The 40855-nt window shown below is 44.2% G+C and carries 40 protein-coding genes, 1 tRNA gene, 1 pseudogene and 1 riboswitch; of the genes and pseudogenes, 35 read left to right on the top strand and 7 right to left on the bottom strand.

Annotation, left to right across the window (positions count from 1 at the left end):
* Nucleotides 1-5: 5 nt before the first annotated feature.
* From ADA01nite_RS15280 to glmS, 8 genes are all read left to right on the top strand, one after another.
* Nucleotides 6-76 (top strand) — tRNA-Gly (locus tag ADA01nite_RS15280).
* A gap of 331 nt (nt 77-407) precedes the next feature.
* Complete coding sequence (rocF, locus tag ADA01nite_RS15275; protein ID WP_146811143.1) at nt 408-1307, top strand: arginase; 900 nt, start codon at nt 408-410, stop codon at nt 1305-1307.
* 131 nt (nt 1308-1438) lie between these two features.
* On the top strand, nt 1439-2002 hold the full coding sequence (sigW, locus tag ADA01nite_RS15270; protein WP_146811142.1) for an RNA polymerase sigma factor SigW: 564 nt from the start codon (nt 1439-1441) through the stop codon (nt 2000-2002).
* Between the two features lie 23 nt (nt 2003-2025).
* Nucleotides 2026-2643, top strand: coding sequence for an anti-sigma factor family protein (locus ADA01nite_RS15265; protein ID WP_146811139.1), 618 nt, complete (start codon nt 2026-2028; stop codon nt 2641-2643).
* A gap of 149 nt (nt 2644-2792) precedes the next feature.
* Nucleotides 2793-3611: a diadenylate cyclase CdaA gene (gene cdaA, locus ADA01nite_RS15260; protein ID WP_146811138.1), complete on the top strand. Its 819-nt coding sequence runs from the start codon at nt 2793-2795 to the stop codon at nt 3609-3611.
* Nucleotides 3604-4929, top strand: a complete 1326-nt coding sequence (locus ADA01nite_RS15255; RefSeq protein ID WP_146811137.1) for a CdaR family protein — start codon at nt 3604-3606, stop codon at nt 4927-4929. Before cdaA ends, ADA01nite_RS15255 begins: the two co-directional genes overlap by 8 nt.
* A gap of 14 nt (nt 4930-4943) precedes the next feature.
* Complete coding sequence (gene glmM, locus ADA01nite_RS15250; RefSeq protein WP_146811136.1) at nt 4944-6293, top strand: phosphoglucosamine mutase; 1350 nt, start codon at nt 4944-4946, stop codon at nt 6291-6293.
* Nucleotides 6294-7038: 745 nt separating this feature from the next.
* Nucleotides 7039-8841, top strand: a complete 1803-nt coding sequence (gene glmS, locus ADA01nite_RS15245; protein WP_146811135.1) for a glutamine--fructose-6-phosphate transaminase (isomerizing) — start codon at nt 7039-7041, stop codon at nt 8839-8841.
* Nucleotides 8842-9161: 320 nt separating this feature from the next.
* Here the strand turns inward: glmS and ADA01nite_RS15240 are convergent, their stop codons facing one another.
* A complete protein-coding gene (locus tag ADA01nite_RS15240) occupies nt 9162-9917 on the bottom strand; it encodes an alpha/beta hydrolase (protein ID WP_146811134.1) in 756 nt (251 codons plus the stop codon).
* 87 nt (nt 9918-10004) lie between these two features.
* On the opposite strand from ADA01nite_RS15240, the gene ADA01nite_RS15235 reads away from it, so the two are divergent.
* The 6 genes and pseudogenes from ADA01nite_RS15235 to ADA01nite_RS15210 all read left to right on the top strand — a co-directional run.
* Nucleotides 10005-10841, top strand: coding sequence for a helix-turn-helix domain-containing protein (locus ADA01nite_RS15235; protein WP_146811133.1), 837 nt, complete (start codon nt 10005-10007; stop codon nt 10839-10841).
* Between the two features lie 181 nt (nt 10842-11022).
* Nucleotides 11023-12015: an ABC transporter substrate-binding protein gene (locus ADA01nite_RS15230; RefSeq protein WP_146811132.1), complete on the top strand. Its 993-nt coding sequence runs from the start codon at nt 11023-11025 to the stop codon at nt 12013-12015.
* Between the two features lie 120 nt (nt 12016-12135).
* Nucleotides 12136-13143, top strand: a complete 1008-nt coding sequence (locus tag ADA01nite_RS15225) for a FecCD family ABC transporter permease (protein WP_146811141.1) — start codon at nt 12136-12138, stop codon at nt 13141-13143.
* A complete protein-coding gene (locus ADA01nite_RS15220) occupies nt 13136-14164 on the top strand; it encodes a FecCD family ABC transporter permease (RefSeq protein ID WP_146811131.1) in 1029 nt (342 codons plus the stop codon). The genes ADA01nite_RS15225 and ADA01nite_RS15220 overlap by 8 nt, the downstream gene beginning before the upstream one ends.
* Nucleotides 14165-14174: 10 nt before the next feature.
* Nucleotides 14175-14963, top strand: a complete 789-nt coding sequence (locus ADA01nite_RS15215; protein WP_146811130.1) for an ABC transporter ATP-binding protein — start codon at nt 14175-14177, stop codon at nt 14961-14963.
* Nucleotides 14964-15033: 70 nt separating this feature from the next.
* Nucleotides 15034-15582, top strand: a pseudogene (locus tag ADA01nite_RS15210) (SDR family oxidoreductase); the annotation flags it as partial.
* 82 nt (nt 15583-15664) lie between these two features.
* On the opposite strand, the gene ADA01nite_RS15205 reads toward ADA01nite_RS15210, so the two are convergent.
* The gene (locus ADA01nite_RS15205; protein WP_146811129.1) at nt 15665-16405 is read right to left on the bottom strand and encodes an SDR family NAD(P)-dependent oxidoreductase; all 741 of its coding nucleotides are present in this window, start codon (nt 16403-16405) and stop codon (nt 15665-15667) included.
* Between the two features lie 127 nt (nt 16406-16532).
* Between ADA01nite_RS15205 and ADA01nite_RS15200 the strand changes: the two genes are divergently transcribed.
* Complete coding sequence (locus ADA01nite_RS15200) at nt 16533-17414, top strand: LysR family transcriptional regulator (protein WP_146811128.1); 882 nt, start codon at nt 16533-16535, stop codon at nt 17412-17414.
* 219 nt (nt 17415-17633) lie between these two features.
* On the opposite strand, the gene ADA01nite_RS15195 is transcribed toward ADA01nite_RS15200, so the two are convergent.
* Nucleotides 17634-17927: an Hsp70 family protein gene (locus ADA01nite_RS15195; protein WP_146811127.1), complete on the bottom strand. Its 294-nt coding sequence runs from the start codon at nt 17925-17927 to the stop codon at nt 17634-17636.
* 99 nt (nt 17928-18026) lie between these two features.
* A riboswitch (cyclic di-GMP riboswitch) is annotated at nt 18027-18121 on the top strand.
* Nucleotides 18122-18376: 255 nt separating this feature from the next.
* Between ADA01nite_RS15195 and ADA01nite_RS15190 the strand changes: the two genes are divergently transcribed.
* Nucleotides 18377-20119 carry a methyl-accepting chemotaxis protein gene (locus ADA01nite_RS15190; RefSeq protein WP_146811126.1) on the top strand — a complete coding sequence of 581 codons (1743 nt, stop codon included), beginning with the start codon at nt 18377-18379 and terminating at the stop codon, nt 20117-20119.
* Nucleotides 20120-20246: 127 nt separating this feature from the next.
* Here ADA01nite_RS15190 and ADA01nite_RS15185 read toward each other — a convergent pair whose 3' ends face one another.
* Nucleotides 20247-20855 carry a DUF8426 domain-containing protein gene (locus tag ADA01nite_RS15185; protein ID WP_146811125.1) on the bottom strand — a complete coding sequence of 203 codons (609 nt, stop codon included), beginning with the start codon at nt 20853-20855 and terminating at the stop codon, nt 20247-20249.
* A gap of 470 nt (nt 20856-21325) precedes the next feature.
* Between ADA01nite_RS15185 and ADA01nite_RS15180 the strand changes: the two genes are divergently transcribed.
* Nucleotides 21326-21772 carry an aminoacyl-tRNA deacylase gene (locus ADA01nite_RS15180; RefSeq protein WP_146811124.1) on the top strand — a complete coding sequence of 149 codons (447 nt, stop codon included), beginning with the start codon at nt 21326-21328 and terminating at the stop codon, nt 21770-21772.
* Between the two features lie 146 nt (nt 21773-21918).
* Nucleotides 21919-22524: an NAD(P)H-dependent oxidoreductase gene (locus ADA01nite_RS15175; protein ID WP_146811123.1), complete on the top strand. Its 606-nt coding sequence runs from the start codon at nt 21919-21921 to the stop codon at nt 22522-22524.
* Between the two features lie 28 nt (nt 22525-22552).
* Here ADA01nite_RS15175 and ADA01nite_RS15170 read toward each other — a convergent pair whose 3' ends face one another.
* Nucleotides 22553-23572, bottom strand: a complete 1020-nt coding sequence (locus tag ADA01nite_RS15170) for an anti sigma factor C-terminal domain-containing protein (protein WP_146811122.1) — start codon at nt 23570-23572, stop codon at nt 22553-22555.
* Entirely contained in the window at nt 23553-24065 is a 513-nt protein-coding gene (locus ADA01nite_RS15165; RefSeq protein WP_146811121.1) for an RNA polymerase sigma factor, read from the bottom strand. The genes ADA01nite_RS15170 and ADA01nite_RS15165 overlap by 20 nt, the downstream gene beginning before the upstream one ends.
* Before the next feature lie 242 nt (nt 24066-24307).
* On the opposite strand from ADA01nite_RS15165, the gene ADA01nite_RS15160 reads away from it, so the two are divergent.
* The 10 genes from ADA01nite_RS15160 (at nt 24308) to dpaL (ending at nt 34230) form a co-directional block, all read left to right on the top strand.
* Nucleotides 24308-24613 carry a nucleotidyltransferase family protein gene (locus tag ADA01nite_RS15160; RefSeq protein ID WP_146811120.1) on the top strand — a complete coding sequence of 102 codons (306 nt, stop codon included), beginning with the start codon at nt 24308-24310 and terminating at the stop codon, nt 24611-24613.
* Nucleotides 24601-24999, top strand: coding sequence for an HI0074 family nucleotidyltransferase substrate-binding subunit (locus tag ADA01nite_RS15155; RefSeq protein ID WP_146811119.1), 399 nt, complete (start codon nt 24601-24603; stop codon nt 24997-24999). The genes ADA01nite_RS15160 and ADA01nite_RS15155 overlap by 13 nt, the downstream gene beginning before the upstream one ends.
* 66 nt (nt 25000-25065) lie before the next feature.
* Nucleotides 25066-25677 (top strand): YdcF family protein, encoded by a 612-nt coding sequence (locus tag ADA01nite_RS15150; protein ID WP_146811118.1) that lies wholly within the window; start codon nt 25066-25068, stop codon nt 25675-25677.
* Nucleotides 25678-25887: 210 nt separating this feature from the next.
* Nucleotides 25888-26868, top strand: coding sequence for a DMT family transporter (locus ADA01nite_RS15145; protein ID WP_146811117.1), 981 nt, complete (start codon nt 25888-25890; stop codon nt 26866-26868).
* A gap of 402 nt (nt 26869-27270) precedes the next feature.
* On the top strand, nt 27271-28851 hold the full coding sequence (locus ADA01nite_RS15140) for a spore germination protein (RefSeq protein ID WP_146811116.1): 1581 nt from the start codon (nt 27271-27273) through the stop codon (nt 28849-28851).
* Nucleotides 28852-28866: 15 nt separating this feature from the next.
* Nucleotides 28867-30054 carry a Ger(x)C family spore germination protein gene (locus tag ADA01nite_RS15135; RefSeq protein WP_146811115.1) on the top strand — a complete coding sequence of 396 codons (1188 nt, stop codon included), beginning with the start codon at nt 28867-28869 and terminating at the stop codon, nt 30052-30054.
* Between the two features lie 6 nt (nt 30055-30060).
* Complete coding sequence (locus tag ADA01nite_RS15130; RefSeq protein ID WP_146811114.1) at nt 30061-30288, top strand: hypothetical protein; 228 nt, start codon at nt 30061-30063, stop codon at nt 30286-30288.
* A 26-nt stretch (nt 30289-30314) separates the two neighbouring features.
* Nucleotides 30315-31415, top strand: a complete 1101-nt coding sequence (locus ADA01nite_RS15125) for a GerAB/ArcD/ProY family transporter (protein WP_146811113.1) — start codon at nt 30315-30317, stop codon at nt 31413-31415.
* Nucleotides 31416-31596: 181 nt separating this feature from the next.
* A complete protein-coding gene (locus ADA01nite_RS15120) occupies nt 31597-32814 on the top strand; it encodes an MFS transporter (protein WP_146811112.1) in 1218 nt (405 codons plus the stop codon).
* A 198-nt stretch (nt 32815-33012) separates the two neighbouring features.
* Nucleotides 33013-34230 carry a diaminopropionate ammonia-lyase gene (gene dpaL / locus ADA01nite_RS15115; protein WP_146811111.1) on the top strand — a complete coding sequence of 406 codons (1218 nt, stop codon included), beginning with the start codon at nt 33013-33015 and terminating at the stop codon, nt 34228-34230.
* 272 nt (nt 34231-34502) lie between these two features.
* Here dpaL and ADA01nite_RS15110 read toward each other — a convergent pair whose 3' ends face one another.
* The gene (locus ADA01nite_RS15110) at nt 34503-35726 is read right to left on the bottom strand and encodes a Fic family protein (protein ID WP_146811110.1); all 1224 of its coding nucleotides are present in this window, start codon (nt 35724-35726) and stop codon (nt 34503-34505) included.
* A 634-nt stretch (nt 35727-36360) separates the two neighbouring features.
* On the opposite strand from ADA01nite_RS15110, the gene ADA01nite_RS15105 reads away from it, so the two are divergent.
* From ADA01nite_RS15105 to ADA01nite_RS15080, 7 genes are all read left to right on the top strand, one after another.
* Nucleotides 36361-36552, top strand: a complete 192-nt coding sequence (locus ADA01nite_RS15105; protein ID WP_146811109.1) for a hypothetical protein — start codon at nt 36361-36363, stop codon at nt 36550-36552.
* Between the two features lie 152 nt (nt 36553-36704).
* Nucleotides 36705-37187: a hypothetical protein gene (locus ADA01nite_RS15100; RefSeq protein ID WP_246147363.1), complete on the top strand. Its 483-nt coding sequence runs from the start codon at nt 36705-36707 to the stop codon at nt 37185-37187.
* A gap of 72 nt (nt 37188-37259) precedes the next feature.
* The gene (locus tag ADA01nite_RS15095) at nt 37260-37814 is read left to right on the top strand and encodes a beta-class carbonic anhydrase (RefSeq protein ID WP_146811108.1); all 555 of its coding nucleotides are present in this window, start codon (nt 37260-37262) and stop codon (nt 37812-37814) included.
* A 246-nt stretch (nt 37815-38060) separates the two neighbouring features.
* A complete protein-coding gene (locus ADA01nite_RS22135; RefSeq protein WP_170230311.1) occupies nt 38061-38258 on the top strand; it encodes a hypothetical protein in 198 nt (65 codons plus the stop codon).
* 2 nt (nt 38259-38260) lie between these two features.
* On the top strand, nt 38261-38695 hold the full coding sequence (locus ADA01nite_RS15090) for a universal stress protein (protein WP_170230310.1): 435 nt from the start codon (nt 38261-38263) through the stop codon (nt 38693-38695).
* Between the two features lie 36 nt (nt 38696-38731).
* Entirely contained in the window at nt 38732-39529 is a 798-nt protein-coding gene (locus ADA01nite_RS15085; protein ID WP_146811106.1) for an enoyl-CoA hydratase/isomerase family protein, read from the top strand.
* A gap of 361 nt (nt 39530-39890) precedes the next feature.
* Entirely contained in the window at nt 39891-40448 is a 558-nt protein-coding gene (locus ADA01nite_RS15080; RefSeq protein ID WP_146811105.1) for a ribonuclease H-like YkuK family protein, read from the top strand.
* The last annotated feature ends 407 nt before the right edge of the window (nt 40449-40855 follow it).

Raw genomic sequence — 40855 nt, 5'->3', positions numbered from 1 at the left:
TTTATGCGGGTGTAGTTCAATGGTAGAACATCAGCCTTCCAAGCTGAATACGTGGGTTCGATTCCCATCACCCGCTTCGTTTAGACGCTTACAAAGAATTGTAGGGTCTTTTTTTATGCCGAAAAATAAGAAGCGGATAGCCAGGAAGAGAATAAGTATCTCTTTCTTCGGCTATCCGCTTTTATGTTATTGGGCTATTCTTTTTTCTTTATCAACTTCTTTGCCTGCTCATATACCTCCTTATGACACTGTAATGGAAATTTGCCCCAGAGAGATTTGGCTTAAAGTTCCACCGTTAATCGAATGTATAACCATTCATAAACTTGTTGAGTTGAGTCATCTGCTCTAAAGAGGATAAAATAAATCTACAACAGAGAAAGGAAGGGCTTACATATATGAATCCTACGATAAATGAAAATATTTCGATTATCGGTGTCCCGATGGATCTGGGTGCGGATCGCCGCGGGGTAGACATGGGACCAAGCGCTATCCGCTATGCAGGTATTGCTGAACGACTTGAGAAGATTGGATACAAAGTACATGATGAAGGCGATATTATCGTGCGCCGGCCGAAGGAAAATACCACTGCCGGAACCAATCTGAAGTATCTTGATGAAATTGCGCGTGTGAACCGCGAACTATGCGAGGCAGTCTCCGGCCAGATGGAAAAGGGACACTTTCCTCTCGTTATCGGAGGGGATCACAGTATTGCTATCGGAACAATTGCGGGAGTACTTAAACACCGTCCGAAGACCGGTGTTATTTGGTACGATGCGCACGGAGATATGAATACGGCGGAAACATCACCATCCGGTAACATTCACGGCATGTCGTTAGCGGTAAGCTTGGGTTATGGTCATGAATCCCTTACTTCAATCGGTGGGGCCGGGTCCAGACTGAATCCTGAGAAGACCGTGCTGATTGGGGCCCGGGCATTAGATCCGGGCGAAAAGGAATTCATTAAGAAGCTGGGTGTAAAAGTATTTACAATGCATGAAATTGATAGGCTTGGCATGGCCCGTGTTATGGAAGAAGCGCTGAAAATTGTCACCGATGGAACGGACGGCGTTCACCTTAGTCTGGATTTGGATGGATTGGATCCGCATGACTGCCCCGGTGTGGGAACACCCGTTATCGGAGGCATCAGCTACCGTGAGAGCCATTTGGCGATGGAAATTCTGGCCGAAGCCAACGTGCTGACCAGCGCCGAGTTTGTGGAAGTTAATCCGATTCTCGACCAGATGAACCAGACCGCGCGCGTTGCTGTCGCATTGATGGGTTCCGTATTCGGGGAAAAGCTAATATAATAAAGAAATGAGATGCATAAGTGAAAACGAGGGTGCGAATCACGCATTCTCGTCTTTTTATTTTTTTGAAACTTGCAATGCAGAACATCCGTATATACCATACGGGAAACTGATTTAGGATGTGGAGCAAATTGGACATTACCGAGCAACGGATTATCCAGCGGGCAAAAAGCGGGGATCGCGATGCCTTTGCCGAACTGGTCGATTTGTACAAAGATAAGGTATACCATGTTTCCTACCGAATGTTGGGTAACCAGCAGGAGGCGGAAGACGTCGCCCAGGAAACGTTCCTGCGTGTATACGCCAACCTGGACAACTATGACCCGCAGTACAAGTTCTCCACCTGGATATACCGTATCGCTTCGAATCTTAGCATTGACATTCTCAGAAAACGAAAGAAAAATCTCTCCATTGATGCAGAAATCACCGGAGCCGAAGGAGTAGACTGGCACGACCGGCTGGCTGATACAAGCAAAGGGCCGGAAGAAGAAGTGCTCATCGATGAATTGCAGGAGGAAGTGCAGGACGCCATCATGGGACTGAATCCGAAATATCGGGCAGTCATGCTTCTGCGCTACATAGAAGACTTAAGTCTGCAGGAAATCAGTGAAGTGGTCCAACTCCCCATCTCCACCATCAAAACCAGAATTCACCGAGGCAGGGAAGCACTACGCAAAAAACTTCGGTTTATGTAATAAACGAGAAAGGAGAGATTCATATGCGTTGCCAAGATAATGTGCGTCTCATGCATCGCTACCTGGACGAAGAAGCAAACAAAGAAGAAGAGATGCAACTCCGTGCTCATATTGCTACCTGCCAGGATTGCAAGAGACATTTTCAGGAACTAAAGAAAACCATTGCTTTTGTTCAAAGCTTATCCCATACAAAAGCACCAGAAGGATTTACCGAGCGCGTCATGGCCGCGCTGCCGAAAGAGAAGAGGAAAATAAGCTTTTTTGATCGCATCAAACGCCATCCGCTCTTGGTGGCTGCTTCGCTGTTTATCGTGCTTATGGCCGGCAGCATGATGTCTTTCTGGACGGAGGGACAGCAGCGATTCGAATTCTCTGCTCCCCAGACGCAGAACGTTAAGGTTGATGAAGAACATCATATGGTAATCGTACCTGCCGGCAAAACAGTGCAAGGGGACATTGTTGTCCGTAACGGCAACATTAAGGTAGACGGTGATGTGCGCGGGAATGTCGTCGCAATCGACGGAGAGGTATATGCAGCTTCTACGGCTCATATCTCCGGTGAAGTGCAAGAGATTCACCAGGCTGTGGAATGGGTTTGGTATAATTTAAAAAAGGTTTTCAATTCGCTTGCGAACAGCTAAAATAAAAAACGGAAGAAGGGCACGGAAACACCGTGTCTTTTTTGCGTGGGGTTAGAAAACAATATATACTAGGGAAAGAGAACGCTGGGAAACAAGGGAATGGCAGACCGTTGCCCGACCATTACCTCCCGCTTTAAGGAGGAAAGTGAATGGAGGATTTTACGGAGAATTTTTTAGGGTACATCATTAATGCGATTGATATTTTAATCGTTACTTACATTATCTATAAGCTCATACTTTTGCTGCGCGGCACCCGTGCTCTCCAGCTATTTAAAGGTATTATTGTTGTGGTTGTTGTGATGCTGGCGAGTACCTTTCTGCACTTGAGTACGCTTAAGTGGTTGATGGATAAAACTTTTACGTATGGCGTCTTCGCTATTCTAGTTATCTTTCAGCCGGAACTGCGGCGCGCGTTGGAACAAATTGGACGCGGACGTTTGTTTTCCCGGAGTTCGACACCTGAAGAGAAAGTCGTCAGCGATACGATTGAATCGGTTGTCAAATCGGCCTTCTATATGGCAAAGCGGAGGATTGGGGCACTCATCGTAATCGAGCGGGAAACCGGGCTGTCAGATTACATAGAGACAGGCATAAATCTGACGGCCCGCAGCAGTACGGAACTGCTGATTAATATTTTCATTCCGAATACCCCGCTGCATGACGGTGCAGTAATTATGCGCAAGGATATGGTGATGGCAGCAGGCTGTTATCTTCCGCTATCCGAGAATCCTACGATATCAAAGGAACTGGGTACCCGCCATCGGGCAGCCATCGGCTTGAGTGAAGTATCGGACGCTATCGCCGTCGTCGTTTCAGAGGAGACGGGACAGGTCTCTGTCGCGATGAACGGTGAGATTACGCGTGACTATGATACAGAGAGACTGACGGAGCTTCTTCACCAGAAACTGGGTCCTCAAGGAAAGACGTCTGCGCCGCTCTGGCAACGGAAGGTGAAAAACGATGGATAAGTGGCTCAATAATAATAATGTAGTCAAAGTAATATCGTTCTTGCTTGCCATTATGCTATGGGCGGTCGTGAATAATGATCCGGCTTCGTACAGCTCCGGCGTCGGACAGGCACAGGTGGACACGAAAGTAAATCAAGTCGATTTAAAAGTTCGCTATGATGCAAGCAAATATCTTGTAGAGGCGCCTTCTACGGTACAAGTTCAACTAAGAGGCAGGAAAGACTTACTTGCTATGTCCTCTCTGCTATCATCCGATAGTCTGGATGTTTATGTGGACTTACGCAATTATGGTAGCGGGAAGCATGAAGTGCCGGTACAGTATGAAGGGGCACCCAGAGGGCTGGAGGTAATAATTCAACCGAGTCAAGTGACTGTAAATATCGAAGAGATTAAGAAACTGAAAAAAACGGTTCAAGTCGATCTGATTGGCGAAGCGAAAGCGCATGGTAAAGTCGGTCAGTCGATTGTAAATCCACAGACAGTGACTGTTACCGTACCGGAAAGTCGAGTAGAAGATGTAGTGTTTGTGCGAGCATATGTTAGCGTGGAAGGGGCAGAGGAGCCGATCAAAACGAAAGCCCCGGTACGGGTGCTTGACCGCCGGGGAACTCCGGTAGAGTCGGCGAAGGTATCTCCTGCAGTAGTGGATGTGCAAGTGCCTATCACTTCGCTCCCGGCGAAGACCGTTCCGTTGAAAGTAGACAGCAAAGGAACGCCGGCGGACGGATATCGGGTGGCGGCAGTAGACGTCAACCCTAAAAAGGTAACACTGTACGGAGCGAAAGAAGTGTTGGATACAATCTCTTCTTTAACGCTTCCCAGTGTAGATGTAGACGGACTGAGCGAATCCAAAACGTTCTCTGTTACAATTCTGCTGCCGGATAACGTAGAGAAGGCAGATGTTGAATCCGCATATGTAAAAGTCGATATCGTGAGAATGGATGAAACAGCGATAAGAACGGGTTTGACAGAGCAAGAGAAGCCGGAAGTACAGGATCCGGAGAAGATTACCATACGAGATTCGGTAGAGCTGCCGATCCGTATTCAAGGACTTGCGGATGGCCAGGCTTCGGAATTTGTCAAACCTTCCTCGGGGCGTATCGAACTGGAGATTCAAGGCACGAAAGAGGCAATGGACAAAATGGATAAGAATGAACTTGTCGCTTCTGTCGACGTAAAAGGTAAACCGCCGGGCCAGTATACCACTCCCGTGCATGTTATCAATCTTCCGCCCGACGTGAGGATAACGAATCAACAGAACCTTCAAGCAATAGTTTTAATCAAAGAACAAGCTGATAACCAGCGTGTTAATTCGTGAGAGGAGAGAGGACAATGGGTAAATACTTTGGGACTGACGGAGTAAGAGGTGTCGCTAACACCGAGTTAACGCCGGAGCTGGCATATAAATTGGGACGGTGTGGCGGATATGTCGTTACCCGTGACAGCAATAACGAAAGACCGAAAGTTGTTGTAGGCCGTGACACCCGCATCTCCGGTTCAATGTTGGAACGCGCCATTATTGCCGGTCTGCAATCCATCGGGGCGGAAGTCGTTCGCCTGGGTGTCATCTCCACGCCGGGTGTGGCATACTTGACGCGTGCGTTACAAGCAGACGCCGGAATTATGATTTCTGCCTCCCATAATCCTGTGCAGGATAACGGTATTAAATTTTTCGGCGGTGATGGCTTCAAGTTGCTTGACGAGAAAGAAGCGGAGATTGAAGCGCTGCTGGATGCAGAGAAAGACGAACTCCCGCGCCCGATCGGCGGCGATATTGGAACCGTGCTGAACTACAAGGAAGGTGCGCAGAAATACCTGCAGTATCTCAAGAGTACGGTGCAGAACCGCTTCGATAACTTAAAAATTGTCGTCGACTGCGCGAATGGCGCAGCTTCGGCGCTGGCAGCCCAATTGTTTGCCGATATGGAAGCCGATGTGATTACGCTGGCCTGCAACCCGGACGGTCTTAACATTAACGACAACTGTGGCTCTACGCACCCGGAAGCACTGCAGCAAGCCGTTGTAGAAAAGGAAGCGGCTCTTGGACTCGCATTTGACGGTGATGCGGACCGTCTGATTGCGGTGGATGAGAAAGGCAATCTCGTCGACGGCGATTTCATTATGGCGATTTGCGGTGTAGCGTGGAAACGCCGCGGCAGGCTGAAGAATGATACCGTTGTCTCCACTGTGATGAGCAACATTGGCTTTTACAAAGCATTGGAAGCGGCAGGTATCGAGACGCGGCAGACCGCAGTTGGTGACCGCTACGTTATGGAAGAGATGCTGAAGGGCGGATTTAACTTAGGCGGCGAGCAATCCGGGCACATTATTTTCCTGGACTACAACACGACCGGCGATGGTCTGCTGACGGCATTGCAACTGCTCGATGTAGTGGTAGAGGCAGGTAAGCCTCTGTCCGAGCTGGCTCGGGAGACGATGACACAATTCCCGCAGATTCTCGTAAACGTGCGGGTAGCCGATAAAACGAAGCTGACCGGAAATATTGCGATTAAAACCGCGATTGAAGAAGTGGAGTCCAAACTCGGCTCGAACGGCCGCGTGCTTGTCCGTCCATCCGGTACCGAGCCGATCGTACGCGTCATGGCGGAAGGTCCGAACAAGGCTGAGCTTGAAGAGTACGTACAGCAAATCGCTGATGTCGTTAAGAGAGAACTGGTATAAATGGTGGGAAGAAGGATGCGGCAGATCTGTCGTGTCCTTTTTTTGTGAAAATCAGGGGGAAAGAAGGAAGGATAAGAAGACCCGGGGAAGAAAAAGGCGTTCGCCTTTTTCCACTTGAGTCATCCTCTCGTTCTCTCTTTTCCTTCGCACCTCAAAAGTCAGCCGCCCTTCCCATGTTTTCATGTTGTCGGGGTTGCTGCTGAAAAGCCATGGCGGCTTTCTTGTAGTCGATTCTAAAGTTACGCAGATGGATAGAGAATGATAGGATTTTGGTTTTATTTACAACAGTGTAAGGATGCGGGGAAAACTCCCTATTGTTAGAAAGTGTTTTCATGTGATAAGGTATGCTTAGCGCCAAAAGGAAGGAGTGGAAAGCACAGGAACGTACAGGTTGGTCTTGAATGTAATGATGTCGTAAAAGCGCCAGGACCATTCTTATTGGACGGCAAGGGGAATGGTTGACGAGGTGGAGGTTTATCGATGAATTCGGCGGATGCCTCCCGGCGGTGGACCGCTGCCGCAGAGCTGTTCAACAAAACGTCAGGGAAACCTGCCGGACAAAAGGACAGCACGGTCTATACCCATGGTTTAGAAGGATAAAACCTGGGTAGATGTATAGAGTGGATTTTTAATTTGAAGTGATGAATGAAAAGACAATGGCAGACGGGGGCGCACCCTGTCTAATAGAAGATTTGTTTGAGAAGGACTTAGGTGCCCCTTGTCTCGAAAGGGGAACGTAACGTATATGTGTGGAATCGTAGGATATATCGGAAGTCAGGATACAAAAGAAATTTTGCTTCGCGGCCTGGAAAAGCTTGAATATAGAGGGTATGACTCTGCGGGCATCGCCGTTGTAAACGGGGCAGGTGTGCGCGTTTTTAAGGAAAAAGGACGCATCGCGGCACTGCGTGATATTGTAGATGCAAACACGACGGGCACTGTTGGAATTGGACATACCCGATGGGCGACGCATGGCGTACCAAACCGCGTTAATGCACACCCGCACCAGAGTAAATCCTCTCGCTTTACGCTTGTGCACAACGGTGTAATCGAGAACGATGAGCATCTGAAGCGCGATTTGTTATCCGGGCATTCCTTTATCAGTGACACGGACACTGAAGTCATTGTGCAACTGGTCGAGAAGTTTGTAGATGAAGGTATGAGCGTAGAAGAAGCCTTCCGCACCACGCTGAAAAACTTGAAAGGCTCGTATGCCATTGCTCTGTTAGATGAACAAGATCCGGATGTAATCTATGTTGCGAAAAACAAAAGCCCGCTGCTTGTCGGCCTGGGCGAAGACTGCAATGTGGTCGCCAGCGACGCGATGGCGATGCTGCAGGTAACCGATACGTTCGTTGAATTGATGGACGAAGAAATGGTTATCGTAAAAAAAGACAGTATTACAATTAAAGACCTGAACGGGAATGTAATATCCCGCGAGCCGTTCGTGGCGGAAATCGACGCGAGCGACATCGAGAAGGGCACATACCCGCACTATATGCTCAAAGAAATCGACGAGCAACCGTTCGTCATCCGCAATATCATTCAGCAGTATCAGAACGAAGATGGTAAACTAAAGCTGGATGAATCGATTCGCCAGGCAATGAAAGAGGCAGACCGTCTCTATATTGTTGCCTGCGGAACGAGTTACCATGCAGGTCTTGTCGGTAAACAATTCATCGAGAAGCTGGCGAACATTCCGGTGGAAGTTCATATTGCCAGCGAGTTCTCGTACAATATGCCTCTTCTAAGCAAGAAGCCGCTGTTTATCTTCATCTCCCAGAGCGGAGAGACAGCGGACAGCCGTGCGGTGCTTGTGCAGGTGAAGAAGCTTGGACACAAAGCGTTGACGATTACAAACGTGCCGGGGTCCACGCTGTCGCGTGAGGCTGATTACACGCTTCCGCTGTATGCCGGTCCGGAGATTGCGGTTGCTTCGACGAAAGCTTATACTGCGCAATTGGCCGTACTGGCGATTCTCGCCGTAGATACGGCGCGTGCACAGGGTCTATCGCTTGATTTCGACCCGCTCAAAGAGCTGGGCATTGTGGCGAATGCAATGGAAACACTGTGCGACAGCAAAGACGAGATGAAGAAGATTGCGGATGAGTTTTTGAGCACGCACCGCAATGCATTCTTCCTTGGCCGCGGCATCGACTTCTACGTGTGCCTTGAAGGTGCGCTGAAGCTGAAAGAGATTTCCTACATTCAGGCGGAAGGCTTTGCCGGCGGTGAGCTGAAGCATGGCCCGATCGCTTTAATTGAGAAGGATACGCCGGTTATCGCGCTGTCGACTCAGAAGCAGCTGGATCTGAATATTCGTGGAAACGTGAAAGAGGTTGTGGCGCGCGGCGCCAATCCGTGCATCATTAGCATGGAAGGCATGGAAAACGAGGGCGACCGCTTCACGATTCCGGCCGTGCACGAGATTTTGACTCCGCTTGTGTCTGTGATTCCGCTGCAGCTGATTTCTTATTACGCAGCACTGCACCGTGGCTGCGACGTAGATAAGCCACGCAACCTGGCGAAATCCGTTACGGTGGAGTAAGCTCATAGAATAAAGCCTAGCTGTTTGTGTGCGAATAATAAAGTCATTTAAAATATAATATGGTTGTTTAAAATCGTGTCTATTACATCCGTTCGCTTGTAATTGAAATAAGCGAACGGATGTTTTTGTTTTAGGAGGATATCTAATGCCATATTCGTACGACATAAGAATAGATTTAGTTAATAGAGCATGGAGAATGGGCAAATGAAGTGTTAGTGAAATTCCATAGAGGCGTAATTGCTCATTCAGCAGAACGCGTGCGTCTGAGCCTTTTTCGCGGTTTGCGATCGTAATTCCCGACTTGTTTGGAGTTCAGAATTTTAATTTCTAGAACAAAAACGGATAGCACGACTTACTACGGTTGGCACTACAGAAGCATGATTTTCATCAGGAGCTATATAAATTTCTATATTTAAATTATATTCATTTAGCAAAGTACCGATTCTGTTTGCATCATCTACCATAAATCCTTCATGCTCACCGACTGCAATAAACACATGATGTTTTCCGTTATTTGCTCCGTTTTCAATCAAAAGGTTGCCCATATGCAAAAGCTCCTCATCATTCCACCATACAGATGGACTAATTGCGATATAGTTTTTAAATGCAATAGGGTTTGTGTATAAGCACCATAAAGCAAAGTAACCACCAAGTGAATGTCCAAATAGATATTGAGCTTGGCGGTTCACAGGATAGTGCTGGTCAATATAAGGCTTTAATTCTAGTTCAATAAACTTGAAAAATTGTTCAGCTCCACCATATCCACCTGATAGCTTTCCTTTTAAACGTTCTGGTATGGTTAAATTTTTAGCTGGTGCAGTAAAATCGATAAAGCGTTGTTCTCGCATTTCTTCTTTTTGATGACAAATACCGATAACAATAGCGGCGTTGACACCTGTTTTTTCTCGATTTAGTTGTTGAATACGTACAACATCACGAACAAATGAAAAGTAATACAGACCGTCCAATACATAGTAAATAGGAAACCCATCACTAGGTGGTTCTATCTCTGGAATGTACACCTCAATATCATACGTTTTATTCGTATATTTAGAAGTTAATCTAATATGGCTCATAGGCACTATCCTCATTTCATGTTGATCGTTATAATAAAGAAAATGATAATCATTTTCGATTAAAGAGTCAATATGGGAAGTGAGGAAATGGAATTCACAATCAATCAAATCATTGAATACTTTGCGAACTCATCTATACAATTTGTGGATGTCTTTATAAGCAGGCTTGATGCATTAAAAGTAGATTCGGGGAGAAAGACTGCACAAGGGGTTTGTGGAATTATTATCCCGATTAAAGGTTCTGCATGCTTTTCACTTAATGGAACTGTATATAAAATGGATAAGCATACGGTTGTACATGCAGGATCGGCGATGGATATTGAAATTGAGACGTTTGAAAACGAGTGGGAATATGCAGTGATTCATTATCGTATTATCCATACACCACAGGACTATAAAGAAATGTTGAACCATCATTTTATGATGCCTATCAATGACACAGTAAAGATTCAACAACTGGTACAATATCTCCTAGAACAACAGATAAAACCGGATAATATGTCCAAATTTAAAGTACAAAATGTATTTATGAATTTGTTGGAAGTGATATTGTTGTCGGCAAGAAGTGAGCGCTATGAAAATAAAGTGGATACCATTGTAGCTGCACTTGAATATATCCAGCTCCATTATGCTAAAGAATTATGTGTAAGTGAACTGGCTCAGCAATTTGGTATGGAGAGAAGAAGATTTTCTTATTTATTTGAGCAATTAACTGGCTTGACACCTATACAATATATTACAGAGTATAGAATTAGACGGGCAAAAGAGCTTTTAAGAATAAGTAATTTTTCAATTGCTAAAATTGCCGAAGAGGTCGGTTATCTAGATAGTTTTTATTTTAGTCGTGTTTTTAAAAAAATTACTAAAATGCCACCGTCCATTTATAGAAAGCAGCAAAAAAAAAATCCATATTTCACAATATAGTGCTCTTATGCAAATCTATTTGTGCATGAGAGCACTATTTTTGTTCTAGCTTTTCATCTCTGATAGATCGGCAAATGTCCATATTTATTGGGAATTTGTCCATTCAATTCGCTATCACTCTTTGGTAGAATTTAAATATAAACAGTAATGATAATCAATATCAATTAAGGGGACTGGCAATATGAAAAAGTATTGGTCATTAGGGGTTGCTGTACTTTTGATGTTATCTCTTGTAGCTTGCGGATCTTCAGAAGGATTAAAGGAATTAGGTGCGGAAACAGAAGTAGTTGAAGCGGATAGCAAGAACGCTCCTTCTACATCTGAAGAGCAGTTGAAAGAAATAACAATTAACTATTTAGGTACTGAATATAAATTTCTGAATCCTGTTAAAAATATTGTAGCCGCAAGCCTTGAAGCAATGGAAGATGCAGTAGCACTGGGTGTTAAGCCAGTAGGTGTACTAGAGATTGCTGGTGAAATTCCAGATTATTTAGCAAAAGAATTAGAAGGGGCAGCATTAGTTGGTGATAAACGTTCACCAAATGCAGAAGCCATTCTTTCACTTGATCCAGATGCCATTATCGGAACTTCTAAATGGAGTAAAGATGTAATGGCAAAAATGAATAAGATAGCAACAACATTACCTTATTCACACATCTCAACAAATTGGAAAGATAATTTATTAGCATTTGGACAGCTAACAGGAAAAACAGCAGAAGCAGAAAAGATCATTTCAGCTTATGATGCAAAAGCGGCTAAAGCAAAAGCTACGTTGGGTGATGCAGCAGCAGATAAAGAAGTATTAATTATTCGTGTTCGTAGTGGATTAATGAATATTTATCCTCCAAACGTTTATTTGAATCCGGTATTATATGAAGATTTAGGTCTTAAAGTTCCGGAAGCATTAACATCTGTTAAAGCACAACAGGAATTAACGCTTGAAACATTATCGAAAATTAATCCAGATGTCATCTTCCTTCAATTCGAGGAATCTGAAAATACAGATGCACCAAGCGCTTTAGAAGATTTGCAAAAAAATCCGATTTTTTCTAATTTAACAGCAGCTAAAAATGGAGAAGTTCATGTTAATACAATTGATCCGCTTGCGCAAGGCGGTACAGCATGGTCAAAGATTAAATTCTTGGACGTAGCAGTAGAGAAATTAGTGAAATAAAGATTTATCCTGGTTAAACTGGCTCTAAGAATCCCGCTTTAATACAGCGATAGAAATGAAAGTGTATAAGTGGGAGATGAAGAGCCAGTAGTTTCACTTTATAAAGAAAAGGTGTCAAAATTGAAGCAATCTGCCAAAAGGACCTTAATTATTTTTATCATTTCTTCAATATTCATTGTATTGATTGCTCTAATTTCCATTATGTTTGGTACAAAAGACATAAGTATACTGACTGTTTGGGACTCAATTAGTCAGTTTGATGCGAATAATGCTGATCATCAAATTGTTAGAACAGGTCGAATACCCAGAGCAATGGCTGTTTTACTCGTAGGTGCTTTTTTAGCAGTTGCAGGTGCAGTAATGCAAGGCATTACACGTAATTACTTGGCCTCACCTTCACTCATGGGTGTAAATGATGGCTCAGCCTTTGTGATTACGTTAGCAGTTGTTTTTTTTCCGGGTCTACCAGGCTATCAAATGATTCTATTATCTATGTTGGGGTCAGCGATAGGAGCTGCACTCGTATTTGGGTTTGGCTCGATTATTAAAAATGGTCTTTCACCCGTTAGATTAGCCATTATCGGAACTATTATCGGAACATTTTTAAGCAGTATTGCTTCAGCTATAGCGATGTATTTTCAAGTGTCACAAACAGTGGCGGCTTGGTATAACACAAAAGTACAATCTGTCGACCCGGATATGCTATGGTTATCGATCCCATTCGGAGTGATTGGAATTACATTAGCTATTGTTAGTGCACGTGCTATCACTATCACATCTCTTGGTGAGGATGTTGCTGCTGGACTCGGACAAAAGACAAAAGCGGTAAGGCTACTTAGTATGTTTTCAGTGGTCTTACTCACTGGAACGGCTGTTGCACTTGTAGGAAAAATTGCATTTGTTGGGCTAGTTATTCCTCATGTTGTTCGATTTTTAGTAGGGGAAGATTATCGATTCATCATTCCTGGCTCTCTTGTAATGGGTGCTTTTTTTTTAAGTTTATGTGATTTGGTTAGTCGTTATTTAAATTATCCATTTGAAACGCCAATTGGAGTGGTCACAACCATTATTGGTGTTCCGTTCTTTTTATATTTGATTCGAACACGTGGAGGTGAAAAGCATGCTTAGCTCCACGCCTAAAAGATTTTTTCTTATTATATTTATTTTCTTCGCTCTTATTTTCATTGGATTCTATTTACATATCACAAACGGGATGTTTGATATGTCTGTTTTCGATGTAGCTCGAACCTTATTAGGTTATGAGAGCAATGAAAAATTTAAACTAGTTATTTTTGATTTTCGATTACCGAGAATTATTATTGCGGCACTTGTTGGCATTGGACTGGCGATGGCAGGGGTTGTTTTGCAAGGAATAACGAAAAATGGGCTGGCTGATCCTGGAATATTGGGCATTAATGCAGGTGCAGGCGCTGCTATTGTAATTTTTATGTACTTCTTTCAATTCCAAGCATTACTGTCGGATGGAAGTGACTGGATCATTATCATGGCAATGCCGATATTCGGTTTTGTTGGTGGCACAGCTGCAGCTATTCTTATTTTTACATTTGCATTAAAAGATGGACGTCTTGACATGCAACGTCTTATTTTAACGGGAATTGCCATTAATAGCGGATTTGGAGCACTATCGATGTATATTTCCTTAAAAATGAATGAAAAAGATTTTGAATCAGCAGCTGTTTGGCAAGCTGGTTCCATTTATAATGCGAATTGGATTTTTATTTTAGCAATGCTGCCCTGGATTGTTATTCTTGGATTTTACTTGTATAAAAAAGCTTATTTACTTGATTATTTCCAATTAAAAGAAAATATAATTGTAGGTCTTGGTATTCAGCTAGAGAAAGAAAAAATAGTCATGCTACTTGCGAGTGTAGGATTAGTGAGTGCTTGTGTTTCTGTTTCTGGGAGCATTGGTTTCATAGGGCTCATGGCACCTCATATTGCAAAACAACTGGTAGGAATTCAACATAAATATGTAATGCCGGTAAGTGTATTAACTGGCGCAGGATTATTAATTTTCTCAGATTTCATTGCGAAAACAGTTTTTGCACCATCTGAACTTGCAGTTGGAATTGTTGTATCGATTATAGGTATTCCATATTTTTTATATTTACTTGTAAAAGCAAAATAGGAGGAAGAAAATGCAAACGGCATTTCGTATTGAAGAGCTAACTGCTGGATACGATAAATCTATTATTTTTAATAACTTGAATGTGAAAATAGCACAAGGCAAAGTGACGACTATCATTGGTCCAAACGGATGTGGTAAATCAACTTTACTGAAAACAATAGGTCGAATCTTAAAAAAAGAAAAAGGAAAGATATATTTACAGGATCAAGATATGCAGTATCTTTCAACAAAAGAAATAGCGAAACGCTTAGCTATTCTATCACAATCACCGTCTGCTCCATTCCAATTAAAAGTAGAGGAATTGATTTCATATGGACGTTATCCGCATCGCAAAAATATAAATCGATTGTCTAAAAAGGATATGAAGATGATAGAGTGGGCGATGGAAGTGACGAATACGCTTGAATTCCGTAACCGTGAATTGGCAGATTTATCTGGTGGGCAAAGACAGCGAGTTTGGCTGGCGATGGCACTCGCTCAAGAAACCGACATTCTTTTATTGGATGAGCCGACAACCTACTTAGATATGGCACATCAGCTAGAAGTCTTAAATATTGTTCAAAAATTGAATACGGAACATCACTGTACAATCATCATGGTACTCCATGATATTAATCATGCAGCACGCTACTCTGATGAATTAATTGCAATGAAAGACGGCGCAATTATTAAGTGTGGATCGCCAGCAACGATTATGACAGAAGAAGTTTTAAAAGATGTATTTAATATTAAAGCAAAAATCATATATGATAAGGAACTCGATATACCCCTTTGCATGTCATATGATGTTTTAAAATAATTGATCCAAGCAGGAAAAACATGAGAATTTTGGCCATTGTGAACAGAATTGACTTGAAAGAGATATAGGGGGACTTCGTATGCTCCGGCTTGCGATTGATACACATATCATTACAAGCCATTTTGCATTACCCCTGTTAATCCGAAACAAGAACGGACTGGTCGTTGGGATAACGGACGGCACCGCAGAATACAACGATAAAAACTACCGCTTATCATTGTTCTACGATCTGGCCAAGACGTCTGTCATTCGTATGGTCAAGTCTTTAGCCCATGAACTTTTACCCTATCAATGCACCGCTGTAGCAGTGACTCCGGGTTGGATGCGTTCTGAAATTATGCTTGATCACTATGGTGTTACAGAAGAAAACTGGCGTGACGCCATTGTGAAGGAACCTCATTTCATCATCTCGGAAACGCCTCGTTTTGTAGGGCGTGCCGTTGCCGCTTTAGCCGGAGATCCGGAGGTTGCTCGATGGAACGGTCAATCTGTGTCAAGCGGTACGCTCGCACAAGTGTATGGTTTTTATGATCTTGACGGCTCACAGCCAGACTGCTGGCGGTATCTCGTAGAAGTGCAGGATGCAGGTAAACCAGCGAATGCTTCTGGGTACCGTTAATATTCAATATGATACGAATAATTGTACCGCAAATAGTGGTGAAGCGGAGAGTGGAGGTTTTTATTAAGATGAATGAGATTTGTCACAATGTTTGACCGCTGTCTACCGTAATGATCTGTCCAGTCATCGCTTCTTGCTCCAGGGCTGTGCAGATAAATTGAGCAATATCTTCGGGTGTTGAAATACGTTGCAATAAAAGATTGGGGGCAAGCTTCATCATTTGTTCTTCCCTTCCAGACCACCATCTTGTCGCGACGGCTCCCGGTACGACGCAGTTGACTCTAATATTCGGAGCCAGGGCGCGTGCTAACGATTTGGTAAGACCGTGAACAGCCGCCTTGGATACGGCGTATGGAAGCGAGGAACCCAATCCTGTTTGTCCCGCAATACTGCCAAGGTTAACTATCGCTCCCTGTTTATTACTTTTCATGAACGGGGCAACGGCTCGTGCGCAAAAAAACATTCCTTTTACATTAACATCATAAAGCTCATCCCATACTTCCTCCGTTGCGGCTTCCAGGTCGTCAAACGAAATATGCCGTGTAATACTGGCATTATTTACAAGCAAATCAATAGTCCCGAATCGCCCGACTATGGTATCGACCATTTCCCGGACTTCCCTGTCCTGGGAAACATCGGCTCGTATGGCTAGTGCGCGCCCGCCTTCGTTATTGATGATTTGTGCTGTTTCTTCCGCATCGACTTTAGAACGCGAATAGTTCACAGCAACGGTTGCACCCCGAGCAGCAAGCGCAAAGCATGTTGCTTTACCGATCCCTGTTCCGCCGCCGGTAACAAGAGCCACTTTGTTTTTTAAATCCATATTCAATCCTCCCCTTTTTTAAAGCACCTGGATAGGAATCATTGTATATTTTTATTTTCATTTTGTATAATTGAATTAAATAAATATTTCGTTCAATTTTTTTGAATTTACAAACAGGGGCACTAAGATGGACTTTAAAACATTAAAAACGTTTCAAATGATCGTTAAATATGGGAGTTTTAACCGTGCAGCCAGAGAAATGAATTATGCTCAATCCACCGTCACGATGCAAATCCAGAAGCTCGAATCTGACTTGGGCGTACAGTTGATTGAACGCGGTAAAAAATTTCGGTTAACTGAGGCAGGCAGACTGTTTCACGAACAAAGTTTGCAAATTGTAAAGAATATGGAACAATTACAGACAAATATGTCAGATTTACAATTGGGAGAAGCGGGAAATATTCGTTTAGGTGTGACAGAGCCAACTGCCAGTCATCGATTGCCAGGTGTTTTGAAGAGGTTTTTATCTCGTTTTCCGAAAATTCGTATCTCTGTGGACGTTGCAAATACACCAACATTGAGTGATCGACTTCTAAGAGGAGATATTGATTTTGCGCTATGTTCTGCACCGGATCCGGGAACCGATTTCTATTTTGAACCTTTATTTAAGGAAGAGTTTGCGGTATTGATGCCGGAGAGCCATCCGCTTGCTCAAAAGGCGGCTATTGAACCGGATGATATCCGAGGAAATCGTCTGCTCATTACGTCAGCAACCTGTCCATACCGCAGAAAACTTGAGATGGTATTGAAGGAATCGGGGAACATTCCAGTGGACACGATGGAGATTGGGAGTATGACTGCTTTGAAATACTATGTCGAAAGCGGATTAGGTATAGCCCTTTTGCCATTGATTGTCTTGAATCCAGTTCCTGCTGGAACAACAGTACGGACTATGAGTGGCAGCAGTCTCATAGACATGACTTTTGGAATACTCTGCAAAACATCAGATTATCCGTTGAATCTGGCGAGTTCAAAATTATATCAATATCTCAAACAGGAACTATTATGAACGATCGCGGTCATTTGCTGGTTAAGACAATAAGTCGGTTGGTTTTTGATTGTACGGTAATGTGCAAGAATATTCTGTTTTACCCCATTCAGATGGTGAACCGAACAATAAAGGACAGTCATCAACTGGGAGCGAGCGTTAAGCAATTCTGCTTAAGTAAGCGTTGCTTTATTAGTAGACTGTCCATATCCCACTTCAATTTGCCAGCGTATGGTGTAATTACGCAAGGCGGTCACGACATCCAGGCCCGTATCCGTACATATTAGAAAAAAAGAGGCTTTTTTTGGGGTCAAATTTGCCCTCCCAGAAGCGGAACATGACATCGATTTTCTCCGCTTTTTCATGGATTGCTGGAATTCCTTCCAACAGAAACTCTCTCAGTGAATGGTTATATTTTACCCGCTCGTGTTCCCCTTGATAGATTTCAATCGATACAGCCGTCTGACCTGGATACACCGTATGGAACCTTTCAGTTCTCGTTACAGGAATGGTCGTATTGCGCGGAATGCGCATGGAGCTACCTATAAGCAGGATTTCATAGAGTTTTGTTGAAGTTTCAATACACTTTAATTACTATAGAACTGATAATAAGTAATTTATCTTAATAGAATTATCCGATAAAGGCAAACTCATCGAAAGGTGAGGACGCAAAGCCATGGGTCTGTCGTTCCGATGAACTATTGAACTATGATCGCCAGGTTGCCGAATACCCTTATAATAATAAGGCGATGGCTATTCCATTTTTATCGGAAGTAGCCATTTTTTTCTATGAAAGTCATGAAATAAAGAAAGAAGGGAGGGGAGAGGAACAAAGATCTAAGAAGAAAAAGGCGGTCGCCTTTTTCCCCATTGAAATCATCCTCTCGTTCTCTTCTCTTTTTTTCTTCGTACCACAAAAGTCAGCCACCCTTTCCGTCATTTTCATGGCAGGGCTTGTGGCTAATCGGCCATGGTGGCTTTAGTTGCCTATAGCAAAAGGGAAGAAGATTTTGTTAATAATGAATAACGGGGTGTTGCAAATGAATTTTACAATTGGAAAAAAGTTGATGAGTGGATTCTTAAGTGTTGCAATTCTTCTTGGAATTATTAGTTTTCTATCGTATTACTACTTACAGAAGGTGGACGATTCCTATTCAGATTTGGTTGATCGTCGGGTGGTTATTTTGTTAAGTGCAAAGGATATACAAATCAGTGCTTCACGAGAAATCGCTGCTTTACGGAGTATATTATTACAGGAAGAAGGGGCGGTGGATGTTTTATCACAATCTATTGCCCATATAAACGAACAAATCGAAACTACAAACAATTTAGTTCATCGTACAGAAGACAAAGATTCACTAAAAAAGCTTGCCGCATTGAATGAAGAGTTTAAAAGTAAGTCAGATGAAGTCATTACCTTGATGCAAACCAATAAAGAAGAAGCTCAACGATTTTCTGCTGAAGTAGTAACTCCATTAGCAAGAGAAATAAGAGATATAGCCGACAAAATAGCACATGATCAAAGAAAACAAATGGAGGAAGGAAGTAAAACAAACTCTGAAATGGTTCATTCCGTTATCACAACGGTTCTTATCTTCAGTATAGTTGCTTTTGCTTTGGCAATCTTAATAGGAATAATTATTACTCGAATGATTACAAAGCCAATTTTATCTTTGGCAGAAGCGGCAGAAAAAATTGCATCGGGCGATCTAACTCAAGATGACATTAAGGTGAAAAATCGGGACGAAATTGGTAATCTGACGAATTCCTTTAACCAAATGAAGATGAACCTTCGCCAGTTAATTCGCCAGGTTGGTTTAAATGCCGAACAAGTAGCAGCAACTTCGGAAGAGCTATCTGCAAGTGCTGAACAGACCAGTAAAGCGACAGAACAAATTTCAATCGCCATTCAAGAGGTGGCAGTAGGCTCAGAAAAACAAGTTTCCAATGCTACCGAAGTTACTCAAGCGGTCACTGAAATCTCAAGAGGAATGAATCAGGCTGCATCCTCTATTCAATCCGTTGCAGATTTAACGACTACTGCGAATGATAAAGCAAACGTTGGAAATACAGTGGTTACCCAGACTATTGAACAAATAAATCTTGTACAACATTCTGTAAGTGAAACGGCAGAGGTTGTTAACGCCCTTGGTGAAAAATCAGAAGAAATTGGTCAAATCGTTGAATTGATTACACAGATTGCTGATCAAACTAACTTATTAGCTTTAAATGCTGCGATAGAAGCTGCACGGGCAGGGGAACAGGGACGAGGGTTTGCTGTAGTTGCCGATGAAGTTCGGAAGTTAGCTGAACAGTCTGGTCACGCAGCAGGTCAAATTCGTGATCTCATCCAAGAGGTGCAAACAGAAGCAGAAAAAGCTGTTCAATCTATGAATGATGGTACGACCGTCGTTAAAGAGGGGATTAAAATGGTTCATCAAACTGGTGAAGCCTTCAGAGACATTGTAAAGTCAATTGAACAGATAGCTGCCGAATCCCAAGAGGTGTCTGCTATTGTAGAACAAGTTAATTCAAGCTCACAAAGTATGGTGGAAATGATGGAAGGTGTAGCTCATATTGCTGAACAATCTGCAGGAAATGCACAGAACGTGGCTGCTTCAGCAGAAGAACAAAATGCCTCAATGGAGGAAGTATCATCCTCAGCGGAAGCTTTAAGTAAAATGGCTCAGGATTTACAAGAAGTTATAAATAAATTCAAAGTTTAGTATAAAAGAATCCTCACTGGTTTGATATCAGTGAGGATTCTTTGATTCCAAAGCGTTCCATTGCCTGTCTATAATTAATGTTGTTATAAAACTGAACTGTCCGATGTGGTGGTTCAGTTTTTTATTTCTAGTTTTTTAATAGAATCTCTACAGCACGCAAACGATGCTCTATTTCCAGTTCAGTGTTATTTATTGTCTCTACTAACAGCTGAATAGCTTTCTTCTTTGCTTCGAGTAGATCGTTGTTGAGTTGGACATGTTTTTCAGACTCATTCATGATATCCAGTACAATATCAAGATGTTTGGTTAAGCTTGCCACAGCACCAGGATATTGCAATGAATCCCTAAGTGCAGATGGTAAGTCGTTTCTGGAGATGGGTTGTTTATTAAATGCCCATTTTACCTCACGTTGATGAGGGAAACCAGAACCTTTTTTATCTTCATCAAATTCTGGAACGTATTTGTATTCGCTTGTGACTTCCGCAAAGTAAATTTTGCTTTCGTATGGAACAACTACAATATCATGTGGCTTCATCTCACGAACAAGAATGTTTACGTTACTTAAACCACCTTCCCATTTATGGGCTTCCAACAACTTCTTTATTTCGGAGTAGCTACAGTCGTCAAGTGGTTGACCAACAGGATATCCGATTGCAATACAATCATTCTCCAGGAAGTAATCCATTTGGTCAGTGCCATGTGGTTTTGGTCTTAACAGCCAGACGTTTCGGTTCATTAAGCTCAACTCCTTGAATATATTAATAATATATTTGTGATATTTGTATTGTATCTCATTGATAAATATTTGTAAATATATTTATCAGATATTTATTTAATTTGATTTCTGGTCGATTGTTTCATATGGCAACGATTGAAGAATACAACCAGAGTGGCGGAGTAACATTGAGGGAAGCAGCCCTCATTTTTTGGCGTGACGAGGAATTGGATAGTAGGGAGGATAAAAAGGGGAATGGACAATATCGGCTCCCTTTTTATCTGTAATTACATAGGCTTTATCTTCGGCTTCGAGTAACTGCTGTATTTGACTAACGACCAAACTGATTGTCAGCTACAGGCCAATTGTGATGCAATTTATTTTCTGCATTTCACGTATTCGACTATTGAGCACAAATGTTAAATAGTTTTCATTTTAGATGTACATTTTTATCCGATTATTATGTTAATATTTACCATGGGGGTGTGTGGATGGAACAATTAAAAGCCATTTTAGGTAAAAGCAAATTTTCATATGAGTTAATTCAACATGAAAAGCCTATTATTTCGGCACAGGATGGAGCCGATTATTTCGGAATTGAAATAGGACAAACAGCTCCAACATTGATAATAAAAACGGATAAAGGATTCTTTTCGTTAATTGTGTCAGGGAATCGTGGGAAAGTGAATTTTGATGAAATAGCAGAAATTCTGGGCTGTAGCCAGGTCAAATTAGCATCGAGGAAAGAAGTTCAGAAAGTAACAGGATTTGAAGTCGGTAGCGTGCCTTTGATCGGTCTTGTATTACCTTGTGTTATAGACAAATACCTATATCATTATCCCTTTATTTACGGAGGTACTGGCGAACGAACTTGCACACTAAAAATAGAACCCCAGGCCTTGGAAGAATTAAATCAGGTCAAAGCAATCTTCGGTTAAAACAATGTCTTTATGCTTCTGTTATAAAGACAGGTGAAGTTCATATAGGTGATAAAATCTTCCTTCTTGAATGACATTGAGAAATCGCCTGCCAAACTGAAAAGACAACCTTAAAATCCATATGTTTCCATAGGAAGGGAGAAAGTATGAAAATACTTGTAATTCTAGCACATCCAAAGCAGGGAAGCTTTAACCATGCCATAGCCAAGACGGTACTATATACTCTTAAAGAACTGAACCACGAAGTCATCTACCATGACTTATACCAGGAAAAATTTGATCCGCTTCTTCCACCCGAAGAAATCGACAGCGACGGAGAAGTAGACCCGATTATTCAAAAGCATTGTGCGGAGCTTACCGAAGCGGACGGAATCATCATCATTCATCCGAACTGGTGGGGACAGCCGCCAGCGATGATGAAAGGGTGGATGGATCGGGTACTGCGGGTAGGAATTGCGTACAAGTTCACCGTAGAAGGGCAACCTATCGGCTTGTTGAAAGGAAAAACAGCACTTGTATTTAACACATCCAACACGCCCGAAGAAATCGAGGTTAATATCTACGGCGACCCGCTTGGATGGCTCTGGGGCAAGTGTACATTTGAATTCTGCGGCGTAGAGACGTTCCACCGCAAAATGTACAAAGAAGTCATCGTCAGCACTCCGGAACAAAGACGGGAATGGCTCGAGGACGTAAAGCAAACTGTTGTAAAGTATTTTTCCTGGTATAAAAAGAACAAAGAGCTGGCATGAAAGCACGCACAGCTCCTTTACGCACGGTTTATTGATCGGTCATAGCACCCAGGACGGCTGCTTTCACATACGGCTTACCTTTAAGCGACAGCAATCCTTCAGTCGTGCCGGTGACGACGACACCAATAATTTTGACATCCGCAGGGGTCGGCTTTTCTTTTCCATGGCTGATATAATCGTAGATGCGTTTGTATTCATCGTAATATCGGCCCTTTATTTTTAGACCGGCATCAAGTGCAAGAAGGAAGTCTTTTTCGGTTCCGTTGCCATGAGCGATATTTCCGGGAGTCGCGTCGAATCCGTATACGCGGTCTGCGAGCTCCGGCTGCGGAGAATCATTTTTTTCCTGCGGTTTTTCCGCATCGGAGGTCTGTACCCGGTACCAGACAGGACGGGCTTCTTTCGGCAGCATGGCTTTAATCTCCGCTACCGTATAAGGACGGTCAAATGAAACGGCAAGCTCAGCTACTTTTCCTTTATATTTAGCAAGCAAAGGGAAATCGTTCAGATATCCGCGATACTGCGTGCTCGGATGGTAGAATTGCATCTGGCGCTGCATGGTTTCGTAGCTATAATAATGACGGGAGCCGTCCGGACTTTCGCTTGCTTCTTCCAATTCAAAGAATTCTTCCGCATAGCGGTCAATCCGGCTGAAGCCTCCCAGCACACCATATTCGTACACTTCTTCTTCCGCTCTTACGGGACGTCCTTCAATTATTTTGTAGGTATGGTAATGGACTTCTCCGTTGAAAAGGTCGTGCCGGTAAAGGTAAGGCCGAATGTCTGAATGCACATTGGGGTCGGTAATTTGTTTGAATGTAAGCAGGTCCCGATCCATCATATCTTTCTTATAGTAGTTAATTTGCAGGATGCCGATGTACAGAAAAAATAGAACAACAGGAGAGACGATAGCCGAAATCAAGATATTGCGGAGCAGCGTTTTGCGCCTGGCTTTTTTTACAATCACTGCGATGTCCTGATTATCAAACGGAGACGGGATATCTTCTTCCGTATGTATAGCTTTGTTGTTAGGTTCCTTCTCTTTCATTTTGATTCATCCTTTCATATGCTTTTTTGAACTGGTTTCTTGCCCGGTGCAGCCACGTCTTGACCGTGTCTTCTTTTACGTCCAGCAGAGCGGCGATTTCTTTGTATGACAGGTCAAAGTCGTACTTGAGCAGCAGCACGTGCTTATAGGTGGGATTCAATTCACCAAGCGTTTCATAGATTTCTTTCCGCGTTTCTTTTCTAAGCAGCTCGTCTTCCAACGCTCCCTGGCTGATGAGAACAATAGAATCCATTGGAAGCTCGGGACGCCGCTTCCGTTTGCGGCAGAGATCGTAATACTGGTTAACCGCGACGCGGAACAGCCAGGATGCGAACTTTTCCGGTTGAATGGCATCAATGGATAACAGCGCTTTATACAGAGTGTCCTGCACGATGTCTTCCGCATCGCTTTTTGTGGCGCCGTTTTTAAGCAGATAGCGGAAAATCAGCGTGCTTTTTTCTTTTAAGGCTTGATTGAAGGCGTTATGGTTCATCTCTTTCTCCTTTCTATGAATAAAACGAAGAAGCTTCAGTTTTGTATACAGCGACGAAAAAAATTTAAGAGAGGATGACGCTGCTTTTGGGAAGCGGCTATGTTGAGGAGAGTCTGGATGAGTTATTTCGAAAGCATACACGAACGGTCCGTGAGCGTGCAGATTACCGAGTTGTATGGAATAGCATGACAAAAAGGGATATAATACACTGTAAGTAAATCGTAGGAAGGGCAGGGAAGAACATGCGCGCTTTGAAGAGAGAGACCATATTAGAAGAAGTAAAACGAATCGTTCTTTCTTACTTGCAGGATATAGATGCTACTGTGTATTTGTTTGGTTCATGGGCGAGAGGACGGGAAAGAGCGACATCTGATATTGACGTAGCTGTTGCTTATTCAGTTCCTCTTCCCAAAGGAACGTTATCTCGTATTCGGATGGCGCTTGAGGAGTCGAATATCCCATACCGAGTAGAAGTGGTTGATTTAACTCATTCTGACGAAGTGTTCCGGCAAAAAGTAAAGCAGGAGGGAATCATATGGAAAGGGTAATACAGCGTTTGGATATGGCGCGGAAGGCGCTCGGGACATTTGAAGAAGTGATGCGGATTGAGTCCCCGTCTTCGATTGAAAGGGATGCGGCAATTCAGCGCTTTGAATATACATTTGAAGCAATGTGGAAAGCGGCCAAGCAGGTGTTGCTAGATATTGAAGGCGTAGATGTCGCGTCTCCCAAGGGTGTGATTCGGTCTTGCAGGGAGGTTCAGTTACTGAACGAAGAAGAGGCGATAGACGCTTTGCAGATGGTTGATGACCGGAATTTAACTGTTCATACATATAATGAAGCTTTATCACTTGAAATTTATAGCCGCTTACCCTCATATGTATCATTTTTTCGCATATGGCTACAGCGTTTGCAGGAGCGTTCGAACGGTTAGTGTCTATTTCCATTTCTTTTTATCATCCTCCATGTATAATCCACGATTCTTCTGGGAAAGGAAGCCATGCAACTGACACAACAGCCAATGCAGACAGATATAAAACGTAACAGAAGACGGAGAAGAGCCGTATCCCTCTTATGGACAATTCTATTGCTTCCGGTGCTTTATATATCCGGCGTTCACATGGCTATCATGAACGCAGCGAAACAGCAACCGGCACAGGATGCGGATTATATGATTATTCTGGGCGCGGCTCTATGGGGAGAGGAGATGTCGCCGTCGCTTCGGTACCGGATGGACACGGCGCTCTCTTATCTAAAACAGAATCCGCGTACAAAGGTGATTGTATCCGGCGGCCAGGGGGTTGGTGAGGACATGCCGGAGGCCGTGGCGATGCAGCGTTTCCTGCTTGAGAATGGTGTTCCGCAAGAGAGAATCATTGTGGAAGACAGGGCACAGACGACATCTGAGAATATTTTATTCTCCAAAAAGTTGATGAAATCCAACCAGGCCGTACTTGTGACGAACGATTTCCATATACTGCGCGCCAAACTTTTAGCCGAGCGTGCCGGTATTGAGGCGCAGACACTTTCTGCGCCGACGCCGGAATCGGTGAAGGTGAAATTGTTTGTGCGCGAATATGCCGCGTTGTTAAAATCATGGTTATTTGATTAGACAAAAGGAGCGTTCCTGTGGAAGAATCGCTCCTTTTTCCTTGTATCTATAATCTATGATATTGTTAGAAAATAATAAATTAGTTTAGTATGACATAAGGAGAAAGATATATAAAAAAATGGAAAAAGGAAGAAGCTGGTGAAAACTAGCGGGGTATTATGAGACATAACATATAACGGAAGAAATTCAGCGGCTTAAGGAGGAATAACGTTGCGGCCGATTGTGTACGGATTGTTGGCCTCTTTTTTCTTTGCATTTACGTTTGTGTTGAATCGGGCTATGGATTTGTCCGGGGGACATTGGATTTGGAGTGCTTCGCTCCGCTATTTGTTTATGGTTCCGTTTTTGTTTTTAATTGTCGCGAAACGGAAAAACCTTGGAGTTTTGTTTTCTCATATGCGTAAACATCCCCGGGCATGGCTTGTATGGAGCTTTATCGGATTTGTCCTATTCTATGCGCCGCTGAGCTTTGCTGCGGCATATGGACCCGGCTGGCTCATTGCGGGTACCTGGCAGGTGACCATTATCGCAGGCTCGCTGCTTGTCCCGCTGTTCTACGAATCGATTGATACACCGCACGGTCCTGTGAAAATAAGAGGGAGGTTGCCTGTCAAAGGTTTGCTGCTGTCCTGCGTCATCCTGCTGGGTGTAGCGGTAATGCAGATAGAGCATGCCAGAGGTATCTCGCAGGCCGAGCTTTTTCTCGGCATTTTGCCCGTAGTGCTGGCCGCATTCGCCTATCCGTTAGGCAATCGAAAGATGATGGAAGTATGCGGGAAAGAAATCGACGCGTATCAGCGCGTGCTGGGCATGACGCTTGCCAGCCTGCCGTTCTGGTTGCTGCTTGCCGGGTATGGCTGGGTGATGGAGGGGCCACCCGGTGGGGGACAAATTGTCCAATCCATCCTGGTTGCTGTCACTTCGGGGATAATTGCTACCGTTCTATTTTTTGCGGCTACCGATATGGTGAGAGGTGATACGCACAGGCTGGCCGCTGTCGAAGCCACCCAATCGGGAGAGGTGCTGTTTGCTGTACTGGGTGAAATGCTCCTGCTATCGGCACCAATGCCTGCGCTCTGGTCCTTGCTGGGTATGCTGCTCGTTGTGCTCGGTATGATACTTCACAGTTTGTATTCACATGGCCCGGAGACAAAGAAAGTATCAAAAAACGTGTCAGAGAAAGTGACTTAAGTCCGAACATTGTTCGGGCTTTTGTCTATTTATGGCGGGGAACCACTCCTCACCAGTAAAGCGGACGAAGGAACGACGGTCACCATTCTTCTCCCGGTGCGGGGGAGCCGGGTCGAGTTGGTGTGAAAATGAATTAAACGAACGTTTAACTTTTTTTGGAAGCGGGAAGCTGCCGGGAAGCATGGAGAGTGGAAGAAAGCAGGAAAAACAGTGGAGAAAGGCGTTGCCTGCTTGTTTTCCATTCGCCTTTCCCGGCAGTTTCCTGTTCGGCAGGCATAAAAGGTTGTCGTGTCCCGAATTCCTTGAATCATTTTCGCTTTGGTACATTCCAAAAAGCCCGGGATGTTTTAACGAAACCGTATTTGTCAATAATGAAATGAAAAGTATGACAAGGAGATCGTTATGGGCAACTGGAAGAAAAGTTTGAAACATCTATTACGCTCGGACCGGCGAAAGTTGGTAAATGCCGAACTACCAGGCAAGAATCAACAAACCGAAACATTGCTCTCCGGATATGTTAATGAAAATTTGCAAATAATACAAAGCATTTATGCAGATTGTTCAGACGTCATTTTTCATGACTTTTTGATCGGCAATAAAACAAAAGCCGTGCTTATTTACATCGATGGTCTTACCAATGTCGAAGAGGTCGACCAGCATGTACTGGCGCCGCTTCAGCAGAATTTCACTCTGGAACATACGCTTCCGAACATTCGTAAAAAAATCGCCGTCTCGTCCATAAAACATGTACGAACCGTAGCTGATGTCATCGAAGAAATATCCAGCGGGAATCCCGTCCTGCTTATGAATCAGGAAAATCAAGGATTGTCGATTGGATTATCGAGGTGGGAAAAACGCGGAATTGAAGAACCTGTGGCCGAATCGGTTTTACGAGGTCCAAGGGAAGGGTTCATCGAAACACTGCGGACCAATACTTCTTTGCTGCGGCGGAAATTAAAAAGTCCGAATCTGAAAATCAAATCGATGAACATCGGGACATATACCAGAACCCCAATCGCAATTGCTTACATTGAGGGAATTGCGGACCCCGCTTTAATTGAGGAAATGACAAGTCGGTTACAGCGGATTGAGATCGACGGTGTATTGGCAGACGCATATATCGAGGAATTGATTGAAGACGACCCTTATTCTCCTTTCCCTCAACTTCTGTCGACGGAACGTCCGGATGTTGCAAGCGCGTATTTGCTGGAAGGGCATGTCGTTGTGTTAGTCGATGGAGCCCCCAGTGTGCTGATAGCCCCGGTGACATTTATTTCTTTTATGCAATCGCCGGCAGATTACTACGAGCGATACTTCGTCGGTACGGCGATTCGTTGGCTGCGTTTCTTGTTTTTTGCCATCTCTTTACTTGCGCCTTCGCTTTATGTCGCCGTTCTTACGTTTCATCAAGAAATGATTCCGACCTCCCTTTTATTAACGGTGGCGAAGTCACGCGAACAGGTGCCATTTCCTGCGCTTGTGGAGGCTTTACTTATGGAGACCATGTTTGAAGCGCTGCGCGAGGCCGGAGCCAGACTTCCCAAGCAAATAGGGTCAGCCGTCAGTATCGTTGGGGCGCTTGTTATTGGTCAAGCGTCGATTACATCCGGTATCGCGTCCGCACCGATGGTCATGGTTGTGGCGATTACGGGGATCGCTTCATTTATGGTTCCCCGGTTCACCGTGGGAATTTCCGTAAGGCTTCTTCGCTTCCCCATGATGTTCCTTGCGGGCTTCCTGGGATTTCTCGGCTTGATACTAGGAATAATTATGATTTTGATTCATCTCCTCAATCTTCGCTCTTTTGGTGTCCCGTATACGTCTCCCTTGGCCCCTATGAAAGGCCGCGACATGAAAGACGTGCTTATAAGGGCTCCGTACTGGGCGTTGAACACACGCCCTGGCTTATCCGGGGAATCGAACAAATATCGGCAGGCCCCCGGACAACAGCCAGGTCCAACCAAAAGGGATGAGGAAGGATAATCAAAGGGGATTTTTATGTATACAACAAAACGAAAAACCATTCTTGTCCTTTTTTTCCTTTCTATCCAAACACTATTGCTTTCCGGCTGCTGGGACCGAACGGAAGTGAACGATTTGGCTATCATTACAGCGGCTGGTTTCGATGTAACGGACGATCATAAACTTGAACTGTCCGTAAACATATTTATTACCAATCCGTCAGGAGGTGAACAGATGGGGGGGATGTCCGGCGGAGATGGCGGGGGAGCCGGACAATTCATCGTTCGATCAGCAGCAGGGCTGACTATGGCGGATGCGGTATCCAAATTGCAGCAGATGCTTCCCCGCAAGGTGTTTTGGGGGCATAACGAGGTTTTCATTTTTGGGGAAAGATTGGCGAAGCAGGGCGTTGACGAACCGATAGAATACTTGACTCGGCACCCCGATGCAAGAGAACGCGCAAACGTATTTGTCAGCAAAGGACTGGCAAAAGATGTGCTGCAACTTCAGCCTTCTATTGAACGAAACACCGCGGAGGTGCTGCGGGAAATGGCCAAGTCCCAGACAGGGCTGAATATCACGGTGAAAGAGTTGGCGCAAATGCTGGCCGGTAAAGCTAATGCGGCTGTCATCCCCTGGGTGGAAATCGAACAAGCACAGGGAACTCAAAAAGCAACTCCGTTTATTAGCGGAACAGCGGTAGTAAAGAACGGAAAAATGGTCGGTCGTATGAATGATTACACAACCAGAGGAATCATGTGGCTGAGAAACGAAGTAAAAAGTGCCACCGTGACCGTTTCCCCAAAAGGTACTAAAGGATATGTGTCCCTCTATCTAATCAAAAGTCATACGGAATTGGTTCCTCATATTGATGGTGATAATTGGAGCGTTACCGTTAAGATTGAAACTCAGGACGATATCGTCGAAAATACAACGGACCTGAATCTCATGGAACCGGAGCATACGCAAGAACTGGAAACGGAATTGGGAACCGATATTGAAAATCGTGTGAAGAAGGCCCTGACGAAAGCACAGGAAGAAATGAACGCCGACATTTTCAATTTTGCCGATGCTTTTTACCGTAAATATCCGAAAGAGTGGAATCAAGCAAAGGATCGCTGGGATGAGATATTCCCGGAAGTCGAAGTGAAGTTGGAAACAAACCCTAAAGTTACCAGAGTGGGATTGACCGGTAAAAGCCTTATTAAGCCGGAACAGAGGTGATCAAAAATGAAATGGGCGGCGATCCTGGGGATCACAGTGGTTTTAGTTTTCATGACCATATACGAATGGCCGAAAATGAAGGTGAAAATGAAAAGAGAGAAAATTGCCTTTGCCGCCTTAACCATTTTGGGAGGGGTTCTGGCCTTTCTGCTTGTTTTCTATCCAGAAATGCCGGGTCCCACACAATGGATTGATGCCATTTATAAACCGCTGGGAAAATTTCTTGAGAAATAAATCGCGGAAAGGAGTTCAAAAGAAGAATGATCGAAAAAGGGAAGATTTCTGCATTACAATTGGGAATGATGATGTATTTTGCAATCACCCCTACAGCGATTCTCACCGCACCAGCGATTACGTACAAATACGCGAAACAAGATCTTTGGATTTCGCCGATTTGGGCCTTAAGTGGATTGATTACCATATTTATCGCATTTCGACTCCATAACATGTATCCGGGCCAAAATATCGTCCAGGTGAGCGAACGAATCGTCGGCCGGTTTCCCGGAAAAATGATCGGGTTGATCATCCTTTTCGTTTACCTATATCTCAATGGTATTGTCATTCGAGAATACAGCGAATTCTTGGTCGGGGCATTCCTGAATCAGACCCCGCTCATCGTGGTGTCAGGCAGCATGGTGCTGGTATGTGCATTTGCTGTTCGCGGAGGCGTGGAAATCGTGGGGAGGTTTGCCCAGCTTTTCCTACCTGCTTTTGTTGTTTTTTTTCTGTTGATCATTATTCCGATCATTCCTGAGCTAAATCTATTGAATATGCTTCCGTTCATGGGAGAAGGGATTATGCCTTCTATCTCGGGTGCTGGCGTTTTGCAGACCTGGTTTAGCGAATATATCACCGTATCGTTTCTTCTCCCCTTTGTAGCCGATCGCAAAAAAGCGGCGAAAATCACTTTGATTTCTTTATTTGCGGTGATATTGACACTGGTTATTTCCAATCTTGTAACACTGCTGCTCCTGGGGGAGATAACGGGCAATTATACCTATCCTTTTTTGCTCGTTGCGAGGTACATCAGCCTGGCGGAATTTTTCACCCATCTGGAATCGCTGCACATGGCCATTTGGGTGCTCGGTGCGTTTGTGAAAATCTGCGTATTTTTTTACGTGTCTGTTCTTGGCGCCGCCCAATGGATGAACCTGTCCGATCATCGGCCGATCGTGTTTCCGCTTGGCTTTATTTTACTCTTGTTTAGCGTTTGGGTAGCGTCCAATATGCAGGAATTATTGCATGCGATTTCTACGTCTGTGACATTTTCTCTATTGACTGTGTTGGTGGTTATTCCGATGCTACTGCTCTGTATAGCTTGGGTGAAAAAACGATTTGGCAGGATAAGGACAATGAGGTGATTCGAATATGGTACTAATTTCGTATCCACGCTGTTTTCTGATGAATAGAAAATAAAAATATGAGCCTCAGATTTTAAAAGATGAAGGTTGGGAGCACATCGTTAACTAAATTGCAGGTTCATTATTTGGCGATGATTGGTTACAGTAAAAGAAATAGAGCATAAAAAGGGGCACGTGTACCATGAATATTTTATCGACCACCGGACCGGAGCAGCGCAAGCTCCTGATAAGTGCCGGAATTAGCTGGTTGTTTGATGCCATGGATGTAGGCATCATTTCTTTTATCGTTGCGGCATTGACTGTCGCCTGGAGCCTTACGCCGGATCAGGTCGGCTGGCTGACGAGCATCAATTCGATTGGAATGGCGCTTGGCGCGGCTATGGCTGGTATTCTGGCGGATCGATACGGACGAAAAGCGATATTGATGACAACGATCCTTATTTTTTCGATCGCGACCGGATTGTCTGCGCTGGCGACTTCTTTTGTCATGCTGTGTCTGCTTCGTTTCATCGCAGGGGTTGGACTGGGAGGCGAGCTTCCGGTGGCATCCACGCTGGTGTCGGAGAGTATGCCAGCTTCAGAGCGGGGACGAGCGGTTGTATTATTGGAGAGTTTCTGGGCGGGTGGCTGGTTGCTGGCCGCGCTGGTGGCGTATTTCATAATACCTCAATACGGCTGGCAGGCTGCGTTTATCATCGGTGCCGTACCCGCATTGTATGCTGTATATCTCCGGCGTGCGATTTCTGATTCGCCGCGCCATGCTGCAGTTCGGAGCAGAGAAGGGAGAACCTCGTTCATTCGCAATCTGGCGGCCATCTGGACAAAGGAGCACCGCAAATCGACTGTCATGCTGTGGATTTTGTGGTTTACAGTCGTTTTCTCTTACTATGGTATGTTTCTCTGGCTGCCGACCGTGATGGTGTTGAAAGGATTTAGTTTGATTAAAAGTTTTGAATACGTTCTGATTATGACGTTGGCCCAACTTCCCGGCTATTTTACGGCAGCGTATTTTATCGAGCGGTACGGGCGGAAGTTTGTGCTCGTATTTTACCTGACGATGACGGCGCTGAGCGCCCTCTGGTTCGGTAATGCAGGGTCGCTTTCATCGCTTCTTGCGGCTGGGATTTTGCTATCCTTCTTCAATCTGGGGGCCTGGGGGGGCTTGTATGCGTATACTCCGGAGCTTTATCCGACGTCCATCCGTTCCACCGGTGCCGGGATGGCAGCTTCTTTCGGAAGGGTTGGAGGTATTCTGGCTCCGCTTCTGGTTGGAATGCTGGTAAAAAGCGGCGTAAGCATTGCCTGGATTTTCGCAATGTTTTTTATCGTTATTCTTGTCGGTGTGCTGGCGGTCGCGTCTCTGGGCCCGGAAACCCGGCATGCAGAGCTTGCGGACTAGCAATGTAAAACGATCCTGAGCGTGCAGCTCAGGCGCTTGCTGTGAAGAGAACAGTTAATTTAGCGGACGGCGGTCATTATATTGTTTTCCTTTACCACGAAAAGTAAGACGTTGAATAGCCGGTATACCGCCTGTTGTAGGAAAAGCGACACCATCTGTCGAATTGCTTCATGGATAGACGGAAAAGGGAGGCAGAGCATGGAAACTTTGCAATGGACATGGAATAATCGGGCGCGCCAGGCGGGGGAGAAGCCGATACCTGAGCTCTTTACAGAGGAGAAGGCAAGAAGTGTTCGTGCCTTTCATCAAACATTTAGCGGCTATCAACCGACGCCGCTTCGCAGTCTGAGCAGTCTGGCCGGATACCTGGGCATTAAAGGAATGTATGTCAAAGATGAATCCTACCGCTTTGGCCTGAACGCATTCAAAGCGCTGGGCGGCTCGTATGCGATCGGGCGCTATCTCGCCGGCCGACTTGGCCGGGAAATCGAAACCCTCTCGTTTGAGGAATTGCAGTCGCCCGCCATTCGGCAGCAATTAGGCGAAATTACATTTGCCTCTGCAACGGACGGCAACCACGGCAGGGGAGTGGCATGGGCCGCAGCACAGTTCGGGCAGAAGTCGGTAATCTATATGCCGAAAGGCTCGGCAGCCATCCGGCTTGAGAATATCCGGCGTGCCGGGGCGAGAGCGGAGATAACGAATCTGAATTATGACGATACCGTTCGTCTGATGAAAAAACACGCGGAACTGAATGGATGGGTACTGGTTCAGGATACAGCCTGGGACGGATATGAAGAAATCCCCGCTTACATCATGCAGGGGTATATGACGATGGTGATGGAAGCGCTGGAGCAGATGCAAGCGGATGGAATCACAAAGCCAACCCATGTATTTGTTCAGGTCGGAGTAGGATCGATTGCGGGTGCCGTGCAGGGACTTTTGGTTAATTTATTCGGAGAGGAACGTCCCGTTACCGTTATCGTGGAGCCGAACAAGGCTGACTGCCATTACCGTTCCGCGCTGACCGAGGATGGAAAGCGGGAATATGTGACAGGGCCGATGGATACGATGATGGCCGGACTGGCCTGCGGAGAGCCGAATCCGCTTTCCTGGAGCATTATGCGAGATTATAGCGATATGTTTGTTTCCTGCCCGGATTATACCGCCGCTCACGGTATGCGTTTGTTGGGCAATCCGCTTCGTGGTGATGAAAAAGTGATTTCCGGAGAGTCGGGTGCCGTGACAAGCGGGCTTGTAAGTCTCCTGATGAGGGACGAAAGCTTACATGAAGCAAAGGAACGGCTGGGTTTAAACAAAGACTCCGTCGTGCTTGTATTCAACACGGAGGGAGATACCGATCCAGAGAATTATCTGCGGGTCGTATGGGATGGTTTGCATCCGAATGAAAGATAACAAAAGAAAAGCGGCTGGCATCGGAGATTATCCGATCGTCCAGCCGTTTGCCGTTCTTCTTATGCTTTTTATATCCATAATCGCATCCGTATTCAACGGAGCGTAAATGTGGGGATATAATCGAACGTTCTTTTTTGCATTGCGTGTCGTCTAGAATCAAAAACGTAACCGGGCGTGCATCTCCACGTTTGGCACGCGTCTTGCGAATGGTTTCCATCACGACAGTACCCGACGCACTAATTTAAATCATCCTTATTTTTTGCATTAGGAGACTAGTTAAAGTAGGTGCTTAAATCCCTGTATACGGTTATTTCAATTGGTTTTCTTCTGATAAATTCAATTAATCTCATTTCTTCAAGTTCATCCAGAGCTTTACGAACTGTATACTCTGACTTTTTGGTTATGCTGATTAAGTCTTTTAATGTAAGTCCTTTACCCTCGATCCCAAAAATATAATTTTGGCCGAGTATGAAAAATATATCTTTACCTAATTCATTTGGAATGCTGAGTTCTTGTAATAAGCTAGACAGGCGTCCCATTTTCTCTCTCTTTTCGGACAGATCAACAAGGATATCCATCTGAGCTTTATCAATAATATTGAAAAACACCTCACAGAAAAATGTAAGTTCCCCCTTATTGTGAGGGTTATTGCACTCTATAAATGCATTATAGTACGACTGCTTTAATTTATTAGTCGAATATGAAAGTGTCAATGCTGTCAGTCTATCCAGCTCATTTAGCAAGTACATGCTGCTGATGTATCTAGATGTACGCCCGTTCCCATCATAAAAAGGATGAATGTAACCAAAATAGTAATGAGATATGGCGATTTTGTATAACATAGGGGAATTATGTTCGTTCAGGTAGCTGATCAAGTTCGCTAGGTGGGCCTTAATGGTTTCCTCTGAAAAAGTATTCCGATGCAAAGTCTTGTTGGTTTCTGTCACCACATCAACCGGCTCTTTCCGAAAAAGAGTCCCATCCAGCTGATATTCTTTCTTGATTTCATCTTTGACTAGCTGGTCGTAGATTTCCCTTACATGTTCAATATTTTCTAATGCTGTCTGCGTTTCCGATAAGAGATTCACATACGATCTCATTAAGCTTTGATGTCTAACTTTATTTTTTTTAGAAAATTCTTTCCGTTCGACCATTTCCATTGCAGTTTCCATTTCTGCTTTTGTACTTCGCACGCCTTCGATCTCATTTGTGCTTAAAAGTTCCTCAATCAGTTTAGCGCGAATATATTGCTGAATAGCAATAGGGGGAAGTTTGTCTACAATCGATTGAATGATTTTGCTTTGTTTCAGAATTTGCTCGTGCAATAGGTCAAGTTCGGAATGATTGACATAAAAGCAGGCAAATTCTTGACCACTTTTGTACGGTTTAATATGAAAAGGTAGCTTAACTGTACCATAGCTATTTACACGTTTTCCATATTCTATTTCATACTTTGCTGAATCCTTATAATACAGTTTAGATAGTTGCTCATACATAAAAATAACACCTCATTTTGCTAATATAGACAATAACTAAGGGATTTATAATTAAAAAAACGCCATTTTTTATATTTATTTATTATTCTATTTTTTATAATTGCAAAAAACAATCTTTATTTTGTTAAAAAGAGTCATATTGAATTAATGTATAAAATTTCTGGACTCTTGAGCACATCGACAAGTGGTTTTTGTGCCAGTCCCTGTTCATAGGCATAGACAATCAGCTGACCCATGCACTTCACAAAGAAAGAGGCCATGAATAAACGCAAGCAAGTGTTGGTGTTACGGTTTGGAAATGAGTAGATTCAGAGCCAAAACAAACTGGGCGATGGAGGAATGAAAGGCTACCATGAAATTGGACATTCTCCTTTTTGTGGGATTTTAGGTGTGGTAGCCAAAACTTCTACCAAAGGATTGAAGAATGGGGTTGGAAAGAACGCAAAGATGAGCAACTCGGTGGATTAAGAGTATTTGAAAAGAATGGAACTATAATACATATAATCACGGGGCAAGGTTATTTCTCTATATCGGAATTAAAGACATCTTTGACAATCTTTTTTATTTTCTTGTAACCTTGCATATACTTCTTCGTATAGAAGGGTAACCAAGGAATAAAGGAGACACGATTGTCATGTCGTTTTTGAAAGATTTGATAAAGATGCTGATGGGTAACAAAAAGCACGGCTACCGTCACTACAGCAGCAGCGACTACCGTCACCGTCGTCCGAAGCATTATGGTCATTCTTATTACGGTCATTCCCATTATAAACGCAAACATTCAAGCCGCAGCTTCTTTTCCAGCGGCGGTTTTTTCAGAAGTTAATCTAATGATACGATTCTTAAAGAGAGAGGACTTGTTCTGTATCCTCTCTTTTCTTTTTTTATTTGGGAAGTGTAAGGTAGTACAATAAATAAAACCACCATAGCTTTTCAGCCGCAACCCTGACATGAAAATCATGGGGGAGTGGCTGACTTTTGCGGTACGAAGGAAAAGCGGAGGTGAGCCTCGAGGATTGTATGGAGCAAATATTGTCTTCTCATTCAAAAGCGCGCTGGATACGCAGAAGACGGGAAATAGCGGAATGGGAGCAAAGGGAAAAACTCGTAAAGAAACCGAAAAAAACCATTCCGTTCCTCTACGATGAAGTTGACGAGGAGTTATTCCCGGCACTTCTTCTGCTGAATGACAGAGGGATTGTAACGCAATACTCTTGCGCCGGTGTCAGCATGCTTGATGATCCCGTCGACCATTCGCTGTATGCTTATGTAACGGTATTAGACACCCCGGAAAGCAGAGCTTTCATTGATTATCTACAGCAGAACATGCGTCATCGTCTGCTGGTTACGTATGAACCGGAAAGAAAACGGTATGACCTGTCCTCTTTTTACATTCGGCATAACAGGTCCTTTTGTTTCTTGCTTTACCGATACGCGATGTGCTGGAAAACATCTCATTAGTGGTGAAATGAATTCATGTACGATACAATAAAAATAAAAAACATACTGGAGAGCTAAGAAGGAGGAAACCATATGTCAGCATTGCCGGAGATCATGTCATATAATCAGAATTTTGTTGAAACCGGAAAGTACGAAGAATTTCGCACGACGAAATTTCCTGATAAGGGAATTGTCATTTTGACCTGTATGGACACCCGGCTTGTCGAACTCCTGCCGCGTGCCATGAATCTGCGGAATGGTGACGCCAAAATTATTAAAAACGCTGGCGCAATGGTAACGCATCCGTTTGGGAGTATTATGCGAAGCATTCTGGTTGCCGTTTACGAATTGCAAGCGAAAGAAGTGTTTGTCGTCGGCCATTATGATTGCGGCATGACCAGTCTGAAACCGGGCTCTGTTCTCGAAAAAGCGAAACAAAGCGGTGTCAGCGAGGAAAAAATCGAAACGCTCCAGCATGCAGGCATTGAACTGGACAAATGGCTAACCGGTTTTGAGAGCGTAGCGGACAGTGTCAGACAGACGGTAAATAACATCAAACAGCATCCGCTGTTTCCAGAAGGTATCGCGGTGCATGGTTTGGTTATTCATCCGGAGACTGGAAAGCTGGATTTGGTGATAAAAGGATAAAGTGTAAAAGTTGACAGGCGACTGACAGGATAAAAGTCAGAAGCCTTTTTTTGTGGCAGGGAAAAACAATGAGTGATGCTGAGAACATTGAAAACCGGGAGGATGTGACCGAGCTTAAGAGGAAAGAATGGCCGGGTTGTAGAAGTTATAAAGGAAAAGGCAAGCTTCCCCGCTGTGCTGGGTACGGCCATTCTTAAGGCGTTCTGATTTTGTGAAGCTTTTGTATTCCATGGAAATCGTGCGCTGTTGGGTAGACAGCAGCTTGTAGGATACGCCGGAACAAAGCGGATGGATACACTGGTTGCTGCTGTTACAGCGAGCATGATGTTTGAAGAGATAGTGGATTTTGATTGGGTGTATTCCTCTCCCTCCGCTGTATGGGATCCGATTCAGCAGGCGGCAGGAGAAGCGCTGAAAAACATAACAAGAGAAAAGGGGAAATAAAGGTGAGAAAAAATATTCTGGTTCCGATTGACGGTTCGGAGCACGCGCTGCGCGCATTGGGAGAGGCTGTAGAAATGACGAAAGCATTCGGCGAAAAAATTATTCTGCTAAATGTACAGTATGATTTGGAGACATTCCATACCCGGCGTTTTTTTAGCCGTGAACAAATTCAGCAATATGAACGGGAAATGAGCGAAGAGGTTCTGTCGCCAGCTGTGGAAGTGTTGCGCAAATATGATGTAGAATTCGATGTAAAAACACGGATAGGCAGCCCCAAAAAAGAAATCATCGCGGAGGCGAAAGAACAGAAGGTACGAAGCATTGTAATGGGTTCGCGGGGGATGGGGTCTGTAATGGGAACCGTGCTCGGCAGTGTTAGTTACGGTGTGATTCATGAAGCCCCTTGTCCCGTCATGATTGTACCGGCGCGCGAATAGGCTTGCGCCAATCAAAGCAAAAAATGAGGTGGTAATTTGAAAATCGAAACGAGCCGGTTTGAAGACGGAGCGAAAATCGTATGGCAGGAGACAGCAGGCCTTGCGATCGTCACGATCAAACGTCCGTGGACAAAAAATGCAATGACGCCGGACATGTGGAAAGCACTGGCCGACATCGGAAGAAAGATCGAGAAAAACAAAAAAATCAGAACCGCGATTCTTCGTGGAGAAGGCCCGCAGTTTACCGTCGGTTCAGACATTAAAGCATTTCATAAAATGTCGATTGAAGAGGCAAACGAAGCGTTCGTGCTGATGGAAGATGCGATTACATCGTTTGAGTATTTGCGGATTCCGACGATTGCGTTTATTACCGGTCCGGCGATGGGAGCAGGACTGGAGTTGGCGCTTTCATGTGATTTGCGGATTGGTTCAACGAATGCATTGCTTGGAATCCCGATTGGAAAGTTGGGCATTACGATCAGTCAGCGTTTCTCACAGCGTCTGGTTAATCTGATCGGTCCAAGCCGCACGAAAGACTTAATCTTCACAGGCCGGTTGTTTAAAGCGGAAGAAGCGTACGAGCTTGGCCTGTTGAATTACTTGGTAAGTGAAGAAGAGGCCGAGGAATTTGTGCTGGAATTAGCCAGAAAAGTTTCACGTGCGTCCATGAATTCCCTTCAGGCAGCCAAAGAAGCGGTCGCGCGCTGCGTTCCTTTTACGGAGGTGGCGTTCGGACATCGAGGGTACCCGCAGTATATCGACCCGATCGATTTTCCGGAAGGGGTAGCTGCATTCGTGGAGAAACGCGAACCTCGTTTTGGAAGCTCGACGTAAGGTTCATATCAATTTTACAAAAATTTAGCTTTTTTTCTGCTGGAAGGTTTCCGTAAGCGTGGTACAATGAATATAATAAAGCAAGTAAAACCATATGGAAGCGGAAAGGAGAAAACGGTATGCTTGGTATCCGTATCCGAGACAGCAGGATAGACAACGCAAGAAACCCGGATCAATCCTGCCGTTTTCGTCCTGGTTTTATTTTTGGTATATATCCGGGATTGATAGGCGTATATGCGGTTTTTGTGTTGTGGGGTAATAACAGGGCTATCTCATTTGTTAAATTGAGGTAGTCTTTTTATTTTCACCTGAAAAAGCAAAACCTACGTGTAAAAATGAAAATAAAAGAGGTGGTAAGGATATGAAAAAAGCTTATAAACCAGAAACGTTTTACAACATGAGCGAGAAACTTGTAAGCTTTGATGAAGTATTTGATCGTATCCTGCGGTTTGTAGAGCAGGACCCTATGGGACAGTATGCGATGGCAATTGGGACGGATTCACATGGATATCAATCGTATACAAAGTTTACCTCCGCCGTACTCATTCATCGTCTTGGAAAAGGGGCATGGGGCTGCCTCCGCGATTATATTGTGCCGCGACGTATTCACAGTCTGCGGGAGAAAATTTCACTGGAGACATCGCTCAGTCAGGAGATCGCTTATTACATAACACCAGACATGCTTACACAGATATCGGACGTTTTACTGCCTTATGTTGATAAAGGAGCGGATTTTACGATTTCTATTCATTTAGACATTGGGAATCAGGGTGCAACCAAGGAGCTCATTAAAGAAATGGTTGGACGGATCCAGGCTATGGGCATTGAAGCGAAAATTAAACCCGATTCCTATGTGGCTTCCAGTTACGCGAATCGATTTACGAAGCGAGGTTCGATATTGAAGCGAAAAGCCAACTAACAAGTACAAACGGTAAAATTTTATTAATAAATTTAGGCTGAACACCAGAAAATACAGATGGGCATTTGCACATAATGTATGGCAAGGATGGGAGAAGGGATGGACATGTTACTTCGTTACGCTCCGCAGAGATGGTATACAAACCGCTCCAGTGGACCAGCAGGCCCGCCAAAAACCTCCATGGCTCAAGCTCTGTTATGAAAATGAATGAGGGAGCGAGTCCCGTCCGTGGTGCAAAGGCAAAGAGAGAAAAGAACGAGGATACGGGTTGAATGTTTGATATTGAACCTAAATTTTCATCGTTTTTTAAAAAAATGCTTGCGTTCTGTCTACAAGGCATGATATATTAATTTCTGTCGCTGCTAATGATTTTTAAGCAGAGAAACGGCTACATAAGTATGAATGTA

Source organism: Aneurinibacillus danicus (genome assembly GCF_007991215.1).
Taxonomy (GTDB): domain Bacteria; phylum Bacillota; class Bacilli; order Aneurinibacillales; family Aneurinibacillaceae; genus Aneurinibacillus; species Aneurinibacillus danicus.
This window is presented reverse-complemented; position numbering and strand designations above follow the sequence as displayed.

Coding starts and splice junctions, on each gene's coding strand:
- ADA01nite_RS15095 (WP_146811108.1), top strand. CDS start 37,260: ATGTCAGCATTGCCGGAGATCATGTCATATAATCAGAATTTTGTTGAA.
- ADA01nite_RS15170 (WP_146811122.1), bottom strand. CDS start 23,572: ATGAAAGAGAAGGAACCTAACAACAAAGCTATACATACGGAAGAAGAT.
- glmM (WP_146811136.1), top strand. CDS start 4,944: ATGGGTAAATACTTTGGGACTGACGGAGTAAGAGGTGTCGCTAACACC.
- ADA01nite_RS15205 (WP_146811129.1), bottom strand. CDS start 16,405: ATGGATTTAAAAAACAAAGTGGCTCTTGTTACCGGCGGCGGAACAGGG.
- ADA01nite_RS15080 (WP_146811105.1), top strand. CDS start 39,891: ATGAAAAAAGCTTATAAACCAGAAACGTTTTACAACATGAGCGAGAAA.
- ADA01nite_RS15150 (WP_146811118.1), top strand. CDS start 25,066: ATGCAACTGACACAACAGCCAATGCAGACAGATATAAAACGTAACAGA.
- ADA01nite_RS15240 (WP_146811134.1), bottom strand. CDS start 9,917: ATGAGCCATATTAGATTAACTTCTAAATATACGAATAAAACGTATGAT.
- ADA01nite_RS15125 (WP_146811113.1), top strand. CDS start 30,315: ATGATCGAAAAAGGGAAGATTTCTGCATTACAATTGGGAATGATGATG.
- dpaL (WP_146811111.1), top strand. CDS start 33,013: ATGGAAACTTTGCAATGGACATGGAATAATCGGGCGCGCCAGGCGGGG.
- ADA01nite_RS15235 (WP_146811133.1), top strand. CDS start 10,005: ATGGAATTCACAATCAATCAAATCATTGAATACTTTGCGAACTCATCT.
- ADA01nite_RS15185 (WP_146811125.1), bottom strand. CDS start 20,855: ATGAACCGAAACGTCTGGCTGTTAAGACCAAAACCACATGGCACTGAC.
- ADA01nite_RS15110 (WP_146811110.1), bottom strand. CDS start 35,726: ATGTATGAGCAACTATCTAAACTGTATTATAAGGATTCAGCAAAGTAT.
- glmS (WP_146811135.1), top strand. CDS start 7,039: ATGTGTGGAATCGTAGGATATATCGGAAGTCAGGATACAAAAGAAATT.
- cdaA (WP_146811138.1), top strand. CDS start 2,793: ATGGAGGATTTTACGGAGAATTTTTTAGGGTACATCATTAATGCGATT.
- ADA01nite_RS15180 (WP_146811124.1), top strand. CDS start 21,326: ATGGAACAATTAAAAGCCATTTTAGGTAAAAGCAAATTTTCATATGAG.
- ADA01nite_RS15140 (WP_146811116.1), top strand. CDS start 27,271: ATGGGCAACTGGAAGAAAAGTTTGAAACATCTATTACGCTCGGACCGG.
- ADA01nite_RS15215 (WP_146811130.1), top strand. CDS start 14,175: ATGCAAACGGCATTTCGTATTGAAGAGCTAACTGCTGGATACGATAAA.
- ADA01nite_RS15175 (WP_146811123.1), top strand. CDS start 21,919: ATGAAAATACTTGTAATTCTAGCACATCCAAAGCAGGGAAGCTTTAAC.
- ADA01nite_RS15160 (WP_146811120.1), top strand. CDS start 24,308: ATGCGCGCTTTGAAGAGAGAGACCATATTAGAAGAAGTAAAACGAATC.
- ADA01nite_RS15230 (WP_146811132.1), top strand. CDS start 11,023: ATGAAAAAGTATTGGTCATTAGGGGTTGCTGTACTTTTGATGTTATCT.
- ADA01nite_RS15200 (WP_146811128.1), top strand. CDS start 16,533: ATGGACTTTAAAACATTAAAAACGTTTCAAATGATCGTTAAATATGGG.
- ADA01nite_RS15165 (WP_146811121.1), bottom strand. CDS start 24,065: ATGAACCATAACGCCTTCAATCAAGCCTTAAAAGAAAAAAGCACGCTG.
- ADA01nite_RS15255 (WP_146811137.1), top strand. CDS start 3,604: ATGGATAAGTGGCTCAATAATAATAATGTAGTCAAAGTAATATCGTTC.
- ADA01nite_RS15105 (WP_146811109.1), top strand. CDS start 36,361: ATGTCGTTTTTGAAAGATTTGATAAAGATGCTGATGGGTAACAAAAAG.
- ADA01nite_RS15265 (WP_146811139.1), top strand. CDS start 2,026: ATGCGTTGCCAAGATAATGTGCGTCTCATGCATCGCTACCTGGACGAA.
- ADA01nite_RS15195 (WP_146811127.1), bottom strand. CDS start 17,927: ATGCGCATTCCGCGCAATACGACCATTCCTGTAACGAGAACTGAAAGG.
- ADA01nite_RS15130 (WP_146811114.1), top strand. CDS start 30,061: ATGAAATGGGCGGCGATCCTGGGGATCACAGTGGTTTTAGTTTTCATG.
- ADA01nite_RS15135 (WP_146811115.1), top strand. CDS start 28,867: ATGTATACAACAAAACGAAAAACCATTCTTGTCCTTTTTTTCCTTTCT.
- ADA01nite_RS15220 (WP_146811131.1), top strand. CDS start 13,136: ATGCTTAGCTCCACGCCTAAAAGATTTTTTCTTATTATATTTATTTTC.
- ADA01nite_RS15155 (WP_146811119.1), top strand. CDS start 24,601: ATGGAAAGGGTAATACAGCGTTTGGATATGGCGCGGAAGGCGCTCGGG.
- ADA01nite_RS15120 (WP_146811112.1), top strand. CDS start 31,597: ATGAATATTTTATCGACCACCGGACCGGAGCAGCGCAAGCTCCTGATA.